Here is a 56,588-nt window from a genome sequence, read left to right as displayed (position 1 = left end):
CGAAGACCTAGGAGATGACGCCGCGCTGGAAATTGCGAAGACTTTAGTCCTATTCCTGCGACGGCCAGGCGGGCAAGCGCAGTTCAGCGTCGCCCTTCGATCGCAGCGGGCGTCGAGTTCGAGCCTGGACGAGTTGTGCCTTTGGATCGGCGAGCATTTGCATGCGGAGCTTACGGTAGAGATACTGGCAGACAGACTATCAACCAGTGTCAGGACGCTTATCCGTACGTTTCGACGGGAATTAAACGTCACGCCCGCCAAGTATGTGGAAGAGGTGCGGTTAGAAGCTGCCTGCCGGGCATTCGAGTTGGGGCGGAATTCGACGGAAGAGATCGCACGTCGATGCGGTTATCGTAGCGTCGACGTGCTGCGAAAGGCGTTCATAAGACGTATGGGCGTGAGCCCCAACGAGTACGCGCGACGTTTCGCGCGAGACGGCGAGCCGGGCTAAAGGGGCTAGGGCAGCCCAAGTAGGGCCATATTGGCCCCTACTTGACGCGAACAACTTCGTCCCGTCTTTATCGCGACACAACCGGATCAGCGGCGGCCATCGGCACGGCAATTCAAGGCCATGCAGGCGGCGACGCCCGAGTGCTCAAGATCGCCAATGCGATCGAGGCTAGGCTAGGCGGAACTTTCCGAAAACGCTTTCAATCTCGAACGAGCGTCGCCTTGTATTCGCGCGGCGACATGCCGAAGGCGGCGCGAAACCGCTTGCTAAAGTGGGCAAAATTATTGAAGCCATTGTCCATTGCGATCTGGCTGATATATCTAGCCGCCAACAGCGGATCAGCCAGGTCGCGTCGCGCGCGTTCCAGGCGCCTGCTCCAAATACAGTCACTGACTGTTTCCCCCTCCTCGCGGAACAGCGACTGCAGATAGCGAGGCGAGATGCCGAGGACTGACGCCACCCTTTCCGTATTGAGATCAGGATTGTGCAGCGACTCTTCGATTACCGCCTTGGCCCGGCACTTCAGTGCGGTACCGGCCCAACTCGGTCGACGCTCGTCGGCGGAGATTAAGTCACTCAGAGCAGCGGTCACCAGATCGACGGCGATGGAGGATAGACGACGCGCCATGGCCGGATCGACCTGCGACACCACGCCGCCAAGTTGGCGCAGGAAGGGCACCGTCAAGGTACCTAACAGGCTACCGCCACGGACGGCACGAGCGGTCATCCGTTCCGTTTGCCCCAAGCGGCCGACTAATCGTTGCCGGGGAATTTGGAAAACCAGCGCTTCGAAATCATCGCGGAATTGAAGCGTGTACGGACGGACGGAATCGTAGCAGACACAATCTCCGGCGGTGATCGTTGCATCCCGCCCGTCCTGCACAACCGTGCTATTGCCGCTCAACTGAAACTGCATGAGGGCGTACTCCTCACGCCCGCCGTCGATCCGCTGGGACGTACGAATCACTTGATGGTCGCGGCTACGCACCTGGGAAAATTGCAAGTCGTCGACCTGTGCCGTACTAATTTCGCCAAAAAAAGGGCGATCCGACAGCGGAACACAATCTATCTGCACAAATGTGTTGCACACGACATCCTGCCAGTAGGCGAACCGTTTGGAGTCGGCTACACCTGTCGTGGAATGGAACCTGTTCATCCCGCCACCCGCTGCACGAAATACGGCATTTGGAGGCAGCCACGATATCACGTGACCGCTCCAATCTCAATGCATCAGCGACACGTGACACATTGGGCATTTTTCTCCTGGAGCGATTTGTCGCACTGCGCTTGGAAACAACTATTACCTCGCCACCAGAAAAGTGCGCGGACGGCAAAGGAATAGTCTAGGCGACTACATATCAACGTGAAGAAAGGCGATGGAAGCGATCAAAGCCGCGTGCGTACAGGCGGCCCCCCGTGTCAAGCTGCTGAGTCCGACTACCGGCAAGCCGGGAGGCGGCTTCTCCATGATCTATGGGCTGGATGGCCATCCTTTGTGTTCGCCTCTGCCCGAGGATGAGGAAGGCATTCTCTATGCCGACCTCGATCCCACCAAAATCGTCCTCTCCAAGAGTGCCGCCGATCCTGTGGGACATTATTCGCGCCCCGACACCGTGCGGCTCGTCGTCGACAAAACGCGCCGGAAGGTGATGAGCGTCGTCGGCGAGGATGTGCCCAGTCCCACAGACCAAGAAGCGCCGCAGCTGCTAGATGCGGCCGTTTGATTACAACCATATCTCCAATCGATGTCTCTTTGAGTATCAATAGAAAGCGAGCGTAATGATGACCAATGAATCCCTGAAAACAGACATTCCTTCTCTCAACAGGCTTCGCGACGCGACCGCAAAAAAGGGCCCTCCGTTCCGGGTCGGCATTATGATCGGCCCCGGCTACTTTCCGCTGGACATGGTTGGTGTCCAGGCCGTCCTTGGCACGTTGCCTGGCGCCGAAATTTACTTGGTCTGGAAGTCGCGCGAGCCGGTCGAAGGTTTCCAGGGCTTTTGGACGCTCCCCACAGCGACCTTTTCCGATTGCCCTGACCTGGATGTCATCGCCGTGCCGATGATGCCTCCGGAAGTGCAGACCGATCGCGAAGTTGTGGACTTTGTCGCGACCCGGGGAAAAATGGCGCGCTACCTCATCGGCGTTTGCAATGGCGTACTGACGCTCGGTGCCGCCGGGTTTCTGCGAGGCAAGCGCGCAACGATCAGCCATAACTCCCACTCGATTCTGCCTCACTACGGCGTGACGGAGGTCGTCACGGGTGGAGTTGTCGCGGATGGGAATGTCTATACCGCCGGTCCGAGCGTGGGCAGTTTCGAAGCGGCCCTTCTCGTGGCGGAACAGGCGTTCGGGCGACAGGTCGCGGAACTGGCCGAATTTATCGTCGAGTACGACCCGCATCCGCCATTCGGCACCGGAACCGCGGCAAGCGCAGGTCCCGCGGCGGTGGGCAAGTTCGAAGGAATGATGGCCGACATGATTTCCCTCTATCGCGCCGAAGCTTTGAAGTTCGCCGCCGCTACCGCCTGAAGGCGGCGCTCGGAAGCGCTGGCTTGGTCGGCTGGGACGTAAGTTCCAGCCGACTTCGGCCGGCGGACGTTCTCAAGACAGTACCCGTCGCGCCTAGCTCTTGTTACAGATGGGAACGGGGTTCCTCGCAGTCGCATCCTGTCGACGACGCACCGCTGAGCCAGCCGAAGCAACAGCAAAGGAAAGGCTGATTTAATCTGCGTGGCAGTCATCGTTGAGTGGCTCGTAAGCGCTGTCATATTTGTGCCTGAGAGATGAGTCAGAGATGAAGCGACAGATCGGTTTTGCGAAAGCGCAGAGCCACTGCCGGTGTACATGCCTTTATTCAGTTATTCCCTAAATGGAAATCGCTATGTCTTTGAAAGAAAAGCTCGACACCTTCAGAGCAGACGTCGAATCTGGTACGAGAATCCCGAGTTCCGTGGTGGAGAAACTTCACAGGTCAACCGAGGAACTCGTCGTCTCAGGCCAAGCGGAGCGAGCGAAAAAGGCAGGCGACAGAGCGCCAACGTTTGCGCTCGAGAATACCGACGGTCAAACGATCAATCTTGCAGATCTTCTGGCCAATGGGCCGGTGGTTTTGACCTTCTATCGCGGGGTCTGGTGTCCCTACTGCAATATGGAACTTCAGGCGCTGGAAGAGGCCCGCAGCGACGTCGCGGCTCGGGGCGCACAGCTGGTCGCCATTTCAATGCAGACCGCAGCGAACAGCCGCAAGTCGATCAGAGACAATAAGCTCGGTTTCCCGATTCTGATCGACCCACGCGGTACAGTAGCCGACGCGTATGGCCTGCGCTTCGCGTTGCCAGACTATCTGATCGACATCTACAAGACCGCCTTCAAAAACGATCTGGCTGTCATCAACGACGATCCTTCATGGACCCTGCCGATGCCGGCCCGCTATGTCATCGAGCAGAACGGCATGATCGTCTATGCCGAGGTGAACCCCGACTACACCCGTCGACCGGAACCGGCCGAACTGTTGCCCGTTCTCGACCGGCTCGGCACGCCAATCGTATAGGAAGCACAATTGGCGACACCGTGCGATGGCAAAGTCAACACCAAAGGGACACGCGCGGCGTTAATTCGTGTGTCTGGCTGGCCGGCGATGCGGCGCTCGACGACGACATGGGAGGGCTCGGCAACAAAGCCGCCGAAGCGGACGCTCGAGATCAATCTGAAGCTCCACATCGACTGACCGCATTCCTGAAGTCGTCGCGCACGGGGAGCGTTGTGCTCCTCAAGCGGGCGCATCGTGCGCACCAAGGATGTGCGCAAACAGTTGCCGCTGCTGGATGACTTGGTGGAAGGGCTGCGCCGACAGTGGGTGGCGAACGGCACGTCGCGCTGGAACCGTTTCTGGCGCTGGGTTGCCGTGGTCTGAAGCGGGCCGTCTGGCGGCCGGAGATGCCGAAGGCGTACACCCAGGACAGGAGCATCGCCAGATAGAGCAATGTCAGCGCCCGGGTCAAGTAGACCGGCCAGTAGCGGACGATGCCAATCTTGCGCACCAGCATAGCGACGATGTCCCCGCTGTTCAATGCCGGCAGTGGCAGCAGGTTAAAGGCTGCCGCCTTGACTGCCACCAGCCCCAGCAGACCAAGGAACGACGACCGCGCGAAGGCGCCGCCGGCGGCCCGCAGGTACTGCTGCGCATCGCCCTCGGGCGACAGCGGTCCGCCAGCGATCTGGCTGAAACCGTCGAGGAACTGGGGCAGGATTTCGCTGCCCAGACCGACCAAACCGAGCGTGAGCAGCGCGCCGATGCCGGCCAGCGGAATGGCGATCTGACGCCAGGCAGGTTGGGCGTCGAGCGCATCGTGGGTTTCCCAGTCCTCGAGCAACTCGGTCGTGGAACCCTTGAATTGGACGAATCCGCCCATGGGCACCAGCCGTATCTGGGCACGCCCCCACGGGCGACGACGGGCCCGAAACCGAACGCCAGGGCCCGGACCCGCAAGCCCAGCGCGAGGTGAGCGGCCCGATCATCGCCATTGCGCTAACGCCGATCGCCGTGCCCCAGCACGTTCGATGTGAGCGTCCCGCCGGCCCACCTTGTCATTGGACGGACGTTTGTGCGTGTAGCGGACGCGCTCAGCGCGCGGGACGCCGGTGGTGAGGAAGCAGCTCGTCGATGCGGCTGTTCAGGTGTGTAGGCAGGCGGGTCAACATATCGTTGAGGTAGGCCCACGGATCATGTCCATGAACTTTGGCTGATTGCACCAGGCTCATCACAACCGCGGCACGCTGGCCGGCCATTTCGCTGCCGGCGAACAACCATGCGCGCCTACCCATCGCCCAAGGACGGATCAGGTTCCCCAAGCTGTTGTTGTCCACGCTCCCCTCGCCATCGAGCAGGTTGCGCGTCAGCGTCGCCCAGTTTTTGAGGCTGTGATCCAGCGCTTTGGCCGTCACGCTGCCATCGGGCACGCGACAACGCAATTGTCTCGAACACTAGAGCAATCGACTCGCCGCAGGTGACATCGAAAGGCGGTGAGTGATAATTTCAACGGCCTGTTCAACTGAAACGTTAGCTGTGTCGACTATAAGATGGTCTGATTCCCATGCGTCATATTGACGTTCAAGCACGTTCTTCCATGTCGGCAGCTTGTGGCCTAGGATATCTGCCTGGCGCCCCTCGACCCTCAGACGGTGCGCCGTTGTATCAGAACAAATCAGCTCAATCTCGAAGATGCGCACACCTGCTTCGAGCGCCACGCTTCTCCAGGAGCTACGCGTCACATGCAACGAATTGACCGAGTCCGCGACGACGGTCATCCCAAGGCACAGATTATCTTTTGCAACGGCATATCCGGCCAGATAGCCCGCAGGGCCGATATCGGCCCCGTCGCTCCCGGCCACAATAAGTGCCTGTTCCAACGTATCAATACGCAGATAAACCGCGGCGAGCTTGCGTGCAAGTGTTTTCGCTACCGTTGTCTTTCCGGTGCCCGGTAGTCCTCCGAAGGCAATCAGCATTTGCGACGCTCCCTGTATTCGAATTTTGGCTGATTGTCGCGGATTCCTGTCGCGACCTCCAGTGGCTGGTGTTGGCTCGGACGCTCGCGCGAAACTGCTATCGTCTCTGACCGACCCGTTGCGATCATTCGAACGTTCGTAGGACAGAACAGCTAGCAATCGGGCTGTATTCCGGGGCGGGCTGGTCAATGATTTCGGATAGATCATATTGCTCAATCCAGCGTTGCATATCGCGTGCCGAAACCTTGTCGAACACGGCCAGATTCGGCTGGCCGTGACGCATTAAGGTGATTTCCCTGTTCACTGTATTCATGTCCTTGCTGTTCAGTGAGTGCAGAGGATACACGCTGCGGGTACTTTGTCTGAAGGCTTGATGCCAAGCTCCTTAATGACAAGTCACCGGAAACAAAAAGAGACATCGACTTGATGGCGCCGCATCATGCACCACCGCTTTCGTGGTGTAACGCACAAAGAGCAGGGAAATCCCGGCGTAGGCTCACTATGACAAGGGAAGGGACAGTGAATGCCCGATGCTACACATGGCAGCCACGATGTCAGTGGGTGCGGCTTTGTGTCCCACCCGGGATCACGCAAAACGAGGACTGAACGCGTCGGCTTTGGCGGCCACCCACCACGATAATCAGCGACCCATTTTCTCTGCACGATATGTCGTTCGCACATCGGCTCATCTTGTGGCTTGCGCTGCTTGGCATGGCGTTGCACGCGCCATGGCCGATGATGGCCCACGCACAATCGGCCGAGGGGGTGATAGATCACACAATCTGCAGCGCAGGCGGAAACCGCGTCGTCTCCAGCGATGATCAAGTGGCGCCCGATGAGGACGCTCCCGGGGACCACCAGAGCCTCGACGATCGCCTCTGCTGTCTGCTCTGCGCGGACATCGGCGGCACGGATGCGATAACGCACGCCCCACTTGTGTTTCTGCCTCACCTCAGCCAGCTTGGTTTCGTGCGGGCAGTGCCGCAGCGCAATGCGTATCGGCCTCCGGGCATCCTTCGCGCGACAGCTCGAGCGCCACCCTTGGCATAGGCACCATCGCCTGACCACCCGCGCGCGCCAAAAGCCCGCGCTCTTGCCACGGGCGGACCACCGGTTCGCCCCCGTATGCCCAGAACGCCATGAATCCGATCCTTCGCGCCGGCACCACAGGTGCCGCCCTGCTATTCCCCACCTTTGCGTTCGCGTGCGCAAGCTGCGGTTGCACGCTGAGTTCCGACTGGGACAGCCAAGGCTACTATGCCGATGCAGGCCTGCGACTCGACCTACGCTACGACTACCTGAACCAATCGCAGTTACGATCCGGCACGCACGCGGTCGACCGCGGCAGCCTCGCTGTCCCGAACGACCGCGAAGTCGAGCAAGGCACAATCAACCGCTACACTACGCTCGGCGTCGATTACAGCTTCAACGCCGATTGGGGCGTCAATGTCCAGGTGCCCTATGTCAGCCGGACCCATACCACGATCTCGCCAGGAGACACGGACGTATCCGGCTCGTCCGGCAACGGCCTGGGCGATGTGCGCGTGGTGGGCCGATACCAGGGACTCCTGGAGAGCAAGAACTTCGGCCTGCAATTCGGCGTCAAGCTTCCAACAGGAGGTTTTCACCAGAACTTCAATTCGGGGCCTTCCGCCGGCTCGCCGCTTGACCGTGGCCTGCAGTTTGGCACCGGCACTACCGACCTGATGGCGGGCGCCTATTACTATGGAGCGATAAGCCAGGATTTCGACGGCTTCGCCCAAGCGATGCTGCAGGTGCCGCTAGATTATCGGGAACAATACAAGCCGGGCATGTCCCTGTCAGTCAACGCCGGGGTGCGGTATTTGCATTTTGAAGCTGTTACGCCGCAGTTGCAGATCAACACCAGAATTGCCAAGCGAGACCTTGGCGACAATGCCGACACCGAAAATAGTGGCGGTACCCTGGTTTATCTGAGCCCGGGCGCCACGGTGAACATCAGCAAGCACGTCAAGCTCTACGCCTTTGTCCAGGTGCCAATCTACCAGCGGGTCAACGGGCTGCAACTGGCCCCTCGCTGGACGGGTACGATCGGCACCCGCTACGTCTTCTGACCGAGTTGAACCGGCTGGGGGGCGCAGCTTCCGGCCGGCGTCGCGGTAGCCTAACGCTTGAGCAGCGGCACGACTTGCTTCTCGAGCAATTCCAGGTCGACAGTGGGCTCGGCATGCCAGCCATCCCTGCGCAGGATGCCGTTCTGGTCGATCACGAATGTCACCGGAATTCGCCACAGGCGGCCGAAGCCCTTCACGTCGGCATCGCCAACGAAAGCCAGCGCAAACGTGTAGGACTTCATTACCGCCTGCGCCTCGGCCTGGTCGCTGGGCTTGTCAATGCTGACGGCAATCACGTCCACGCCTTGCGCGTGATGTTCTCGATAGAACGCTTCAAGCGCTGGCATTTCTTTGCGGCATGGCGCGCACCAGGTCGCCCAGAAGTTGATGATCGTAACTCGGCCCGCCGCGGCGCTCGGCGTGACATGGCGACCATCGGTGAGCTTGATGTCGAAAGCCGGGACCGCCTCGCCGACCTCCAGTCCGCCGGCCATGGCCGAAACCGACCATAGCGCACAAGTCAGAACCGCCAGCATGCGCATATTGAGGACACTCCAATGCCATTCGGTAGTCCACATTTTACGGCCGGCATGCCGGCCGTAGAACCGGCCCTCACCGGGCCAAGCGCCTAAGCGCTTCCGAAGGGTCAGGTTGACCATTGACGATTGTCTTGGCCAGCCGTGTGAAAACAAGGTGTGTTAACTCGACCTCAGCGTGAACGCCAGGAGCAGCACATTCACGATGAGCAAGCCGTACAGGATCGCCATGCCTGCGGAGATGGCCCGACGCCGTTCATGTTTAGGCGAGGCGCGCCGATCTCGCTTGCGTTTCCAAAGCCAGGCCACGCCAATGCTGAAGGCGGCAAAGCCCATCAGCAAGCCTGACAACAAGCCTGGCGATAAGCCTGGCGACACCATGGCGCGAGAGGCTGGCTCGGGCGGGACTTGCCCGGTTTCGATCGAGGCGGGCGGCGCCTGAACGTCGGCGACCGCCGGCGATGTCGGCTCGCTCGATTGCGCGCTCTCTGGCACGGCAGCCAACTGAGTCGGCGTCGCCGGGTCTTGCGCGGGAGGTGCCGGCTCCTGCTTTGGCGGGACAGAGGCTGCAACGGCGGTGCTCGGCACAACGGTCGTGCTTGGTACAACGGGCTTGCTCGGCGCAACGGCGGGCCGTGCCGGCTTCATGCGGGCAACGTCCCGCCACCGCCACCATTCATGGAACAGGCTATCAAGACAGCGCACGGACCCGCAGGCATCGCGCTTGCTGCGCCAGGCGCGGACGTCGGCATCGTTGGTGACGCCGCTGTGCAGCAGCCTCTGCTGTTCGGCATAGATGCGCTCGTAGCGCGTCGAAAGCTCCGCGTTATCGCAGACCAGGTGCTTGTTGCGCGAGCGCCCGTCGGTCGCCAGGCCACATCGCATCCCGTTGCCGTTGGGATCTTCACAGCGGACCGATCCCGCGCCGAACGCTGACTTACAGTCGATGTCGGAGGCCTGCGCCCCATGCAAGACAGACAGGCCAAGGACAACGAGCACGGCCAGGTGTCCTATGACCCTGTTCATCACGGCTCCTCATCGACGCGGCCACATCGGCCTTGAGATTCAACATAGTCGATGGCTGCATGGGGCCGCAAGCGCGCGATTGGCAGCGCGATCGGCAGCGCGTGTTGTAGTGCACTTTGTTTGGCGCCGCCAAGCTGCGATGCGCGCGAAGTACCGTATCGATGTCATGCGCCGCGCGCCCATCTTCCCCCCTGTGGCTAGACGGCCGGCCAGCCATCATCCATCGCCGCCCTCCCCCTCACCCTCACCCTCATCGTCCTGGGCGGCCAACTCGCTCAGCACCAGCGTTTCATGCGCGAGCACGGCCGCCAGCGAAAGCAGATGGCTCTGCGTCTCTTCGGTGATGTTGCACAAGGAGCCGCCAGCAGCGTTCTCGACAGCCACCGAAAGCAGCGCGTTGAGTTGCGCGGTTTTCTCGGCGGCGAGGCTTAGCGGGCTTTCAGAAGGGGCGTGGGCCGTGAGGAAGGTGTCACGCCCGGCGCGCTGGGCGGTGATGTTGTAGTGCGGGTACCTATGCATCGGGCGCCCTCCGTTGGCAGGCGCGCGGGCGCTGGCTGAGGATGGCTGGCTTGGAAGATACGATTTGCCCGGGACGAGCAAGCGAAGACTGGGGCATGGGTATGCCTCCTTTTTCACGCGGATTGATGGCGGATTGGTCACCTTTTTCCGCGGGCCGCTAAACCCGGTCGCTGTGGTTGCAACGACCTGCGCAGTATAACGGCACAAAGTACGCTCCAAACCACCCGCCACAAAAAGTCACACTGCTACACCATCAGCCGGCAAAAAGCACCAAATCGACGTTTACCAGCCCTTTCCGGGCATCAACCGCACCCTAGGCCAGCCGTTTCGCCAGCTCCGCACCGTGGGCAAAACCAGCCGTCTCCGCCGCGTCCGCCGTGGGGAACAGGTCCGTTACCTTGGACGATTCCAGCAACGTCCCCGCGGCCCGGATGTTCGTGCCCGGGCGGCAGACCCGCACCGTGTACTCCCAGACCGTGGGCGTTCTCGGCCGCACCTGCACTTGTACTTCATGGGTCTCGAAAACCCGCTTCTTCCACGCGTATTCTTTAATCATGGCCGTCTCCGCTTTTTATTGGAGAACCGCAACCTCGCCGGGCGAACGCTAGTCGTTCAAGCGCGCATCGCAAGCGCCATAGCGGTTGCGGGCTACCGTTGCGTTCTAACCATCATCGTATCAAAACACGCAATGTCTGCTCATCTCGTGCAATCCCGGCTTGCATTTTTGCCAATTGCGCAACACATGGCGCGGCAACGCCGGGCATGCCAGGCACTGGACAATCTGCCGGCGGGCAATCATCCTATGTCTCCCGCCCGCCCACGTGTGCGCCAGCCAGATTGCACCATGACGCTCCCTACCCTGCTGCTCTTCATCTTTGCCTCGGCCGTGACCATTGCCACTCCCGGCCCGACCGTGCTGCTGGCCCTGAACAACGGCTCCAGGCATGGTGTACGCAAGGCGTGCTGGGGCATGGCCGGGGCGCTCGCGGCCGACATCATCCTGGTCGTCACCGTGGCCGCAGGGCTTGGCGCCGTCATCGCCGCGTCCGAGGTTGCCTTCGAGGCGATCAAGTGGTTTGGCGCCGCTTACCTGGCGTATGTGGGGTGGAAGATGCTGCGCTCAGGCAAGGAGCCGCAGACAGCGCAGACGGTGCGGGAGACCGTACCGGATACGGCTGCGGCGCGGGGCCGCGTCCTGTTCTCACGCAGTTTCCTGGTGGCGCTGACCAATCCCAAGGCGCTGCTGTTTATCTCGGCCTTCCTGCCCCAGTTCATCGAGACGAGCGCGGCGCTGCTGCCGCAGTACGCCATCCTGACGCTGGCCCAATGCCTGCTGAACCTGGCCGTCATGCTGGTGTACGCGGCGCTGGGCGCACGCATTGTGCACGCCTTTCGTGGTGACGGCATGCGCTGGCTGAACCGGCTGTCGGGCGGCACGCTGATTGCGCTGGCTGGCGGGCTGGCGTTTTACCGCCGCGCGCAAACCTGAGGCGCGCAGCACCGCTGCCACACTATCGCGCCCAATCGGGCAAAAAAGGGCCAAACCATCATGCCGAAGCCCCAGATCCTGACCTATATCGACGCCGGCACCTCCGACGGGACCTCGCGCCTGATGCGGATGATCGGGCAGCAGTTGCTTCCCGGCGCGTACGAGATCCGGGCGGTCATGGCCGACGACATCCGGCAGGACGAAACGCTCTTTGATGATGCCGTGATGTTTGTCATGCCGGGCGGTGCGGACCTGCCCTATTGCGCAGCCCTGAACGGCGCACCCAACGCACGTATCCGGCGCTTTGTCGAAGAAGGCGGCGCCTACCTCGGCATCTGCGCGGGCGCGTACTACGCCTGCAGGGAACTTGCCTTCCATGCCGGCACCGAAGGTGCCATCTGCGGCCCGCGCGAACTGAGTTTCGTGGATGCCGTCGCGGTTGGCTGCTTGCCCGAACTCACCCGGGGCGTCGCGTATGACGCAACACCGCGAAGCACCGCGGCAGCAGAAATACGCACCACCCATAGCCTGACCCATGCCCCGATCACGCTGTATGCGCACTACCACGGCGGCTGCCGCTTCGACTTCGGCGATGCAACAAACCACGCGGCGCAGATCCTGGCCGTGTACACGGGCCTGGAAGGCACCCCGCCCGCCATCGTCAGCGCCCCCGTGGGCAAGGGCTGCGCCATCCTCACAGGCATCCACCTGGAGATCTCGGACCGCGAGTGCAAGGACGCCCTGCGCGGACACAGCGACATGACGGCGCACCTGCACGTTTGCCGCAAGCTGGCGCAAACGGGAGATGCCCGGCTGACGGTGTTTCGCCACTTGCTGGCGCATGCCGGGTTGATGCTGGGTTGACTGGCGTCTCAACTCAGAAAACTATTCAGAAAATCGAATACCCGCTCAACGTCGTCAGCCACTCCAGCGCCTGCACCCCGGCCAGCGAATTGCCGCTGTGGTCCAGCCCCGGTGACCAGACGCACACGGACCACCTGCCGGGCAGCACTGCCACAATGCCGCCGCCCACGCCGCTCTTGGCCGGCAAACCCACCCGATAGACAAAATCCCCCGCAGCGTCATAAGTGCCGCAGGTCAGCATCAGCGCCGACAGGCGCTTGGTGGGGCTGGCGTCCAGCACGCGCTCGCCGCTCCACGGCACCACCCCGCCATGCGCCAGGAACAGCGCCGCGCGCGCCAGGTCCTCGCAGCTCATGGTGATGGCGCATTGGCGGCAATAGGCGTCGATGACCTTGTCCACCGGCATCTCAAGGCGGCCAAAGTCCTTCATGAAATACGCCATGGCGCGATTGCGGTCCGCATGCTCGCGCTCGGACTGCGCCACGCGCGGGTCGTAGTCGATCGCCGGGTTGCCGCTGAGCCGGCGCAGGAACTGCACCATCGCGGTCTCCGCCTGGACAAAACGGCTGCACAGCACGTCGGTCACCACCAGCGCGCCAGCATTGATAAACGGATTGCGCGGCTTGCCTTGCTCGTACTCCAGTTGCACAAGCGAGTTGAAGGCGTTGCCGGAAGGCTCGCGCCCGACCCGCTGCCACAGGTCCTCGCCCAGCAACTGGAACGCCAGCGTGCAGGCAAACAGCTTGGAGATGCTCTGGATGGAGAACGGCACCGCGGCGTCGCCCACGCAATGGCTGCGGCCATCGGCAAACACCAGCGCCATGCCGAAATGCGTGGCGGGTACTTTGCCGAGCTCGGGGATGTAGTCCGCTACGCGGCCCTGAGTGAGCAAGGGCGCGATGTCGCGGTGGATGCGTTGGAGGATGTGTGCGTAGTCCATGCCGGGCCCGAAGAAACGTTGCTGGCAACATCCTACAGCCCGACGGGCCCCGCCGGCACTCCGCGAGCCTTGGCGGGGCTAGTACTAAGCCGCCACCGGGCCACCCCGGTCCAGCGACGCCGACACCCCCACCGCCAGCAGCGCCAGCGCGGCCACCGCCGCACCCAGCCACGGCAGCTGGGTCAGCGGCAGGCCGGCGCTGATCATCAGCCCGCCCAGCCACGCGCCGGTGGCGTTGCCCAGGTTGAACGCGCCCTGGTTCAGCGTGGAGGCCAGGTTGGGCGCGCCCTTGGCCTTGTCCAGCACGCGCACCTGCGTGGCGGGCACCACGGCAAAGCTGACCATGCCCCACACAAACAGCGTGAAGAGCGTCGGCACCGGAAAATGGCTGGTCCACGAGAACACCAGCTGCACCACCGCCACCGCGGCCAGCAGGCTGGCCAGCGCGGGCATCAGCTTCCAGTCGGCCAGCTTGCCGCCGGCCAGGCCGCCCACGGTGATGCCAGCCCCGAACAACAGCAGCACCATGCTCTCCTGCTGCGCGGTGAAGCCCGTCACGTCACGCAGGATGTAGGCGATGTAGGTGAACACGGTGAACATGCTGACCGATGCCAGCGTGCTGATCAGCAGCGCCAGCTGCACCTGCGCCGCGCCGATGGAGCGGAACTCGCGCAGGATGCTGCCGGCCTGCATCGGGATGGCCTTGGGCAACCAGGCCACCAACGCAGCCGCAGCGGCCACGCCGATCACGGTGACGGCCCAGAACGTGGAGCGCCAGCCCAACGCATGCCCAAATGCAGTGCCAAACGGCACGCCCAGCACGTTGGCTACCGTCAACCCGGTAAACATCAATGCCACCGCCTGCGCGCGCTTCTCACGCGGGACCAGCTCCGCGGCCACCACCGCGCCAATGCCGAAGAACGCCGCGTGGCAGAACGCCGTGACCACGCGCGCGGCCATCAGCAATGCATAGTTGGGCGCCAGCGCGCACAGCGCGTTGCCGAGGATGAACAAGCCCATCAGCCCCACCAGCGCGGTCTTGCGCGGCCACTTGTTGGTCAGGATGGCCAGGATGGGCGCGCCCACGGCCACGCCGATGGCATAGCCCGAGACCAGCATGCCGGCAGCCGGCGCGGAAACGCCAAGGTCGGCGGCAACGTCGGGCAACAGCCCCATGATGACGAATTCGGTGGTGCCAATGCCAAAGGCCGCGGCAGCCAGCGCGAGAAGCGGTAATCGCATGATGTTGTTATTGAAAAACGAGAGAGAGAGATCGGTGAAGCTTGCGCGTGCGGTGCGCACAATCGGCGCAGAGGGACGGCGCGCGCGCCGTGGCGGGAAGAACGGCAAGCCACGTGCGGATGAGCGGCGCATGTCCGCGCGCCGGCACGATCGCGCAAGTGCCGCATTTTGCGCCAATTTCGCGCGGCGCGTTGGCGGGTGCGCAAAAGACCCTGCGCCCGGAGCGGTCGCAAGGCCATGGGCTACGCAGTACTACTCAGCGTCTGCGCCCAAGTGCGCGCAGTCATTGCGCAGTACTACGCAAGCCCGCTCAAAAGAACACGCTGCGGATCAGCGGCGCGGCCAGCACGCTGGCCAGCCCAGCGATCATCATCACCAGCGATGCCACCACACCCTGCACTTCACCCAGCTGCCTCGCCTTGGCCGTGCCGGCACCATGCGCTGCTGCGCCGAAGATTGCGCCTTGCGCCAGGCGGCTGCGCACCGAGGGCAGGCAGGCCAGCACGGTCTCGCCAATCGCCATGCCCGTCAGCCCGGTCATGACCACAAAGATCGCGGCAAGATCCGGCGGCCCGCCGAGCGCGCGCACCGCATCCACGGCAAACGGCGTGGTCACCGAGCGCACCGCCAACCCCTTTTGCAGCATCACCGGCAAGCCAAAACCGCGCGCCAGCCAGACCGAGCTGAGCACCGACGTCACCACCGCTGCCAGCACGCCAACCGAAATCGATAGCCAATGCTGGCGCACCAGCGCACGGTGATCGTAGATCGGCAATGCGAAGGCGATGGTGGCCGGGCCAAGCAGCCACATCAGCCAGCGCGTGTCGGCGATGTAGTCGCGATACGGCACATGCGCGGCCAGCACCAGCGCGATCAGCACCACCGGCGTAGCCAGCAGCGGCATCAGCCACAGCCGCGCACGGCGCGCATAGAGGCGCTTGTTGATGTAATAGAAGGCAACGGTTGCCACCAGGCTCAGCGCCGCCAGCACGGAGTCATGCATGGTGCTGCTGCCGGTTGTGCGTGGCACGGCGCGCGCGGCGCGCCAGCCTGAGTTCGAGACGGACCACCTGCTCCACCACCAGCGCCGTCACCACCATCACCGCGAGCGTGCTCAAGGCAATCACCGCGCAGATCCGCCAGCCCTGATGCCGGACCAGTTCGGGGTACTGCACCACGGCCAGCACCGCCGGGATGAAGAACAGCAACATCTCGCCCAGCAGCCAGTTTGCCCCGCGACGCACCCAGCCACCGCGCACCGCCCCGCTGAACAGCAGCGCGGCCAAGGCCAGGAGCCCAAGCAAACCAGCCGGCAATGGCAACCCCAGCCGCCCGCGCAACCAGTCCGCCAGCAGCCATAGGGCCGACAGCGCCACCACCTGGCCCAGCGCGATGGCGCCAGTGCGCAGGCGGGCACCGGGCGGCTGCGGCAAGGTCGCGGAGGTGGAGGTAGAAGTGGATGAAGTGACAGTCACAGCGCGTGGCATCGGAACATTCAAGCTATGGCGCCACGCAAGACGTGGCAGTGACGCTAGTGTACGAAGCGCACTTCGATATATAAAATGAATATAAATTATTGATTCGATGCCATATTGGAATGGCAAGCCGTGATCATCCACGCACGCCACATCCGAGGAGCCCCATGGATATCCGCGCCCTGCGCTATTTCGTGGAAGTCGTCCGCCAGAACGGCTTCACCCGCGCCGCCGAAACCCTGCATGTGACCCAGCCGACCATCAGCAAGATGGTCAAGAGCCTGGAAGACGAACTCGGCGGCCCGCTGCTGCTGCGCGAAGGCCGCACGGTACAGCTCACCGACGCCGGCGAGGTCGTTTTCGCCCGCAGCCAGGCCGTGCTGGCCGAAGTGGCGCGCCTGCGCCAGGAAGTCGCCGAGGTAGACGGCATGGCGCGCGGCGAGCTCAAGGTAGGCATCCCGCCCATGGCCGGCCGCTACCTCGCCCCGGTGATCGGCGCCTATCGCCGCCAGTACCCCGGCGTCAAGCTGCGGCTCAGCGAGCAAGGCGGCCGCGCGCTGGAAGAAGGCGTCGTCACGGGCCAGCTCGACCTCGGCGTCACGGTGCTGCCCGCCGCCGTAGCCGGCCTGGCCAGCCTCACCGTGACCCGCCAGGCACTGGTCGCCGTATTTCCCGCCGAGCGCGCACCACGCCGTGCCGGCGCGGTCCGGCTAACCGACCTCGCCACCCTGCCCTTCGTCATGTACGAGGACGACTTCGTGCTGTATCGCGTCATCCTGGACGCCTGCGAAGCCGCCGGCTTTACACCGCAGATTGCCGGGCAGAGCCGGCATTGGGACTTTATCGGCGAACTGGTCGCGGCCGATGTGGGCGTCGCCATCCTGCCTGCGCCAATTGCCGGGCAGCTAGACCCCGAGCGGGTAGCGATCCGGCCCCTGGTTGCACCTGAGCTGGTGTGGGAACTGGGGCTGGTCTGGCGGGAGGGGTATTTGTCGCGAGCGGCACGCGCCTGGCTGGTTTGTTGTGAGGAGGCGTTTGGGGCGGGGCGAAAGGATGCGATATGAGCGGTTGCGTTGGGACTAGCAGCTCTTGGCCGATGGCGCACAAAGGAAACAAGGGGAAACAAGAGGAAACACAATGAAGCTCACCAGCAAAATCTCCCACTATGACAGCAGATGGCCGGCTCTTTTCGCCGCTGAGAAAGCACGCATCGCGAAGGGCCTTGGCACGGAACTTGTCGGTATTTATCACGTCGGAAGCACCGCTGTTCCAGGACTCGCGGCCAAGCCAGAGATCGACCTCTTGATTGAGGTCTCAGAACATCGCAACGAGCCAGCCCGAGACAGTGCCCGAATTTCTAACAGCTTCCTTCCCGCCACGAGAACTTCGACGGCCGACTTGTCGATCGACAAGTCCAGACAAGATAGTTTCGGATTCACGTGGCTCTGTTGAGCGGCCACGATTGGCGACAGCAGCCTATGAAACCTTCGTCGCAGCCTGAATATGGCCGGTGGACATCAGGAATTCAACGGATCTACCAAACGGACGCTCCATGTCCGGCGGCTCAACCAACATGGTCAACCTTGGCATGGACATTTGGTCGAGTAGCGAATCGCAAAGCTCGGCGTAAGCTGTCCACAACCTGTGCATTCCTTCAGCGCCTTTCAGGTCCCTTCGGTGCGAGTACGGGGTTGTTTCGAGGTACGCGGAGACCCGGGCTGTCCATGCTTCCCCTCGATGGAGAGCGGTGCTGCGGGAATGGACGGTCGCATCGACACATCGCAAGTAGACGGCGACCGGCGAAAGCGATTGGACGATGCGCTCAAATTCTGCAACATAGCCACGAATTCCATCCTGCTCCTGCTCCATCATGAAGCGGACAGTGCTCTGAAAAAGGCTGCCTTCAAGAATACATAGGCCGTTCGTGGAACAATACCGCTCTGCGAAACGTTGCCAGCCCTGCAGGCAACGCGCGGAATAGCCAGGCTGTCGCCTTGACGTGGTAAGCCCCGCAGGATGCACCGGGTGCTCCTGATCTTCCTCCCGATACCACCCGGCTTCGCACCCGATCGAGCCCGCAAATCCGCAGAGCCGCTCCGCAAGGGTGCTCTTGCCAATTCCTGGCAGCCCATCAATCAGTACCAGCTTCAAAATTCAGCACCTGCTTCCAACGCAGTCTCCATGATTGCCGACAACATACTGCCTGAACAGAACATCGGCGTTCAGCAGGGATCGCCGCGTGCGGGCGGATGGCAGCAGCCCAAAGAGACATTCGGTCTTCTCCCCAGCGGACCTTTGCAGAGGTCACCTACAACTGCGGAATCGAGGACAGCACCTTCGTCATAAGGGCATGCGGACCACTCATGCTGACCTCGTTAGCGCTCCGATTCGCGCACGAACCTCGCGTAAAGCCGATTGAAAGAGCGGGTGGCATTGTTCGGGCAAGTCCCGCTGCAGCGGGTGCCAATAAAATGCAAACGTGTGGCCGCCGTCGTCGCTAGTCTCGAAGGTCCACTCGTCAGGCAATTCCGCCCCCGACTCGCACAGTTGGAAAGACCAGATCTGTTCCTGATAGGACGCGCTCCAAAGGCCAAGATCCGAGACCACGTGAGCGTCGCAAATACCTGACTCTTCACAGAGCTCACGAATTGCCGCCTCCGGCGAAGACTCACCCTGCTCAATGGTGCCCTTTACCAACTGGTGGCCTGCGGCAGGATGCTTGAATGCGAGGATATGTACGATACCGTGACGACTGCGCAAAACAATCGGGCACGCTTTTGTTGCGATCATGTGGCTCCTTGGATGGATTCCTTGGGAAAGGCCGATCTCGTCGAACAGCCTTCGCGTCAGTTCAAGCGCGACGAGCATGCGGCGAAGCTTCAACAGCGTAGTCGCGTCCGGCACCGCTTCGACTGCCAGGTCGATCCCGGCGAACGCGCGCATCGCCATACTGTCGTACAGAGCGTCTTCCAGCGCCTCGTCCGATAGACCATACCACCGCTAAAGGAAGTAAATGCGCAGCATTCGCTCCAGTCCGATCGGCGGCCGCCCACGTTTTCCCTTGGGGTAGTACGGCTCGACCGCCGCAATCAGGCGCGACCACGGCACCACGCCTTCCATCTGTCACCAAGGCTCGGTTAACGGGTAGCTCCCAGAACGGCCACCAAACGGAACGTATCATGAAGACCGGTGTGTTGTGATAATCTGTTTTGGGAACTACCCGTTAACCGAGCCGATTTCGCTTCAGAATTGACGGTCTATGGCAGACCGAATGCGTGAAATTACCCTTCCGACAACAAGGAAGTTCTAGATGAGTGCGAAGCCATATCTCCACCTCTGCAGACAGACTGAAGATGAGGGCGCGTACCAGCCTGATTGGCCAGGAAATGCGCGTTTGGTCGAATTCACACTGTCATTGGCTGAAGATGCCCATGATTTGATGCAATCCTCCTACGCCATGGGTGGCGGTCAAATTTCAGAATTTCGACCGTGGCTGGACACACTTCTCGCCGATGCAGAATACGATCCTGCTCTAGTCTTTCCAGTGCTAGATAACTGTGGGCGAATGGTTGCGTTCGCTCAGTGCTGGAGCAGCGGTTTCATCAAAGACCTCGTCGTTGATATCGATCGGCGTCAGCAGGGACTTGGGGAAGCCCTGCTACGCCACCTGCTGATGACGTTTAGAGAGCGAGGGGTGAAACGTGTGTGCTTGAAAGTCGAGTGTGATAACCCAACCGGTGCAGAAAGGTTGTACAGACGCCTTGGATTTGACACCGCACTCGCATGACCGTCCCGATATCCTTCGCCTCAGGACACATTGATCATAGCCAGAAGATGACGGTGGTGACCTGAGACCCGTCTTCCCTCCAGATTTCAGGAGAGTCTTGGTTTTTTCAATGAAGCCTTATGCGGCGCCCCCTCCCCAGCGTACGGCATCGCACAGACTCCCGCTACAGCGGCTCGTAAGATACCTTCTCGGCCCCCCGGCCCATCAGCCGGCAGAGAAGTTGCATCGCCGATTCTGCCAACGCTGGTGTTTGCCATTGCCATCAGGAGTAGCCATGACGACAGATGCTGAGAAGAAGCTGTGGGCAGAGTTCGACGATATCGCATCCAAGAGCGAGAATGAAGACGTTCAATCGATAGTCAAGGCCATCAAGCTGCATGCGCAAGTGATGAGCCTTCGGCTCGGTGCGCTTGAGGCGAACGCAAATACCTCAGCCAAGCATCCAGCAAAGTGACGCGGCCCGGTGCGATCGCCTCGTGCCTGGCACGGCAGGCCCTTGCACTGTCCCATCGACACCTTCCTCCCTGGGCTTGCACAAGAAACCCATGCAAATGCACACTAGCGTACCGACCTGATCCCTGTCCGCGCCCATTGTTGGGTTAGATGCCGATCCGACAAGCATGGAGTCCTTTGAGATGGATGCAAGCCCAATCTCGCCATCTCGACGTCACAGATTGATGAGGAGGAGCAACTCGGCCTTTGCGCGGACGAAGCGAAGGCGATAGCAAGGCGACTGAATGAACGCCCGTGCAAGACACTAAACTTCGATACACCGGCTGAACGATTCTATCAAGCTGTTGCATCGACGGGTTGAATCTGCCACCAACGACGGCCATCCGCTCGAGCTACTCTCTACGCAAAGCCCAAGTCAATCCGGGCTCAATTCGAGCGCTGCTGCCGGTGCCGATTCAACTCGCTAAGGTATGAGCCAGGTATTTGCTTCAATTCTCCATCTGGTCCGAGTACCCCGATGAATGTGTTGTCTACGGCAACTTGGAAACCCGATGGCACCGCGAAGAACTTGACCAAATCTGGCCGGTCAACACCGAGTTGATAGAGCGAGGTTTTGAAGAAGCGTGTCGGGTCCTGTGAGCCAGCGTTGTCATCCAAGTCTGTGAGCCACCAGTCAGAGTCCGTGTCCTGGACGGGTCCGCGCGTCAGCAGTATTCGGCTTGCAGTCTTGTAGTTCACGTGCACGACAGCGCTCTGGCGCAGCGAAGGAAAGTCAGGATCCACCTGGGGCGAGAGGCTTTGAACCATATCTTTCTGATGGCGTAGGTACATCAGCGTGCTGTCAATCGCGTCAGTGAACTTCACGGGGACAACCTTCATATCGGGCTCCATCACCCGTAGATATCCGGCCGGCCCCTCTTCGAGCATCGTGAGCATCCATCCGACTTGCAGGCTCTCACCGCCTCGGAATCTCTCGCCGTCGGCAACCCGCTGTTCGAGAAATCTTAGGAACCAATTGAGGTCTTCCGTCGGAACCACGCTGTTTGAGACCCGAACCTGAAATTCCGGATGATTGAACCGCTTGCAAGCTGTAGTCGCGTAGACCGCAGCGCCGTTTGGTTGCTCCTGAGGTACCTTTGAGCCGAACGACGAGAACGGTAAGCGAAGACGCATGATTGCCTCTTTTCAGGTGACTGGTGACCCGACAGATACTGAGGGGCCGCAGCCGAAAGGCCCTTCCTGGCCGGATTCGCCGGCAAACGAGACCTCCTTGATCACGGCATCGGAATCGATGAACGCCGAAACCTGAGTCGCGGCTGATGGCATCAGCATCTGATACTCGTCACTCAAAAATTCCGTGACCTCGATTGCCGACCACGGACCGAGTGACGCCGAATAGTCGCAGAATTCCTCCTGGATCTCACGCCATGACAAGTAGGGCTTTCTCGACAGAAGTATTCTCGTGCCCGCGTAGATGATGTGGATAAACGCCATGGATAGTCAATGCTCGATGTGCACTATATTTGTTCTTGGACGCAGCGACCTTGTCAAGCCGAGACGCCCACTTCAAGCAGGCGCCGGACAAGCAATGCCTGCGAGCGGTTCGCGAGATTGCACAGCAACGTCATCATGCCCGGCTGCGCCAACACTTCCATATGCGCGGGACTCGGCCGCGTCCAGCTACTCCCTTCCGTAGCAAGCCATATGTCAATAGCCGAAGCCAGATCCTCACGAGTTCGTTCATCCGGCTCGCATAGCTGCCCCACAAAGGCGATGCAAACCAGATAGTCCCATTTCTCTCGCTTGGCGATCCTCAGCGCCGTGATGTGATCCCCGTATTGCTCGAGCATGCCCCGTAGCTGGGCGAGCGAGACAAAGGCACCATGCCTTACGCACAGAAGAGCGGCAGTTCTGCGAACCCGACGAGATGGGTCTTGCATGGCGCGAGCGGCGATATCGTCTTTGGTGGATGGCGCGAGCTTCGCCATGAGAATCAGGGCCTGCGCGCGCACCTCCACGTGCGCCGATTGTGTGTGCTGCCCAATGACTGGCAACGCCTCTTTGCCTTGCAGTTCCCCGAGTAGAGACAACACCGCTCTGATTTGCCCGGGTCTCAGGCGTCCCGAATCCAGGGTGTCGACGCAGTGACGCAAGGCATCAAAGCCGCGCTGCATCAGCCACCGCGCCGTGCTACAGCGCAGGCTGCCCTGGGGATCAAGGAGCGCGCGCTTAGCGAAGTCCATGGCAGCGGGGTCGTCTTGCTCAAGGATGGACCGCAGGGCGGCGCGGCGCACAGGCCCAAAGGTAGATGTCATTGCCAGTTCAATGCAACGCTGCTGCTCCGTGTGCGGAACCTTGTCGATCAGATTTGCTGCCTGACGGGCAAGAACAATATCGCCGGATGCCAAGCCAATCCTAACAAGGTCGACGATAGACTGGAGCCCATGATCGAAGCAAACGGCAAATGCGGCGCGGCGCAGCCTCATATCCGTGCTGGACAGTGCGCCGGAGATAGCTGCGCTGCCGCCTGCCTGGACAAGCTGCTGTTCGAATTTGGCAAGCCAGGGGCCATGATCGGTGCGCATTGCCTGGGTCAGGCTCCGGAGCTTCGGTAGCAGCGGCGCGAAGAGTTCGGCCGGCGTCGTCGCAAGCAGCGTGAGCAGCCCATCGCCGGCGACCTTGCGAACCTGGGGCACCCAGTCGTTCAGGCGGTCTGCGATGGGCGCAAGGAATCGCGGGTCGCCGATTTCCACGCACCGGGCAATGCCTGCCTCCCTTACGTAGCCGGAATAGTGGCAAATCGCCTCCGCCAGCAGTTCGCGATCATCCGTGGCCGCGATCCGCGCGAGCGCGGCCCGAAGAGGAACCGGATTGCTCTTGGGGAAGTAGATTGTCTCGTGCGGTGCATCCGCAGGAGGCCGTAGGCAGAAGATCTTTGGGATCAGACTCATTTCCGTTCAATCGTAGGTTTGTTGACAAATTCCCTGCCTCACAACGCGGTTTTCCACAAGGAAGAGGCCCTGTAGATTCCCCTGCGGGCCTGCGGACGAGACCAGCATCAAAAATGCCAGAACAAGAAAACGAACGTTCATCGACATAATCGGAGTTATTCCGGACAAGTTTCTGTAGCTTGCTAGTTCCAATCCGAGATTGAACCGGTGCCTCTGCCGATCGAGCCATCAATACTGAAACACCAACTGCAACCCCGCCGTCACCCCCGCCGTATGAAACGCCGCCGGTTTATAAACCGGCATGCCCAAAAACAAGTCATACGACACCGCCCCCAGCTTCGACCCCAGCCCGCCTCTCAGCCCGATCACCGCACCCGCCAGCTGGGTACCCACCAGCCCTTCGGTCGACGGCCCGAACACGCGACCATAATCCAGCCCCGCGTACAGCGCCTGCCCGCTCCCGCCCAGCGGCGCCTGTAGCTCATTGCGCCAGTAGAAACCGCGCTCCCCCGCCAGCAGGCTTTCGCCATCGAAGCCGCGCACCGTGTACCGGCTGCCGATGGTCAGCGCGTCGATATAGAACAGCCGGTCATTGGTGAACTGCCCGCGGATCGTGGTGACATAGCGCAGCGATTGCTCCGCCAGCTTGAACGGCACCGACAGGTTCGCATCCAGCACGGCCATGCGGTAACGCCAGGTGGGGCCGCCCAGCTGGGCCAGCGTATCGGGCTGCGCGCCAAGGCCGGCCACGCCCTGGCGGTAGGCCAGGCTGCCGTCGAACTGGGCGGCGCCGAAGTAGTGGCGATCGGTGATGCCCACCTCCACCACCGTGTTGTTGCGCCGCTGCTGCTCGATCTCCGTATCCTCGATAAAGCTCTTGCCAAAGCGCTTGGACAGCCGGAACTGCAGGCCAAGCACATCGTTCTGGCTGCGGCTGAGCACCCGCTGCAGCTTGAAATCCACCGTCTGTGAATTGCCGCTGGAGACAAAGGTCTGGTTGACGCCGGCAATCTGCTGGTAATAGGTGCTGGAATACGCCGACACCGTGCCCGTCCAGTAACCCCACGGCACCGAGTAGAAGCCGTTCCAGCCATGCGTGCCGTGGCGCCGGTCGCCAAAGGCCAGATCCTGGCTGTAGCCCACGTTGAACAGGTCGTTCAGGCCCAGCGGGTTGTCAATGCCCACGCTCAGGTTGCCCTGCAGCTTGCCAGTGGAGCGCGTGCCCGAGTTGTCCATCGACGCCACCACCGTCCACGGCTTGGTCCGCTTGACCGCGATCACCACGTCGCTCTGGCCCGGCACGCTGGTGGGCACAACCTGCATGTCCACATCCTGGCTGGTCACGCGCTTCATCTGCTCCAGGCCTTGCTCCAGGTCCCGCAGGTTCAGCAGATCGCCGGGGCGCGCGGGAAACGCGCTCTTCCACGTGCCCCGGAGATCCGGCTCGGCAAAGCGCAATTGCCCGATCACGCCGGGGATCAACGCCATGCGCAACGTGCCGGTGCTCAGGTCCTGCTCGGGCAGCAATACGCGCGTGGTCACATAGCCCTGGCCAAGGATGACGTGTGACACGCCCTTGGCCAGCATGTCCACGCCCTGCTTGCCGATGCAAGCCCCCTGGTAGTGATCCAGCCACGCACGGGCAAAGGCGAACGGATCCTGCGGCAAGGCAGACGCGCCGCGCGCATGCAGCGCGGGCGGCAGCTCCGCCGGGACTTCAAGCACAAAGCGCTCGATGCGAAAGCACGGCTGCTCAACCGGCAACGCGGGAAACCCCTCTGCCGACGGCTGCGCTGCCCGCACGCCCGGCGCCTGGACCGCCTGGGCGCGTTCGCGGGCTTCCTGCTGCTGGCGCACGCGCTGCTCCTGTTCCGCGCCGGAGAGGATGGCGGCCTGACCCGGATTGGCGGGAGGCACCTGGGCACGCAATGACGTGCTGGTGTAACCCGCACCACCCGCTACCGAAAGCATGGCGGCAATCATTCGTCTTCTGATCTGCATGAAAGCTTGTATTTGCGTGACCAAGCGTCACGGCATGTTTGGCACCCGCGCGCGGCTAACCGCTCACGCCATTAATCGAAACCGATGCAGGTAAAACCCCGCTGGCGCGGCTCGACCCGCTTGATCTGCACCGGCTTGACATCCGTCTCGTCCGTCTCATCGAACACCGCGATATGGCAGTAAGGCTTGTTCGCGCTCACCGCCTGCTTCCAGATGGAAACCTTCGCCGACTCCTCATCCGGCCCCGGCCTGCCATGCGCGACGTACTTGTGACCCGCCTCCGGCTTGAACCGGACCATATCGCGGCAGCGATGAATGCCTGATGCACCGTCAATCGCAATCACCAGCGGACGCGCGGCACGCACGCGGATGCTTGGTGCAGCGGACTGCGTGTTCAGGATGGCATCGCCCTGGTAACAGCCCTTCTGGTTCACTTGCGGAATGGTCATGCTGAAGCCGCCGGTTCCGTAAAGCTCGGCAGACGGATCGTCGGGGCCGAGCGGCGGCGCGAGCGTGGAAACCGATGTGCAGCCGGCCAGCAGGGCCGGCAGTGCGAGCATGGCGAGACGAGAGAATTGACCCATATGGCGACTTCTTTATATTGGCTTGCTGACAACCCCGGGAAATGCACCCCCGGATACGACGTCCGGCCAAGGGGGCGCGCACTCTGCGTTACGCACAACGCCCGCGACCCCAGCCCGACAAGACAACAACCGCGGAGCGCTACTCCACGCTAGCCGGAGCAACCGCAGAAGCCGGCGCGGCTTCCGCCGCCGCCTCGGCAGCCTCCTTAGGCGGCGCCTCCTCCTTGATCACATAGGACGGATCGGCAACCCAACGCCCCAGATCCTTCCCGATGGCAACGGCAGTACGGTCAAGGATGGAGCACGTCCCCTTGAAGCCACCCCACATCCCCCCCACCGACCACCGGTTGATCTTGGTATTGCGGATCACCTTGCCGCCTTCAAGTAGATCGGCAGTCACAGTGATAGCTTTAGGGCCAGTCCAGGCACCGCCGCCAACACCCAGGATGTGGGTGATCTGCAGCCGGAGCACCTGTGCACCGTTGGCATCGCCCGTGGAGGCTACCGTGCCGTCGCCGGTCTTGTTCCGCTTGCGCAGCACATCGCCGACGCGGGTGGTCAGCATGTTCTCGATCTGGCACTCGGACTTGACCTGGTCGACTACGCTGGCACCGGGGGCGTAGGTAACTGGGGTTTCCAGGAGGACTGGGCTGGCTGCGAAGGCGGTGGTGGTGGAAAGGCAAAAGCCGATTAAAAATAGATGCTTCATGATTTTTTATAGAAAGTTAAAGTTAATGTGGCTCTATGTTCCAAAGTCCGATTTCGATCGGCATACGCAATGACCAACGCGCCGGCATCTCGAAATTGCGTGCGACGAACGGTACATACCTCGTCTACGTCCAGATTTCGTTACCTACGTCATCTATCCAGATGGCTCCTCCTGGGCAATCTTCTGAGAAGAACCATATCGCAAGTCCGGTATTATTTTCCAATTCTGCCTCACTCGTAGGGAAAGACTCCAGAAATCTCCTAATTATTTTCTTTTCGTCATCCTCCGAAACCAGCTCCCTCTTTCCCATCTTAATTATTCCGTTTTCTAAAAACCTTTCCAATAGCCACAAGAATGCCTCTCTTGCGACGTCGAAATCCCCATAATCCTGCTGCACGCATAACCATACGGCATCGAGCGCCATCCCTTCTGTAAGATCGGCAATTTCCTGCAGGCGCTCATCTTCGAACATGGGAAATATCAATCCTTCCTCAAAACCACACCACCCCCTCGGCTACGCTACTGGTTCAAGTACTTCCTCCGAACCATAAGCAGATCATCGCGGAAGCTATCATTCGAGAACCTAGTCTTAGATCCGAGAATTTCCCGTTTCGATAGCAGCACGCACTGGCCGTTGAATTGCATAACTCACATCAGCTCGATGCATTCAGCCATTCCAAACCGGATAAAATCCGTTCTTTAATCTTCTTTGCATCCTCGATGATCCCATGGTCATTATCCAGCAGCACAGTTTCAGGATCACTTAGACCCAGAACGAATTTGGTAGAAAATTCCATTCCACCGTCACGCCCCTCAACCAAAATAAATCAAGGATCTGAAACTCGCTCCTTCAACCGGTCAATTTCGTCTTTGCTATAGCAGCCCATCTCGATATCAACAGGTTGAATAGCGATCCAACCATCCCGCATACCACCCGGCTCCTCGACGATATATCGCTCACCATATTCTCGTCGCATCAGACCAATATTCTTTATTAAGTCGCCGACACAATCAGGCCGACTTGAGGAATCGATGATTAGTAGGAATGTGTACATCAACGAATTCCCGATGACTCGCTGTGCGCCGCCCTGGTATATTTACGCCCACCCGGGAGAATCCAACTCTCGAAGCAGTTTCGGATCTCAGTTGGACTTCGGCACGTATTTCCAATAAATTGAACATGAGAGTCAATCCATCACATTCGGCGCAACCTCTCCATACGCGTACGATCGACCGTTCACCCCTTCATTCTTATAATACAAAAACGAAATTTCCCTCACCCCTCCCGAGCCGGCTCATCTCTTTCTAGTATCTCAAGGCGAAACCTCCTTGCCTCTACATCCACTCTAACGGATGATTTAAATCCTTTTAGACTTCCTTCAAACAAGAACTTCTCGAAACGATCTTTACCCTCCCCTTTATAACCATAAACGACAGGATCAAGCCAGACCGTCTCACCATCTTTTTCAGAAATCTGCCTCACTTCAAAGATGAAAGTTCTCACCTCATCGAAAACCAGAACACAGTGCCCAACAAATCCATCGACATTTCTGCGCGAAAATAAATGGACCATCTCAGATCTAACAGCCAGCCAATGGCCAACATAAATCTTCAGCGCGGAACCATCGAAAATGCGAGCACCATACTGACAATTAAATGTATCAATATCGCCCCAGCAATTATTAATTGATCTCATTATCGATCTCTCCCAAGGTAGTGGCAACGCATTGAAATAAATTACGCTCACCACCGAATCGGCGATCCCTTTAAACAGAACTCTTCGCACTAGAGCCGAATTCCGCTATCAGCCTCATCGAAAACCAAAACACAATGCCCAACAACTCCATCGGAATTTCTGTACAAAAATAACTCAACTACCTCGCCGCTAGCAGGCAACCAACGACTCCCACTCGCTTCCCGCTGCGAAGAACCGACGGGTTACGGATTCCTTATCAAATCTATGGCTACGGCCATCTTAATCTGACTCATCCTCGACTTGTGGCGACTCGAATATTCTTGTCGCGAACTAGTTTCATATGAATATGGTGATCCATCATTGGGAATTTCTAGCGTTACCACCATATCTTCCGACACAAGTAATTCATAAATATCTTCGCCTTGATCAGGTATAGAATTAAGAACCACCGCATTTTCTATAGACGGAAAAATGTCCCGTATAGCTCCCAACAAAAGCGGACACCATCCTTCAATAAAAATTGAATTTCGGCCCGCAATCAAATCTCCTCTAATTTTATTCTCCGTCACACTTCCGATGAGTTTCATTTGATTCTGCCTGACATCAAATACGATGATATTTCGAATATTATCTTTCGGCACGGTGAAGAGAGCATTATTCTCTCTTCACCGTGAGGGCGGCTGCATCAGCATAATAGAATCCACTTCTACCCATAATTCGTATCTTATTGAGATAAAAAACCCATTCTGAACCAGCGTAGATTAACGATTCATACCGTGAAAGAAACAACGAATTCAGACCCGAGCTCCTGTTGTAATTGTTTTGCAAGTTTAATACCTTGCACTTTGAATTCCGCCTTTATTTCATCACTATTGAATCCGGAATTCACTGGATCCTCTATATCGATAGCTTCATCGAAGAACCGAGCCCAATCCGCTATTTTCTGCCGAAGTTCTGTAGAGATTGGCAAAGTGTTTGGATCAATATCACCGTACATACCAGGCGACATGTCCCATAGAGGATGGCATTGATAGTCAGCCATGAGCTTCAAATTTTTCATTTCACACTTCCCTTTGGATTCGCGCTGACGCGGGTGTTGCACTTGGGACTTGAAACTGCCCACCTAATTCCAGTTTGACCTTGATGGTCTGCTGCAGGTGGTAGGGGTGGCCGACGGAGGCTGGAGGCGGCTCAGGAGGCAATGCAACCGCCACTGCGGGGATGGCCGACCGTTTACAACCGGCAGTTGCAAGCACTGCGTTGCGGTCGCTCTCCGACAACCCAGTGCCCACGCGCGGTCGAGGGACAACAGCTTGTATAGAAGCGCTGGTCATGTTCTAGCATGAAGGCGCGTGCACGAACTGATGCACACGTAAGACTATGCTGGGCGCCTTCCTCCGTCACAACTACCATCCTTGCTTACGAATATGATCCAGTTTCCAAAAATGGAATAATTAATATCACCGGTCATGAGTTTCTCCTTGCAACCCTAACAAAGATATAAAATTAAGCGCTAATTCATTGCAATCGTCACAATTAAATTATCGAATTCTGGGGCTGATGTTCCATCGCTGCAGAGCAATTTAATTCTATCTATATCGTTCTCAACAATCATTCCAGAATTACCAATCCAAGCCTGCATAATCCCGTCAACTCGCCACACATTCCAAGCCTTAAAAACAGTTTCCAATGCACATGAAATCTCCATATCAACAACATCTGGACTAGTGTCTTCCCATAGAACGATGTCTTTCTGTTTCTGGCCAGCGACGGTGATATGACCAAGATCAACCTTTAACCTAAGTCCTTGAACTGGACTATTTTTTGCTGATATTCGCTCTACACGGACATGCCACTTCCCCGCCGCGAGAGGGATCCGATAAATTGGTACCACAAGCATATCACCCAGAATTACTGGCTGTGCCTTTGACTCTTGAAACAACTTGGCGAGCGTTTTTGGATGCATAGTTTCTAGTATCCATGTCCTCTAGCTTCTATAGAAGCGCTGGTCATCTTCTAGCATGGAGGCGCATGAACGAGCTGATGCACGCGTAAGACTATGCAGGGCGCCTTCCTCCATGACAACTACCATCCTTGCTTACGAATATAGGCCAGTTTCCGACAACAGAATGATCAATATCACCGGTTTCGACGAACCGGCGCGTTTGATACGGGAAATGCCATCTCCCATCGGCCTCCCTAATCCCCGCATCGACGATTACATATTGATCGCACTTGGGAGGACTCAAACTCTCTTGCAAGTACTTCTCGGCAATCTTCCTAGCTTCCGCAATATCCATTTTCACTGCCCCGTTGATTACACCAAACCGGATGCTCTGGCTGACCTTGGGACTCTTGGAATAACTGAGCAAGTGTTTTTGAAGGCATGGATCCCGGGATATTTTTGGCTGTATACATCCATCTAACTCCGCTTTCATTTCACCTTTTTTATCTTGCCCGCTGGAACCGATGCCCCAATAAAATCAAGCAACTCTTTTCTTTGCATTGCGTGGCCAAAATACCTGAGATTAATAGATCCCCTCGCAAACAGCGCTGTCCATTTAGCACCCTCGATAGCTACCATTTTTTCTTATTTAACAATATACTCCGCCATCCAGAAATATCCGGATGCCCGGAATACCTGACTAATATTGCACAGCCAACGTTAACTGGACTCACGCAGCTATTATTTCGAAAACACTGCTTTCAAATGCTCGGCCAACTCACGTAGATCCGCATAAGCCAACGGCCCGAAGTCTGGATAGTTTTCCTCTACGTATTGCTCCGGTGTAATTCCGATATCTCGCGCCATTTCCGACACATCTATAATGAGTTTTGGGCAAATCATCCAATTTGTGGTGCCCGGAAAAAAGTCCCGGGAATGACCCACAATTACCCACTTGACATTCCCCTCAAATGTATCCACACCCAATCTGATTTTTGATATTGTCTCAGAGTTCTCAACTACAAATCTAAAACTAGTAAAAGGCGGAACTTTCGATCTATCCTCGCTTATTGGATCTTGGCCTTTAAATTTGAAAGTTGGATATCTAGACTCAAATCTTTGCCAGGCGAGCGGACCAAGCTTTTCAATAAAATCAAGTAACTCCCGCCCTTGCTTTGTATCATCGGTTTCCATTATTGCAGTCCTATTAATTTTTTAGAAATTGTTATTCCATCTGGATTCATCTTTCTCATATGTTGCCCCCAGTCCCCCAATGGAATTGCTTCTTTCGAAATACGAGGATCATACACATAGCGGCCATCAGTATAGATCTGATGATAGGATAGTCCGTCTAAGTTATTTCCGTTCTCAAATATATTTAAGTTATGAGGTTTACTTGACCGAACCTCCAATATTTCACCTTTCCCGCCAGCGGCGTCAAGCAGACGCGACGCAATCTCTGAACAATCAGTGCAACGCGTATTCGCTACCATATCCCGCATTTGTGCTGTACCCATTGCATCAAGCACAGACTGGTTCGGCGGGAAACTTGGATTTGGCGGACGAACGGGGCGACTCATGCCGGGAAGAGTGACTTCACCAGTGATCCCCACGCCCTTTCCGAGGGTTGCCGCCTTTGCGGCCTCCTCCGCCGCCGTTGTCGCTGTCTTGACTACGCCGGCAGCGCCACCGAACGGCAAATACGTAACCAACTCACCACCGATTCGCCCAATTTCCTTGGCGTCTCCCTTCTCGTAGGCCGACGCCAGTCTCTCCCTCTGCTCAGCCGTAGCACTAGCTATCAACGCCTCCCAGGCTGTCGGATTCGCCAGAAGCCGACCCAATCCATCGATCGTGCCTCGCAACTCTTCACCCGCCTTCTGGTCACCCATCCCTGAGGCCACGACGGTGCCCGCCAGCTTTGCCATGTCAGCAAGTCCCTGGGCAATTGCATGCCCGGCGCCGGTAGCGGTGCCGACAAGGCGATCGACCTTCGACATCGTTCCCGCCGCCTGCGCCTCTGTGTTCATGGCAAGCAGAATGTAGTCGACCGGGCTCACGCCGAATGCACCGAAGGTGTCGTCCCGCTTACGAAGGATCTCGGCCTGGGCGGAGCGAACTTCCTGTTGCAATCCTGTGCAAATCGCGCTGCTGCTCCCCGCGCAGGCTGACAGAGCTGCATCACGTTGCTTGTCAAGTGCAACGAGCCGATCGCGCTCCCGGCAAGCTTCTGCGTTACCGCTTGCCGTGCAGGATTGATTTGCCTTCGTGAAATCAAGTATCTCTTGGTGCTTCAGATAGTTGTTTTCCGTGGCAACCTTGCCAACGCTACCGCCCACAGCCAAGTCAGAGCCGGATCCACCGGCAGCACCGCCTGCTAGGCCGCCAACGATCATGCCTGCAAGCTGCACCAGCGCCTTTCTGTCTTCTACGCTGACGCCTTCCATACCAAGCAGTTGAGCGCCGAATGACTCCACTGCCAGCTTGGCGGCGGCCCCGCCTGCTGCGCCAGCCGCAAAGTTTCCGCCGATCGCCATTGACATGAGACCGCCCAGAAGGCCGTGCACAGCCACCTTGGTCGCCGTGGGCTGGCCCTGGAGAAGGTCTCCTGCTTTGTCATAAACCATCGGCGCCAACTGCTGCACCAATTCGGTCCGGACCTTGTTCTCCTCCTGCTGCTCCTTCACCTTCTTCGCATCAAAGATCTTATCGAGAGCCTGGTTAGCGCCATCCGTATCCCGATTCAAGCTGGCAAGCACTTCTTCCACCGTCTTGCCAGTCTTCTCCTTCTGTGCCTCGGCATTGGTGATGGTCACCGTGCCATTGGCAATGGCGCTCCTGGTAGTGCCGGCGGCACTGCCTTCTATGGGCTTTTGCGCATTGCCTGCTGCTGTGGCTGCCAGGGAGTTGACACCGTTCTGCAGCAGGTTCCCGTTGCCCCATTCGGTGTGCGCCTTGACCAGGGTGTCACCGTCTTTGACGTCGGGCATGCTCTTGCCGGCGGTGAAGCTGCCGGCAATGGTCGACGAACTACTGCTGTACTCCGCCTTGTTCTCAATATCGCTAGTGGTCAGCGTGCCGGTGGTGAGGCTGTTCTTGCCAGCGTCAGCGGTGCTGGCCAGCACCGCGCCCTTCAGGTCCGTGTTCTGCTTGACGTTGACCTGGAAGCCGCCATTGCCCGCGTAGATGCCGCTTTGCTCCCTGACCGAGTTGTAGGTGCTGTCGGTGTTGCCGCTCGACACACTGACGCTGCCGCTGACCGTGGTGCCGTAGCAGATCGGGGGCACGCACAGGCTGGCCTGGAAGCCGGATGACGATTCGCGGCTGTGGTAGTTGTCGGTGTCTTGCCGGCTTTCTACATTGAGGTTGCGCCCCACGTCTGCCCGCACGGTGTCGCCGGTGACTTGCGCGCCCTTGAGGTTGGTGTCGCGCCCGCTGGTGATGGTGAGCTGGTCGCTGGCGCTGACATGGCTGTTGTGGTTGGTGACGGAGTCGCCGTCGCCCTTGGCCTTGTTCTGGCTGGCGGCGAGTTCAAGCGTGAAGCCGTTTTGCTGTCCGCCGAGTGCGAGGCCCACGCCGATGCTGGCGTTGCTGCCTCCGCTCTTGCTGCTTTGGCTGGCGGTGTCTTGCGCGCTTTCCAGGTTGACGTCGCGGGCGGCGCTGAGGGTGACGGACTTGCCGTCGATCTGTACGCCGCGCCCGGTGATGTCGCCGTCGGTGGCGTAGCCGTTGGCGTCCTTGCCGCCGGAGCCGGCGGCGACGACGGTGACGGCGTTGCCGGCCTTGACGGTGGTGCCTTGGTTGGCGCTGGCCTGGCTGCGGGATTCGGACTCGGAGCTGCCGCCGCCGATGCTGACGGTGGCTTTGATCAGCGCGGTGCCGCCGGTGCCGCCGCTGGCGAGGTCCCGGACGGTGCTGACGCCGTTGGCGACCGCGAGCGCGGCCTGCGCCGCGTAGAGCCCGCGCAGGCGGTCGTTCTTGCTGTCTTCCATGCCGCGGGCGGCGTTCTCGATGGTTTGCGCGGCGGTTACCGCGTAGCCGGACAGGGCGAGCGTGACGCCGTACTGGCTGGTTTTGTCGACCTGGTGGCTGTTTGCGGTGTCCTTGCCGGGGTCAAGCACCACGTTCTTGCCGATCAGCGTGACGTCTTTCCCGGCGGCGATGTCGGCGCCGCGTGCGGTGAGGTCGTCCTTGGCGCTGATGGTGACGCTGCCATTCTGGCTGACCACCTGGCTGCGGATGGTGTTTTCGGTGGTCTGCGCCGTGTCCAGGTGGTGGGACTCGGTGCGGATGCCGACGGTGCCGGTGTAGCCGGTGCCACCCAGGTCGCCGATCTGGCGGCTGCTGCTGTCGCTGCGCTTGGTCTTGCTGTCCTGGCCGGAGAGGATGTCGACCTTGCCTTGCAGCGCGGCTAGCGTGAGGTCGCCTTCGGCGGACAGGCCGCTGCCGGCGATGGTGATGTCGCCGCTGCGGGCCTTGACGGCGACGGTATTGCCGGTGACCACCGTGGCGTTTTGCCGGGCGGCGCTGGCGTCGCCGCTGGCGCTGGCTTTCTGGTTGCCGTACGGCAGCATGGAGACGCCGCCGTTGTTGGGGCCGCCGCCGACAAAGCGGCCGACATCGCCAAGCGAGAGCGCGGCGGTGCTCAGGCTCCAGCCGCTGCTGCTGGAGCTGGTGGCTTCGCGGTAGCTGTCGGTGGAGGCTTGCAGCAGGACGTCGCGCTGGGCGTCGAGGATGGCGGCAGCGCCGGCGCTGACGGTGCTGCCGGCGATCAGGATATTGCCGTCGGTGGCTTTGCCGTTGGCGTCCTTGTCGCCGTTGCCGGTGGCGCGCAGGCGGATATCGCCGGCGCCGGTGAGCTGGCTGCCGCGCTGAGAGATCGATTCGGTCTCCACCTGGCTGCTGCTGCGGTTGCTGCCAAAGGTGATGCCCACCTGCGGCGCGGTGAAGGCGGCGGCGCCGAGTTCATTGAGCGTTTGCTTGGCGCGGGTGACGGTGCTGGGGTTGCGCTGGATGTCCTGGAGGTTGCGCGCCGTGTCGAGCGGCGTGCCGGTGAGCGCCATGGACAGGCCGCTGGAGCGGCTGCTCTGGCTGCTTTCCTGGGTGATGTGGTCCACGCCAGCCAGCACGGCGATGTTCTGCGCCTGGATGTCGATATGGCCGGCAGTGGTGTTGCCTTCCTTGCGCCCGGCGATCAGGTCGCTGCCGAGGATAGTGGCATCGCGCCCGGCGCTGATGGTGACATTGCCGTTGGTGGCGCCCACCGTGCTGCGCGCATCGCTCTGGGTGACGGCAAGTGCGTGGCCGGCGCTGTTGGCCTGGTTGCTGCCTGCCGAGACGCCGATGCCGCCCTTGCCGGCAAAGGCGGAGAGGCCGGAGGATTTCTGCTCGTGCGCGTAGCTTTCTTCGCGGGTGTTCTGGCCGGCGGTGATCAGCACGTTGCCTTTGGTGGCGGCCAGGGCTACGCCGTCGGTGGCGGCGATGCCGCTCTGGCGCACGGTGAGGTCGTTGCCGGCGGTCACGCGCACGGTGTCGCCGCTGACCAGGCTCCCTACGCCAAGGTCGGCATGGCTGCTGGTCTGGTCGTGGCTGGAGCTGCGCGAGAGCAGTCCGCTGCTTCTGCTGCGGCCATCGTAGCTGGCGTCGTGCACTTCCCGGGCTTCGCCGATGGTGATGTCCTGGGTGGCGACGATGCTGACGCCGGAGCCGCTCACGCCGGGCTTGCCGGCGCTGACTTCCGAGCCGGTCAGCGTGACGCTGCCCTTGCCCGTGCCTGTGACCGGCGCGGCGGCGGTGATGCCGTTGGCTTCCAGCAGGCCGGCTGCCAGCGTTGTTTGCCCGGCTGCCAGGGTGGCGCTGGTGCCGCCTTGCACGGTGCTGCCGCGCACGGTTTCGTCGTAGGCGGACTGCGTGTAGGACGCGCCCTTGCCGCCCAGCGAGCCTTCGCTGTGGGCGGTGGTGTCCTTGAGCGCCGTGACGGTGAGATCCCGCCCGGCGATCAGGGAGACATCGCCGCCCGCCCCCACCTTGGACCCCGCCAGCGCGGCGTCGCGCCCGGCCACCGCCACCACATTGCCGCCTGCCTGCACCGTGCTGCCGGCCACCGTGCTGGTCTTGTCGTGGGCATAGCTCTGGCCGCCGCGCGAGACAGCGTCCTGCGTGGTGCCGAGGGTGACCGCGCCAATGGTGAGGTCACGCCCGGCGCCGATCAGTGCGCCCTTGCCGGCTTCGAGCACGGCGCCGCTGAGGGTGACGTCGCGCCCGGCCAGCACCACGGCGTTGCCGGTTGCCGAAATCGCCGCCACCGCGGCCACGCCCGTGGCGCCCGTGCTGTAGCCGTTGGGCCCGATCGTGCGGACTTCCGTGACGGTCTGCGTTTCGTTGACCACATCGCGCCCGGCTTGCACCAGGACGTCCTGGCCGCCGATGCGCCCGCCCAGGTTGCGTACGTCCTGCAGGGCCTGGACCACGGTGGTGCCGGTGGTGTCGCCAATGGCGCCGCGGTTGACGATGTTGTTGCCAAGCACCTGCGTGGCGACGTCGCCAACGATGCGCCCGCTGTTGTTGACGTTGCCGGTGGCATTGAGCGCGACGCTGTTGCCGGTGACGAGCGCGCCGGTGCTGTTGAGGTCGACGGCGTTGGACTGCGCCAGGTAGACCTTGGGCACCAGCACCGATTGATGCGTGCCGTCGGGCAGCGTCACCTCTTGCGCTACCAGCCAGACCATGTCGGTGGTGAGCTGGCGCATCTGGTCATCGGACAGGCCTACGCCGGGGGACAGGCCGAAGGCTTTGGCGTAGGTCACGCCGCTGTTCATCAGGGCCTGGTATTCCTTCAGCTGGTCGGTGTAGCCGGCCAGGAAGGTACGGCCGGTTAGTGCCGTGACCTGGTCGCGGACGAGCTTTTCTTCATAGAAGCCGTCGCCGAGGCGCTTTTGCACCTGCTGCGGGTCCAGGCCGAGGGCGCCCAGCATGTAGTCGCTGGAGAGGAAGGTCTTGTACTGGGTGAAGCGTGAGTCGGTCTCGATCAGGTAGGGCGTGGCCGGGGCCGGGCGCAGCGTGAACAGGCCGTTGACGGGCAGCGTCAGGTTGGGGATGCCGCCGGCGGCGGTGCCGAGCGTCTGCGGGCGGTTGGTGGTGCCGGTGGCGGCCGCGACGGGGCCGGCGCCGAGCGTTGGCGCGGCGCCGGCCGTGCCCGCGAGGCTGTCAAGCTGCGTGCCCGAGGCGCTGCCGCCGGCCACGCCGCTGCCAGTGACAGTCTGGCCGACGCGGTTGACGGAGCCGACGGTGATGTCCTGCGCGGTGGTCTGCACCGCCTGGTTGGCGGTGGCAAGGGCCGGCAGCGCGGCTACCGTGGTGGGCGCCTGGGGCGTGGTCGGATACGGCACCGTTTGCTCATCGCTGTTGCCGCCGGATTTCTGGTGCCAGTAGAACGTGGAGGTGTCGGTGGTGCTGACCGTCTGCTGGAGCACCGTGCCGACGTCCTGTACCCCGCCGCCGGCGGCGCGCCGGGACAGGTTGCCGCCGGCGGCCATGATGGACGACTGATTCAGGATGCTGCCACCGTCGCTGTTGATGCGGATCGAGCCCTGGGCCTGGACCTTGGCTGCCGCGGTGGCGCTGACCAGGCGGTCGGTGGCGACGGTGGTGACGGTGGTGCGGGAAGTCTCGCTGTAGTCGTGAACGTCCGGGCCGAGGTCGTAGCGCACGCGCACCTGGTCCGGGCGGAGGTGCTTGGCAGGGTCCCAGTCAGGCCAGAAGGTGATCCTGTAGGTGGTGCCGGTATCCTGGATGTCCTGGTAGTACTGGGTGGGGTTGGTGGCAAACGGGCGCCCGCCCGGACCGTCTCCGCCGGTGCAGCCGTTGTCGTTGCAGATCGGGCCGAAGTAGCCGCCGTATGTCTCAAAGGGCGGCTCCGTGAAGGAAAGCGTCTTGGCCGTGGTATTGAGATTGACCACCTTGGACTTTGGCACTTCGAGCGTGACCGGGGCGCGCAGCGCGTTGACCATGTCCCCGCTGATGCTTGCCGCCGTAGTGCGCCAGGCCCATCCGGGGAACGTGGCACTTAAGTGACCATTGGTTTCTCCGTCACCCAGCCCGGCGAGCCAGAGCGAGAGCGTCTGCGTCGTCGTGGTCTGCGGCGTGCCCGCCTCCGTCACGATGCTGGTACGCGTGTTGTTGACCGTGCGCGCGGCGATGTCGATATCGCCGTCTGCCTCGATCGTTGCCGAGCGGTTGTTGAGCACGCCAACCTGGTTGGCCAGCATGCCGGTGCCCGGGTCGCGCGTGCCGTCGCGGGCGATCTGCAGGTTGCCGGCGCTGTAGATCAGCGCGCCGTCCAGGTTGGAGACGGCGTTTGACGCATGGATCTTGAGGTCCTGCGCGGCGGCGATGACGGCGGCCGGGCCGGTATTGCTCACGTCCGCTGCCTGCACTTGCACGGTGTTGCCGATCACGGCGCCGGTGTTGGCCAGTGCGCCGCTGATGGTGTTGACGGCATTGCCTTCGATGCGTCCGGCGTTGGTGATGGTGCCGTCGGCCTGGACGGTGGTGGCCTGCGAGTTGATGCCGGCGCCGGCGGCATTGTTCACATTGGCGCCACGCACGGCCAGGCTGCCGCCGGCCGCCAGCGTGCCGGTGTTGGTGACCGCGCCGCTGGCACGCAGTTGCAGGTCGCCGTCGGCGCGCAGCTTGTTGGCGGCGTCGTTGAGATAGTCGCCCGCTACGTTGAGCGTCAGGTTGCGCCCCGCCGTCATCTCGCCGCTGCCGCTGACGGTGCCGGCGCGGCTGGATACGCCCACGTCCTGGTTGGCGCGTACCGCGCCGCCCTGGTTTGTCATGGATGCGACGGTGAGCTGCACGTCGGTGCCGCCAAGCACGTTGCCGCCTTCATTGGCAAGCGTGGTGCTGGCCTGGTTGAGGGTCAGGCCCTTGGCGCCGTAGATCCTGCCGCTGCGATTGTCCACGCTGCGGGTCACGCCCAGCGTGAGCGCGCCGGCCGCGGCGATCTGCGCGCCGCTTGCGTTGGCAAGATCGGTGGCGGCGAGGGTCACGTCGCCGTTGCCGCCGAGCGTGCCGCTGGTGTTGTCCAGCGCGCCGGCGGCGGTGATGGTGGTGGCGCCGTCGCCCGCGTTGGCAAGCCGCCCGCCGCGGTTGTCAATGCCGGATGCGGAGACGGTGGCCTTGCCGTGCGCGCCGTTGGCGGTGAGCGTGCCGGCGGCGTTGCTCAGTGTGCCAGCGGCTGCGACCGACAAATCGCCGCTGGTCTGCGCCGTGCCGCCGGTGTTGTCCACCTGGCCCTGGCTGCTGAGCGACAGGCCGGACTGGCCGTAGAGCGTGCCCTGGCGGTTGACCAGGTCCGCGCCCGTGGTGACACTGGCGGCGCCTTGCGCGGACAGGTTGCCCCGGGTGTTGTCCAGCGAGGCCGCCTGCACGGCGAGTGCGCCGTTGCTCTGGATGGCGCCGGCTGTATTGCCCAGCGCGCCCCGGCTCGTCAGCGCCAGGGCGCCGTCTCCGGCGTGCGCGATGCGCCCGCCGTCATTGGCCAGCGACTGCGCGTCCACCGTCAGGTTCTTGCCGTTGGTGGCCAGCGTGCCCGCGGTGTTGTCGAAGGCGCCACCCGCGTTGATGACCGTATTGGCCTTGCCGAACTGGTTGATGGCGCCGCCGTTGTTGGACAAATTGCCTGTGGTGCGGATGCCGGCCTGATCGCCTTCGATGCGGCCGGCGGCGTTGTCCAGCGACGCCGCCGACAGGTCGACGACACCACCGGACAGAGTGCCCTGGCGATTGCTGGCCGCGCCCGACACAGTGGCCGTGAGCGCTTCGCCCGCCGTGATGCTGCCCTGGCCGTTGTCCAGCGACTGTGCATCCAGGCTGGCATCGCCCTTGGCGGTGATCTGTGCATGATTGGCCAGCGTGGCGGCTGCCAGCTCCACCTTGCCGTTGCCGCCGATCCGGCCCGCATTGGCGTTGACCAAGGCTTGCTGCGCCTGGACCCGGGTCAAGCCATCGCCCGCATTGACGATGCGCCCGGCGGTGTTGTCCACGCTCGCGGCGGCAAGTGACATTGCGCTGTGCGTGCCGGCGGTTTCGATCCGGCCGGCCGCGTTGGTCACCGCGCCGGCGGCCCGCAGGTCCAGCGCGCCGTTGGTCTGGATGGTGCCCGCGGCATTGCCCAGCGCGCCACGGCTGGTCACGGCCAGCGTGCCGTCGCCCGCGTGCGCAACGCGGCCGCTGTCGTTGGACAGCGACTGCGCATCCACGGTCAGGTTCTTGCCGTTGGTGGCCAGCGTGCCCGAGGTGTTGTCCAGGACGCCACCCGCGCTGATGCGGGTGTCTGCCTTGCCGAACTGGTTGATGGCGCCGCCCCGGTTGGCCAGATCGCCCGCCGTGCGCACGCCAACCAGGTCGCCTTCGATGCGGCCCGTGGCGTTGTCGAGCGAGCCGGCCGTCAGATTGAGCGTGGCGCCTGACATCGTGCCCTGGCGATTGCTGGCCGCGCCCGCCACGGTGGCCGTGAGCGCATCACCGGCCGTCACACTGCCCCGGTTGTTGTCCAGCGACTTGGCGTCCAGGCTGGCGTTGGCCCGCGCGTTGATCTCGCCGGCATTGGCCAGCGCGCCGGCCTTCAGCCGCACATCGCCGTTTCCGCCGATCACGCCGCCCTTGGCGCCGCTGGCCGTGGTGCCGGCGGCATTGGCCAGCGTGCCTGTTGTGGTGACCGCCAGGCCGCCGGCGCCCAGCGAGGCCAGGCGGCCCGCGCTGTTGTCCAGCGAGCCGGCGTTGACGGCGAGCGCGCCGCCCGCCTGCAACTCACCTTGCTGATTGTTAACGGCGCCGGCCGATTGCAGCGTGGCTGCGCCTTGCGCCAGCATCCGCCCGCCCTGGTTGGAGACGCTGCCGGCCGTGATGGTGGTGCCACCCTGGCTGGTCAACTGTCCCCGGTCGTTGACGAGCGCCCCGCTGGCATTGGCGCTTAGCGCCCCGCCCGCCTGGCTGCTGGCGCCGCTGAGGTTGATGTCGCCCGCGCTGGCGGCGAGGCTGAGGTTGCCCAGCGCCGCGTTCTGGCTGCCGGCGAGCTGCAGCGCCGTGCCCTGCAGGCTGGCATTGCCGCCCGCGAGGTGCTTGCCGCTGGCCGACAGCGTGCCGGCCGCCACCACGCTCAGGTCCGCCTGCTGGCCGATCGCGCCGTCGCCATTGACGCCCGCGCCCAACGTGCCGCTGGAGACCACGCTGCCCGCGTTGACGCGCAAGCCCTGCTGCGCCGCCAGCGTGCCGCTGTTGCCGAGCGCGCCCGCGGTATCGAGCGAGACCGCCTGCGCGCCATAGATGGTGCCGCTGTTCTCCACGCCTTCGCGCGCGGCGATGGCGAGGTTGCCGCTGGCGCTGGTCTTGCCGGCGAGTTCCAGCCGGCCCTGCGCGCTGAGCGTCAGGTCGCCGGCCTGCGCGGCCAGCACGCCGCGGTGGCTCACACCCACGCCAGCCTCGGTGCCGACCAGCAGGATCTTGTTGGCATACATGCCGCCTAGCTGGCTGACATCGATGCCGATGCCCGGCGCGGGACCGGTCCCGGCGATGGGCGTGGCGGCCAGCGTGGCGCGGTCTACCTGGCTGGCGCCGGCGATGACGTTGAGGTTGTTGGCATAGATGGCCGCATTGGCGGTGACGCTGCGGGCGATCAGGTCGACCTGGTCGACGTTGCCGGCGTTCAGCCCGGTGCCCTGCACCGAGATCTGCCCGCCGGTGACGCGGAAGGCGTCGAGGCTGCCGGTGCCGCCGTACACGGGCACGCCGGTGGTCAGTGTGGCGCGGCTGGTGTTGATGAAGCCACCACCGTCCACCATGATGCCGTTGGGGTTGGCCACCACCACTTCAGCCCGGGCGCCGGCCACTTCCAGGTAGCCGCGCAACTGGCTGGGCAGCGCGCTGGTGACCTGGTTGACGATGATGCGCGCGTTCTGGCCCGGCAGCAGGTTGGGGTTGCCGTTGACGAAACCGGCTTGCTGGGTCGAGACGATGGTGGGCGAGTTGTTGAGGATCGCGCCGCCCTTGGGCACGTCGAACTGGGTGTAGGCGTTGGTGGACACGCCCGCGCCCGAGGGCCGCGTGATGTTGACTTGCGCCAGGCCGTTGCTGGTCTGGATCACGCCGGGGCGGTTGGCGCCGGCATTGGGGTCCGCCACGATCTGGGCCGTGGCCGGGGCAGCCAGCCCAAGCAGGGCAACCGAGGCCAACGAGGCAGTTGAGGCAAACGAGGCAAAGCGCGCGCGCGGCATGGCTGGCAGCGCGGCCGCCATCGATGCCAGCGATGCGCCAGGCGCCGGGCCTTGCCCTGCGCGGCGGCGGCGCCGTTGCGCGCGTGCGCCGCCTTGCTGTCCTGTTCCGATGCTGGCGGCCGATTCTTCAACGGCGACCAGCATCGCGCGATGCCTGCTGTAGACCAGGCGGAAACTGCCCTTGTTCATAATTGGATAGACCCTGGATTAGCGGTGCTTTTCTGATGACTGGCACCCTTGCCGGAATGACTGGCGACAACCGTCACCCTCTTTGAATGTGTGGACAATATTTAATGATGACGGCAATGCGGTCAATCGGACACGTACGAATAGAGGGGTATTGCGAGCGCACAAGAGCGGGCATTGCACACCGCTGCTCACCGCCAATCGGCGGCTGCAAGCGGCATTGCGGGAGATTTCGCAGCGCAGGGCGCGCTTTGACCTACTGAAGGGGGATTGAAAAGCAGACGCGCGGCGTGTTATTAGCGCCGGGATAAAAGGCAACGCCCAGGATTAGGACTAGGATTAGGACTAGGATTAAGACATTCCTAATCCTAGTCCTAGGCGCCTTAATCAATAGGAATTATCAGAACAGATACATTTCACTAAGAACGGAATTCAGACTATCTCCGACTACCTCCATTAACGGCAGATGTCCGCGATCCTTTAGCGCGCAAGCCGGGCGCGGCTTCAGCTACGCCCGATTTCCTGCAGGATGCGCGTGAGCAGGTACAGGCGCGGCACGATGGAATCGATCTCGATGTACTCATCGCGCGCGTGGTATCCGAAGCCCGCCAGGCCGAAGCTCTCCACGACCACCGCCTTGCCGGAGCGCCCGGCGAAGCCCGCATCGGTGGCGCCGCCGGTGCCTTCGGCCAGTGCCAGCTGGCGGCCGTCGAGCTCGGCGTAGATGGCTTGCGCGCGCTGCGCCAGTTCGCGGCCGCGCGCGTTGGCGACAAACGGCGGCCGGCCGGTTTCCATGGTCACGGTGGTTTGCGTGTCGGGGACGAGCTTGCCTTCGTCCACCTTCTTTTGCAGCGCGGCCTGCAGCTTGCCGGCGCCGTCCTTGACCGTGGTGCGCACGTCGCCGATGGCAGTGGCGTGCTCGGGGATCTGGTTGCGGACCTCGCCGGCCTGCGCGGTGGTCCAGTTGAGCTGGGTGCCCGGCACGGATTTGGCCACGTCGCGCGTTTGCTGCAGCTGGTAGGCCAGCTCGATCAGCGCATTGCGGCCCAACTCCGGCGCGGCGCCGGCGTGCGAGGCGCGCCCCTTTACTTCCATGACGGCGGTTGCCGTGCCGCTGGCGCCCATCAGCAGGGCCTCGGTCTTGACCACGGCCTTGGCTGCGGTCGGCTCGAACGACAGCACGACGTCGTGCTGGTCGGCCAGTTTGGCGATGGTCTCGCCGGAGCCGATGGAGCCGACTTCCTCGTCGGGGTTGAAGAGCACGGTCAGCTCGGCATAGTCGTTCCAGCCGGCCGCCTTGAGGATGGCCAGTGCATGCAGGATCACCGCGATGCCGCCTTTGTCGTCGGCGATGCCGGGGCCGTACAGGCGGTTGCCGTCCTGCTTGATGGGCTGCGTTGCCAGTATGTTGGCCGGATAGACCGTATCCATATGCGCGATCAGCATGATGCGGCGCTTGCCCGTGCCGGTCAGCGTGCCTTTGACCATGATGCCCGGGCCCTTGGTGACCGCGATGCGCTCGGTGCGGGCGCCCAGCGCCGCCAGCCGGCCTTCGGTGTAGCTGGCCATCTGCGCCAGGCCCGCCGCGTTGGCGCTGCCCGACTCGATCGACACCATCTCCTTGAGCGACTGGATCACCGCGGGCTCTGCGGTGCGGGCTGCGGCCAGCAATTGGGCGTCGGCGGCGTGGGCGGCGTAGGCGCCGCCGGTGGCAAGGATCAGGGTGGCGATGGCCGCCTGGGTCAGCCGGCGCAGGGAGGGATGCATGGTGTCTCCTGTGGAGGATTGGATCGTTGTGAAGGCAGGCCGGGCGGCCTGCCGGGCGATGCTAGCGCGGGCGCGGGCGGCTGCGCAAGGGCGCTGCCGCCCGCGCCGGAGCGCCTTAGTTGCGCCTTAGTTGCGCCCGATTTCCTGCAGGATGCGCGACATCAGGTAGAGCCGCGGCACGATCGAGTCGATCTCGATGTATTCGTCGCGGGCGTGGTATCCGAATCCCGCCAGGCCGAAGCTCTCCAGCACCGTGGCCTTGCCCGAGCGCACGGCGAAGCCGGCGTCGGTGCCGCCCCCGGTCTGCGGCACCAGCGTCAGCTCGCGGTCGATCTCCTTGTAGATCGCCTGGGCTTTTGCCGCCAGCGCGCGGCTGCGCGCGTCGCTCACGTAGGGTGGACGCCCGGAGATGACTTTGACCGTGGTTTCGGTGTCGGGAACCAGCTTGCTTGCGCTGACCTTGGCTTGCAGCGCGGCCTGCAGCTTGTCCTGCGCATCGGGCCGGGTCAGGCGCACGTCGCCCACGGCGCTGGCCTTTTCGGTGATCTGGTTCAGCGGGCCGTTGGTGTTGGCCTGGGTCCAGATCAGCGCGGCGCCCGGCACGTCCTTGGCCACTTCGCGCGTTTGCAGCATCTGGTACGAGAGTTCATAGAGCGCGTTGCGGCCCAGCTCCGGCGCGGCGCCCGCATGCGCGGCGCGGCCCTTCACATCCAGCGTGGCCGTGGCGACACCAGCCGCGGCCAGCAGCAGCGGCTGGCCTTTCATGACCACCGAGCCCGCGGACGGCTCGCAGGACAGCACCACGTCGTGCTGCTCCGCGAGCTTGGCAATGGTGTCGCCGGAACCCAGCGAGCCCACTTCCTCATCCGGGTTGAACAGCACGGTGATCTGCGCATAGTCCTTCCACCCGGCTGCCTGCAGGATGGCCAGCGTATGCAGGATGACCGCGATGCCGCCCTTGTCGTCGGCGATGCCGGGCCCGTACAGGCGGTTGCCGTCCAGCTTGATCGGCTGGGTGGCCAGCGTGTTGGGGCCGTAGACCGTGTCCATATGCGCGATCAGCATGATGCGGCGCTTGCCGGTGCCGGTGAGCGTGCCCTTGACCATGGTGCCGGGGCCTTGCGTCACGGCGATGCGCTCGGTGGTCGCGCCCAGCGCCTTGAGGCGTGCTTCCGTGAAGCTGGCCATTTGCGCCAGGCCGGCCGCATTGGTGCTGCCGGACTCGATCGACACCATGTCCTTGAGCGACTGGATCAACGCGGGCTCGGCCGCGCGGGCGGCGTCCAGCAATTGCGTGTCCGCGGCGCGTGCGCTGCCGGCTGCCCCGAAGGCCAGCGCGAGCGCTGCTACAGCGGTATGGGTGAGTCGGCGCAGGGATGGCTGCATGAAGTCTCCTGTTGCTTGCTTCGTTATTGTGGTTAGGGCGGTGGTTCGCCGAGCGACGATGCTAGCCCTTGCGGGCGCGCCAAGGTAGGATCAATCCCGCCAATTGGAATGCCGATCCCGCCATGCCTCCCTCTTCTGCCACTACCGCCCTGCCCGAGCCGCCCTCCGCCAGGCGCCCCGTGCCGCTGCACGTGCGTTTGCTGTGGTTGCCCGAGGCCATGCCCGGCATGCTGTTCGGCGCGCTGGATGTACTGCGCGCCGCGGCCGGGGTGGCCCGGCTGCAACGCCCGGATGCGGACCGCGACCTGAGTTGGACCGTGATTGGCCCGTCAGGCCGCGCGCTGGCCCTGCCCGCCCTGGGGCTGGAGCCCGCGCGGCGGCGGCGCGCCACGCAAGACGGCAATGCGCTGGTGGTGGTGCCGGGCGTGCTTGCGCGCAATGCGCCGCACCTGGGCGAGATCCTGGGCGGCGCCGGCCAGGCGCTGCGCTTGCTGGAGCGGCACGCGCAGGCGGGCGGATGGATCGCGGCGGGTGCGAGCGGCATCGCCTTTCCCGCGGAGCTGGGCCTGCTGGATGGCGCGCGCATGGGCGCGCCGTGGACCTTCCAGAGCTGGATGAGCCAGCGCTATCCGCGCTGCGATTTTTCCGCGAGCGAGCCGATGGGCTTGCACCAGCGCGTGTTTGGCTGCGTGGCGCCGGCGCTGCAGACGGAGTTCATGCTGCGCGTGCTGGGGCACCTGCATGACCCGGACCTGGCGCAGACCTGTTCGCGCATGCTGCTGTACCAGGCCGAGCGCCAGCAGCTCACGCCGGAGCTGGTGTCGCAACGCTGGCTCAGCAAGACCGCCGACAGCCCCGTCTACCGTGCCATGCGCTGGCTGCAGGCCAACGTGGATACGCCGTACCGGCTGGCGCTGGTGGCCCAGGCGGCGGCCGTGAGCGAGCGGACCTTGCTGCGGCATTTCCGGCAGGTCAGTGGCATGACGCCGCTGGAATACCTGCACGGGCTGCGCGTGGAGCGTGCCAAGACCCTGCTGGAAGTGACCCTGCATGGCTCGCAGGCGGTGGCCGAAGCCTGCGGCTACAGTGATGCGGCGGCGTTCAGGCGGCTGTTCCAGCGGGCAACGGGGATGTCGATGTCGAGCTACCGGGCGCGCTTTGCGCTGCGCTCGCAGCGGCGCTACTGGCGCGTGGAGGACATGCCGCGCCCGGCGGGCACGGCATGATCCGATCCGGCGATTGAATCTGTGAACCTGCGAACTTTCGAACCTGCAAACCCGCGACGTGCTGTTGGCAGTAGTGGCGCTTAGTTGCTCAGCACGATGCGGTTGACCACGTCCTCGACACCATGCACGTACCAGGCATCGCGCTCCGCCTGGCGTTTGCCGGCCTCGGTGGTGGCGTAGCCTTCGAGCGTGACGACGCGGTCCTTGGTCTGCACGCGGATGCGGTCAGCATCGACGAACTGGTCGGTCTCCAGCACCAGCTTCAGCGCTTCCGTGACTTCGTCGTCGCGGTCGGCTTCGGCCGGGGCCACCACCAGCTCGTTGACCACGCAGCGGCAACCTCGCGACCACCACGCCAGCACACCGGCCAGGCGCATGTGCGACAGGCTGATCACGTGGCCGCGCAGGGTCACCACGCCGTCGACGACTTCGATGGCGATCTCTCCGCTGGACTCGCCAACGGCTTCGCGCACGGGTTCGATCCTCCCCTTGGCATGCGCGCAGATGCGGCAATTGCGAAAATCGATCGCCTGCAGCAACCGTACGCAGATGGCATTGCGCAGTTCGCCGTCGCCAACCGCCGCGCCGCCATCGGCAACGCGCAGGTGATCGATCACGGCGGACACACCGTCGACACGGCGTACCGACGCGGCAACGCGGCTCTTGTCGACAATATCGGGGACTTCGCCTTCGAGAATCAGCGCGCCGTCGCTCAGGCGCAGGTGGATGGTGGGATGGATGGGATGGCTGTGGAAAGGCACGTGGGCGATGGCCGCCCTAGCCTGAGTCAGGACTGCTTCACTGCTATGCATGATGTCTGCCTTATCTTGGAAGGTCTGGATATAGGAGACGCGTTCAGTCCATTGAACGCCCGCGCGGTCCCGCGCCAGGTGCGGCGCGGGACGGCGAATCTTCATTATAGGTAGCCAGGATGGCCACGCCCGACCTATTGGGCTGCTGGCCTGCTGGCCTGTTGAGATATTGACCGGACACCGGGCCTGGCACCCGCCGTGGCCGGATCAGGTTTCCACCTTGGCATCCATGGTGATCTCCGCCTTTAGCAGCTTGGACACCGGGCAGCCGGCTTTGGCCCCTTGCAGGCATTGCTCTACCGCCGCCTTGTCGGCCCCCGGGACGCGCACCGTCACGTCCAGGTGCACGGCGGTGATGGTGAAGCCGGCGCCGTCCTTGTCGAGCGTGACCGTGGCCTTGGTGGCAATGCTCTCGGCGACCATCTTGGCCTCGCCCAGGATCAGGGACAGCGCCATGGAGAAGCATCCCGCATGGGCCGCCCCGATGAGCTCCTCTGGGTTGGTGCCGGGGCCGCCTTCGAAGCGCGCCTTGAAACCGTAGGGCGCATCCTTGAGCACGCCGCTCTCTGCCGAGATGCTGCCCTGGCCGTCCTTGATGCCGCCTTGCCATTTAGCCGATCCGTACTTTTTCATGAGCGTTCTCCATCGTCGAGGGGGGAAAGGCGCGGCATTCGCCGCACCGGTAATGGGACGCTTGCGGCGCGTCCGGAAACGCTTGTGCTGCCATGGTGCGACGCTAGAATGGCCGGCCGGGTTCACGACTTGTGGCGCCCAGGGGTTCCGGACCACAGGACAAAACCGCCAAATCCCCGCCAAATCCAGCAAATAAACCTTCAATTCCTTTTAATTTAAGCGAATTTCAGGGAACTGAATCCCTGATGCGATTGCCTTACATGCGCGCTGCCGCCCGAGCGGATCGCTGCCGCCCCAAGCTGAACCACAATAGGACGCCAAGGGGAAAACGGCCAGCAAGCCCACTAAGGACGGCACTTTCTCGTCAGCCCGGACGCGCCTCATTAATCACAAAAAAGCTGAATCCACACATTTCATCAACAAGAAAGGGAGATCGGATGCCATTGACGTCGAATAAATTGCCTGCCTGGACCTTGTGGCTGCCGCTGGCAGCCTGGGGCATCCTCGGGGCGGGCATGGCCGCGCCCGGTCAGGCGCTGCTGCTGGTGTTGGCCGGCCTGGCGCTCGCGGGCTCGGTATTTGCAGCGGTGCACCATGCCGAGGTGGTCGCGCATAAAGTGGGCGAGCCCTTTGGCACGCTGGTACTGGCGATTGCCGTGACCGTGATCGAAGTGGCGCTGATCGTCTCGGTGATGCTGTCCGCCGGCCCCGAGAAGGCCGGGCTGGCGCGCGATACCGTGTTTGCCGCGGCCATGCTGGTGTGCAACGGCATCGTGGGGATCTGCCTGTTGGTGGGTGGCCTGCGCCATCGCGAGCAGGCTTTCCAGGCGCCGGGCGCCACCGCCGCGCTGGCTGTGCTGGCCGCGCTTGCCGTGCTCACCATGGTGTTGCCCAACTACACCAGCGCAATCCCCGGGCCAATGCTGTCGCAGTCGCAGCTGGCCTTTGCGGGCATTGCCTCGCTGGTGCTCTATGGCAGCTTTGTCTTTGTGCAGACCGTGCGCCATCGGGACTACTTCCTGGTGGAAGGCACCTCCGACGAAAGCGTGCACGCCCCGCCCCCGCCCACGAAGATCGCGCTCGCCAGCGGCGGCATGCTGCTGGTGTGCCTGGTGGCGGTGGTCGGCCTGGCCAAGCTGCTCTCACCCACGGTGGAAGCGGCGGTAGCAAGTGCCGGCGCCCCGCCGGCCGTGGTTGGCATCGTGATTGCCGCGCTGGTGCTGCTGCCCGAGGGGCTGGCCGCACTGCGCGCCGCGCGCGCCGACCGCCTGCAGACCAGCATGAACCTGGCGCTGGGCTCAGCGCTGGCCAGCATCGGGCTGACCATTCCCACCGTGGCCGCGGTATTTATCGCGGTTGGCAAGCCGCTGACGCTGGGCCTGGGCCCGACGGAAACCGTGCTGCTTGCGCTGACCTTGCTGGTCAGCACGCTCACGCTGCACTCGGGCCGCACCACCATGCTGCAAGGCGTGGTGCACCTGGTCATCCTGGCGGCGTACCTGTTCTTGTCGGTCGTGCCTTAAGCCGGGCACAGTCTCGGCGGGGGCGGCTTCTGGCTGATGGCTTCTCCCCGCCGAGCGCACACAATGCGCGCTCGCCATGAGACCAAATCGGTGCTGGTTGCGTGCAGTCCTTTTGCGCAAACTGGCGCCCATGACGCTTATGACGCCCAGGATCCCCACCAAACGCATTGTCATCGTCGGCGCCGGCGTGGCCGGCAGCATCATGGCCCGCGCGCTGGCCATGCAAGCCGGGCTGGAAGTCACCTGCCTGGAGCAGGTTGCACCGGATGACCAGGCAAGTGCCGGGCTGGTGATCGGCCCCAACGCCATCAAGGCCTTGCACATGCGCGACCCGCTGCTGGCCAGCGCCATTGGCGAGGCCGGCCTGCCCTGGGATCACTGGCGTGTGTCGCTGTGCAGCGGCGAGGTGCTGCTGGACCTGCCGCTCACACGCGTGGCGGACCATGGCGGCGTGCGCATCCTGCGCGCCACGCTGTACCGCGTGCTGCGCCAGGCCGCCGGCAACACCGTGCGTTACCGTTGCAAGCTGCTGGCGTGCGGCGCCAGCCCGCAGGATCCGGCACGCAGCTACGTCGTCTGGGAACAGCATGGCCAACAACACCGGCTTGACGACATCGACCTGCTGATCGCGGCCGATGGCCGTGACTCGCCGATCCGAAGCGCGTTTGACAGCCAGCCCCGGATGCACCAGCTTGGTGCCCTGCTGTTCCGCCTCCTGGTGCCGGACGCCGGCGCCGGCCGGATCGACGATTACGAACAATGGTGCAACGGCCCTAACCGCCTGCTGGCCTTCCGCTTGCCGGACGGGCGGATCAATATCGCCGGCAGCCTGCCGCTGGCCCCCGGCGAAAAGACGCAAAAGACGCCTCACGCGGGCATCGGCCCGCAGGCGCTACGCGCCGCCTACACGCCCGCACACGCCAGGCCGGGGCCGCAGGCTGGCTGGCTGATCGATACGCTTTGCGCCAATGTGGATGCCATCTGCTGGTACCGCATGCAGGCGTGCGGCATCCGCTTTGCCGAGCCGCATGCGCAGGTGATGTACCTGGGCGACAGCGCCCACGCCATGGCGCCACCGCTTGGCCAGGGCGTGGCGCAGGCCATCGAGGATGCCTGCAGCGCCGCCGAGTTGATCGCCACTTCGCTGGCCGGGGGCGAGACCAGCCCGCGCGCCTGGCTGGCGACGTTTGAAGCGGCCCGGCTTGAACGCTTGCGCTTTGTGATGTCGGTGGCCCCGCACGCTGCCGGCCTCATGCTGGGCGATGCCACGGAGCAGGACCGGGCGTCGGCGCTGGGCGCGCTGCGCCAGCTCTACTGCCAGGTCGCGTTGCCCTGCCATGGCGGCGGCTCCGTCGCTGGCGCTGGCTTTGGCCATGGCGTTGGCCCTGTCACAGGGACCGGGCTGCCCGCGTAGCGTCGGCGCGTGCACGATCCTTGCTAGTAAGAGCGGATCGTTCTCACTAGCGCCCGAGCGCACGCCGCCATGCTCCACCCGCCCCGCCTTTATCTCTATCTTGACGCCGTGGCCCGCGTTGGGTCGATCCGCAAGGCCGCCGAACAACTCCACGTCGCCTCCACCGCGCTCAACCGGAAGATCCTGGAGGTGGAGCAGGATATCGGCACGGCGTTGTTCGAGCGCCTGCCCCGCGGCGTGCGGCTGACCGCGGCTGGCGAGGTGTTGATCGCCACCGTGCGCCGCAGCCTCGCGGATCTGGATTCGGCCGCCGCGCAGATGGAGCAGCTGCGCGGGCTGGTGCGGGGCACCGTACGCATGGCGACGGTCGAGTCCGTCGCCACCGATTTCCTGCCTGAAGTCATTGGCCGCTACCAGTCCACCCACCGCGGCGTGCAGTTTCGCGTAGCGGTAGGCAACTCCGGCGACCTGCTGGCCGCGCTCAAGGAAGACGAGGCCGACCTGCTGCTGGCGCATGACCCGCCCCCGACAACCTTCCTGCACGAACTGGCGGTGTCCGCGCAGCCCTTCTGCGCAATGATGCGCCCGGACCATCCGCTGGCGAGCCGGCGCACGTTGCGTTTATCCGATTGCCAGCCCTATCCCGTGGCCCTCGGGCCAGAGAGCTTTGGCAGCCGGCGGCTGATCGAGGCGATCTGCGCGCGCAACCGCTTGTCGCTGCGGGTGATGCTGGAAGCCACCACGGTGGAGATGCTGAAGAGCTTTGCGCGCCAGACCGGCGCGATCTGTTTCCAGTTCCAGGCCGGCACGCTGCGCGAGACGCGCCAGGGCACGCTGATTGCCGTGCCCCTGTCCGACCCCGAGCTGTGCGGCGGGCGGCTGGTGCTGGGCGCGCGCAAGGGCCGCAGCCTGCCGCCCGCGGCGGCGGCGTTTGCCGAGCATCTGAAGGCCGCGCTGACCGGCCTGCACCAGCCATTGGCCGAGGCCGCCTGATGCGTGGCCGGGGCTTGCACGGCGAGCCGGCACATGCAACAGCGAGTGCACACAAATTGCGTGCGCCATGAGAAGAAATAAGTGCTGGTTGTATGCAATCGAATTGCCGCAAACTGCATCCATCGCAGTCATGCCAGGCAGCATTACCGGGCCGCTCCGGATACCCACGAAAGCAAGATGAGAATCAACGATCCCGCCATCCTCGCCGAGGTGGAAGCCGCCTTCGACGCCTATGAACGGGCGCTGGTGGGCAACGACGTCGCCGAGCTCGGCCGGCTGTTCTGGGAAAGCCCGCACACGCTGCGCTACGGCGCGGGCGAAAACCTCTACGGCATCGAGGCCATCCGCGCGTTCCGCGCGGCGCGCCCGGCAAACGGCCTCGCCCGCGAGATCACCGAGCGCAGCGTCACCACCTTCGGCGACGATTTCGCCGTCGCGAATATCGCCTTTCGCCGCACCGGCGAGCCGCGCCTGGGCCGCCAGAGCCAGAGCTGGGTGCGGCTGCCCGAAGGCTGGCAGGTGGTGGCCGCGCACGTGAGCTGGCAGCAAGCATGAGCCAGCGGCGCTAGCGTACCGGCGCCATCCCGCGCCAGCCATTTCAGGAGCACGCGCTTTTAGATAGCCGGGGCTTGCCCCCGGAGGGGTGTTGTCGTGCCCAGTGAATGCGACAGAGCCAGCAACGAGAGAAAACGGGTCAACCACGGAGGTCTTTATGCAACACAATTTCAAGCCGGTCGTGAAACTGGCAGTCATGGCAGCAGCCTTGATCTGCGGCAACGCCATGGCGCAATCCAGCGTCACGCTTTACGGGATGGTTGACGCTTATGTCGGCGCCACCAAGGCCGGCGGTGCGGACCGCGCCTACGGCGTCAACAGCGGCGGCATGCAAACCTCGTACTTCGGCATCAAGGGCACCGAGGATCTTGGCACCGGCCTGAAGGCGATCTTCGACCTGAACGGCTTCCTGCGCCCGGACACCGGCAAGCAAGGACGCTTCGACGGCGATGCGCTGTTTACCCGCAACGCCTTTGTCGGCCTGCAGAGCGCAACGCTTGGCACGGTGAAGCTCGGGCGCAACACCACGCCCTACTTCATCTCGACCATCCTGTTCAACCCGTTGGTGGACTCCTACGTGTTCTCGCCGGCGATCTTCCACACCTACTTCTCGGCCAGCAATGGCCGCGTCTATGACCCGGGCATCATCGGCGACTCGGGCTGGAGCAACTCGCTGGTGTACTCCACGCCGAACTTTAGCGGCCTGACCGCCAACGCGATCTACTCCTTCGGCGAGCAGGCAGGCAGCGTCGGCAAGAACAAGTGGGGCGGCAACGTGCTCTACTTCAACGGCAACTTCGGCGCCACCGTAGCGTTCCAGCAGGTCAAGTTCAACAGCACCCCGGGCGATGTGACCGCGCCCACGGCGCTGGCCGGCTTCGACAAGCAGAACGCCGTGCAGGTCGGCGTGAGCTACGACTTCAAGGTGGTCAAGCTGTTCGCACAGGGCCAGTACATCAAGAGCGACGTCAACAACGCCACGGGCGACATCAAGCACACCAACGGCCAGGTTGGCGCTTCGATCCCGGTGGGCAACGGCAGCGTGCTGGTTTCCTATGCGTACGACAAGACCAAGAACAGTGTCGCGGACTTCAAGCGCAACACGGCCGGCCTCGCTTACGACTACAACCTGTCCAAGCGCACCGACGTGTATGCCGCGTACTTCTACGACAAGCTGAGCGACCAGTCGCACGGCGACAGCTTTGGCGTGGGCATGCGTCACCGCTTCTGATTGGAAGCGCCACGCGGGTGGGCCGTGCTTCGGCGCGGCCCGCTTGCGCAATCTGGAAAGGCTCCGTGGCCGCCCGGCCACCTTTTGTGGTCATTGCACCCCCTTGCGCACCTGCCTTGTTTGGCAAACCTCGCCGAACTGCATACACTGGGCGCCATCGGCACGACTATCCCGTTCACGTTTGCCGGACATGAAGCGCGTCCTTCCCGGAACTCCCGGAACTCCCGTCACTCCCGTAGCGTCCGTCGCTGCCTGCGCCGCAAGCGATGAGGGCAAGACCGACCTCGACACCCTGCTGACCGAGGTACGCGCCTGCCGCCTGTGCGAAGCGCACCTCCCGCTTGGTCCCCGCCCGGTGGTACAAGCAGCCGCCAGCGCCCGCATCCTGATTGTCGGCCAGGCGCCAGGCACACGCGTGCATGCCAGCGGCATTCCCTGGGACGATCCCAGCGGTGACCGGCTGCGCGAGTGGATGGGCGTGGATAAGACGGTGTTCTACGATGCCGCGCGCATTGCCATCATCCCGATGGGCCTGTGCTATCCGGGCCGTGGCGCCAGCGGCGACCTGCCGCCGCGCAAGGAATGCGCGCCGTTGTGGATGGATGCGCTGCTGGCACGCCTGCCGGAGATCGAGCTGACCTTGCTGGTCGGGCAGTATGCGCAGCGGCGTTTCCTGGGAGCGGCGGCGCGCGGTGGCGTGACGCCTACCGTGGCGGGCTTTGGCGCGCATGGGCCGCGCTTTATTCCGCTGCCGCACCCATCGCCGCGCAACCAGGGCTGGTTCAAGCACAACGACTGGTTTGCGCGGGACTTGCTGCCGGTGCTGCGCCGGCGCGTGGAGGCCGTTCTATTGGCACCACCCGCTGGCTGACGCGAGCTTGGCCCGGGCCCCGGCGAGTTGCGCCTCGGCCATCCAGAGCTCTTGGTCGATGCCGCGCGAGACTTCGGTAAGCACATCAGCGGTGTCGGCATCGCCAGGCTCGTCGGCTGACTACTCTATTTAATCCCCAAAATGGGGACATAAATCCCTCTATTGAGGATTCACCAAATAATCTCTATAATAAGGACACTTGTCCCTATTTAGAGGATTCACCGTGAGCCTTGCCGACTTTCTCTTCACACCGGGCTTGCAGCGAGTGCTCGGAGCCACACTGCTGCAGCCTGACCGCAGTTTTACGCTACAGGAACTGCTGCATCTGGCAGACAGTGGGCGCGGAAGCGCTCAAAAACAGGTGGACCGCCTAGTCGCCGCCGGCGTACTTCGGGAAGACGCCCGACGAGGCCGGCAACGAAGCATCCGGGCGAATACCGAATTCACCCTCTATCCAGAATTGCTTAGTATCGCGCGCAAATCATTTGCCGTTGTGGAGCCGCTGAAAGAAGCCCTCGCGCCTTTTGCCGACCACATCACCTCAGCGTTCGTGTTTGGCTCCGTGGCCAAGCGCACCGACGGTGGCCAGAGCGATATCGATCTGATTGTTGTCGGCAGCATCCCTCTGCTCGAGCTATCCGAGGCCTTGCACAAGGCCGAACAAGGTCTGCTGCGCCCCGTCAACTTCTCTTTGTACGAGCCTGCTGAATGGGCCGCTCTGTTAGAGTCTGACCCCATCATGGCCCAGATTGCACAAGGCCCTACGCTGAGGGTACTGTGATGCCGCGCGCAGCTGAATACGAAAACCTTATCGAGACGAAAGCCTTTGAGGCGGTCGCCCCAACGCCTGGCGCTATCGCAGGCTTCCTGCGTAATGCAGCGGACTATAGGTCCACACCCTGGCCGACATCTGCAGGTGTTTACTTTGGCCTACGAAGGCTATTTCCAGGTAGTCCAGGCCGTACTGGAGTTCTATGAGGTACGCACCAAAGAATCCGGCCGTAACCTAGCCATCCAGCGTGTGTCCACCTCGCTGGGCGTGGACTCCCAAGAATTTGCCTTCATCACGAAGGCCCACGAGCGTCGCAACGGTACCTCGTACGTTTCACCGTTTCCCCCGGTATCGAAGGCTGAGGCCGCCACCATGCTGAGCATCTTGGCTAAGTACCTTCCCGTTGCGCATACACTGGCCGGTACGCCGTGAGGCCCTAATTTGCGGAGCAGTTTTTCGCTGAGAGACAAAGTGAAAAATCCTTCGCCAACCCCAGTCGCATGGCTGGGTTTTGGCCGTCCTCACACTACAGAGCACGACGACGCAGATCCCGCTTTGTCAGCAAAAAAACTGCGCCACATGGGCGCAGTTTCAGATTGCTGACGAACCCCACATTTTTCGGAGTGTGGGGTTTTTTGTTTGCGACGGTGCTGGCGTCAGGCCAAGTCG

55 protein-coding genes and 2 pseudogenes (1 of these 57 running past the window's edge) are annotated in these 56,588 nt (G+C 62.6%); 21 read left to right on the top strand and 36 right to left on the bottom strand.

Translation table 11 applies throughout. The features are described from left to right. Positions 1–451, top strand: the final stretch of a protein-coding gene (locus tag AC07XB_RS19965; protein ID WP_492829526.1) for a GlxA family transcriptional regulator. Its footprint begins 518 nt before the window's first position; 451 of the gene's 969 nt are visible here — the last part of the coding sequence; its start codon lies beyond the left edge, outside the window; it ends in the stop codon at positions 449–451. Positions 452–650: 199 nt separating this feature from the next. Here AC07XB_RS19965 and AC07XB_RS19960 read toward each other — a convergent pair whose 3' ends face one another. Continuing rightward, positions 651–1,607 carry an AraC-like ligand-binding domain-containing protein gene (locus AC07XB_RS19960; RefSeq protein ID WP_492372136.1) on the bottom strand — a complete coding sequence of 319 codons (957 nt, stop codon included), beginning with the start codon at positions 1,605–1,607 and terminating at the stop codon, positions 651–653. A 220-nt stretch (positions 1,608–1,827) separates the two neighbouring features. On the opposite strand from AC07XB_RS19960, the gene AC07XB_RS19955 reads away from it, so the two are divergent. From AC07XB_RS19955 to AC07XB_RS19945, 3 genes are all read left to right on the top strand, one after another. Then, the gene (locus tag AC07XB_RS19955) at positions 1,828–2,175 is read left to right on the top strand and encodes a hypothetical protein (protein WP_492829524.1); all 348 of its coding nucleotides are present in this window, start codon (positions 1,828–1,830) and stop codon (positions 2,173–2,175) included. Positions 2,176–2,230: 55 nt separating this feature from the next. Beyond that, positions 2,231–2,983: a DJ-1/PfpI family protein gene (locus AC07XB_RS19950; RefSeq protein ID WP_492372134.1), complete on the top strand. Its 753-nt coding sequence runs from the start codon at positions 2,231–2,233 to the stop codon at positions 2,981–2,983. A gap of 352 nt (positions 2,984–3,335) precedes the next feature. Continuing rightward, entirely contained in the window at positions 3,336–4,004 is a 669-nt protein-coding gene (locus tag AC07XB_RS19945) for a peroxiredoxin-like family protein (protein ID WP_492372133.1), read from the top strand. A gap of 151 nt (positions 4,005–4,155) precedes the next feature. Here the strand turns inward: AC07XB_RS19945 and AC07XB_RS19940 are convergent, their stop codons facing one another. The 4 genes and pseudogenes from AC07XB_RS19940 to AC07XB_RS19925 all read right to left on the bottom strand — a co-directional run bounded on the left by AC07XB_RS19940 (position 4,156) and on the right by AC07XB_RS19925 (position 6,275). Next, positions 4,156–4,872, bottom strand: a complete 717-nt coding sequence (locus AC07XB_RS19940; RefSeq protein WP_492372132.1) for a hypothetical protein — start codon at positions 4,870–4,872, stop codon at positions 4,156–4,158. 205 nt (positions 4,873–5,077) lie between these two features. Beyond that, positions 5,078–5,413: pseudogene (locus AC07XB_RS19935) on the bottom strand (transposase domain-containing protein); the annotation flags it as partial. 24 nt (positions 5,414–5,437) lie between these two features. Continuing rightward, on the bottom strand, positions 5,438–5,962 hold the full coding sequence (locus tag AC07XB_RS19930) for a P-loop nucleotide/nucleoside kinase family protein (RefSeq protein WP_492829521.1): 525 nt from the start codon (positions 5,960–5,962) through the stop codon (positions 5,438–5,440). Between the two features lie 124 nt (positions 5,963–6,086). Further along, positions 6,087–6,275: a hypothetical protein gene (locus AC07XB_RS19925; protein WP_492372130.1), complete on the bottom strand. Its 189-nt coding sequence runs from the start codon at positions 6,273–6,275 to the stop codon at positions 6,087–6,089. Positions 6,276–6,628: 353 nt separating this feature from the next. On the opposite strand from AC07XB_RS19925, the gene AC07XB_RS19920 reads away from it, so the two are divergent. Further along, the gene (locus AC07XB_RS19920) at positions 6,629–7,012 is read left to right on the top strand and encodes a DUF2946 family protein (protein ID WP_492372129.1); all 384 of its coding nucleotides are present in this window, start codon (positions 6,629–6,631) and stop codon (positions 7,010–7,012) included. An 89-nt stretch (positions 7,013–7,101) separates the two neighbouring features. Next, positions 7,102–8,055, top strand: coding sequence for a TonB-dependent receptor (locus AC07XB_RS19915; RefSeq protein ID WP_492372128.1), 954 nt, complete (start codon positions 7,102–7,104; stop codon positions 8,053–8,055). A gap of 50 nt (positions 8,056–8,105) precedes the next feature. On the opposite strand, the gene AC07XB_RS19910 is transcribed toward AC07XB_RS19915, so the two are convergent. From AC07XB_RS19910 to AC07XB_RS19895, 4 genes are all read right to left on the bottom strand, one after another. Further along, on the bottom strand, positions 8,106–8,714 hold the full coding sequence (locus AC07XB_RS19910; protein WP_492372127.1) for a TlpA family protein disulfide reductase: 609 nt from the start codon (positions 8,712–8,714) through the stop codon (positions 8,106–8,108). A gap of 39 nt (positions 8,715–8,753) precedes the next feature. Then, entirely contained in the window at positions 8,754–9,590 is an 837-nt protein-coding gene (locus tag AC07XB_RS19905; RefSeq protein ID WP_493688093.1) for a GntR family transcriptional regulator, read from the bottom strand. A 243-nt stretch (positions 9,591–9,833) separates the two neighbouring features. Then, positions 9,834–10,136: a hypothetical protein gene (locus AC07XB_RS19900; RefSeq protein ID WP_492829518.1), complete on the bottom strand. Its 303-nt coding sequence runs from the start codon at positions 10,134–10,136 to the stop codon at positions 9,834–9,836. A gap of 313 nt (positions 10,137–10,449) precedes the next feature. Next, positions 10,450–10,692: a hypothetical protein gene (locus tag AC07XB_RS19895; protein WP_150990685.1), complete on the bottom strand. Its 243-nt coding sequence runs from the start codon at positions 10,690–10,692 to the stop codon at positions 10,450–10,452. A 288-nt stretch (positions 10,693–10,980) separates the two neighbouring features. On the opposite strand from AC07XB_RS19895, the gene AC07XB_RS19890 reads away from it, so the two are divergent. After that, the gene (locus AC07XB_RS19890; protein WP_492829516.1) at positions 10,981–11,625 is read left to right on the top strand and encodes a LysE family translocator; all 645 of its coding nucleotides are present in this window, start codon (positions 10,981–10,983) and stop codon (positions 11,623–11,625) included. A 60-nt stretch (positions 11,626–11,685) separates the two neighbouring features. Continuing rightward, positions 11,686–12,489: a BPL-N domain-containing protein gene (locus tag AC07XB_RS19885; RefSeq protein WP_492829514.1), complete on the top strand. Its 804-nt coding sequence runs from the start codon at positions 11,686–11,688 to the stop codon at positions 12,487–12,489. A 25-nt stretch (positions 12,490–12,514) separates the two neighbouring features. On the opposite strand, the gene AC07XB_RS19880 is transcribed toward AC07XB_RS19885, so the two are convergent. From AC07XB_RS19880 to AC07XB_RS19865, 4 genes are all read right to left on the bottom strand, one after another. Then, the gene (locus AC07XB_RS19880; RefSeq protein WP_492829512.1) at positions 12,515–13,429 is read right to left on the bottom strand and encodes a glutaminase; all 915 of its coding nucleotides are present in this window, start codon (positions 13,427–13,429) and stop codon (positions 12,515–12,517) included. Between the two features lie 84 nt (positions 13,430–13,513). Then, on the bottom strand, positions 13,514–14,671 hold the full coding sequence (locus AC07XB_RS19875) for an MFS transporter (RefSeq protein ID WP_150990695.1): 1,158 nt from the start codon (positions 14,669–14,671) through the stop codon (positions 13,514–13,516). Positions 14,672–14,981: 310 nt separating this feature from the next. Next, positions 14,982–15,674 carry an LrgB family protein gene (locus AC07XB_RS19870; RefSeq protein WP_492807060.1) on the bottom strand — a complete coding sequence of 231 codons (693 nt, stop codon included), beginning with the start codon at positions 15,672–15,674 and terminating at the stop codon, positions 14,982–14,984. Beyond that, entirely contained in the window at positions 15,667–16,146 is a 480-nt protein-coding gene (locus tag AC07XB_RS19865) for a CidA/LrgA family protein (protein WP_492829510.1), read from the bottom strand. The genes AC07XB_RS19870 and AC07XB_RS19865 overlap by 8 nt, the downstream gene beginning before the upstream one ends. 167 nt (positions 16,147–16,313) lie before the next feature. On the opposite strand from AC07XB_RS19865, the gene AC07XB_RS19860 reads away from it, so the two are divergent. Together AC07XB_RS19860 and AC07XB_RS19855 are read left to right on the top strand one after the other, a co-directional pair. After that, positions 16,314–17,210, top strand: a complete 897-nt coding sequence (locus AC07XB_RS19860) for a LysR family transcriptional regulator (protein ID WP_492829508.1) — start codon at positions 16,314–16,316, stop codon at positions 17,208–17,210. A 73-nt stretch (positions 17,211–17,283) separates the two neighbouring features. Continuing rightward, the gene (locus tag AC07XB_RS19855) at positions 17,284–17,598 is read left to right on the top strand and encodes a GrpB family protein (RefSeq protein WP_492829506.1); all 315 of its coding nucleotides are present in this window, start codon (positions 17,284–17,286) and stop codon (positions 17,596–17,598) included. A 24-nt stretch (positions 17,599–17,622) separates the two neighbouring features. On the opposite strand, the gene AC07XB_RS19850 is transcribed toward AC07XB_RS19855, so the two are convergent. The 3 genes and pseudogenes from AC07XB_RS19850 to AC07XB_RS19840 all read right to left on the bottom strand — a co-directional run. Then, a complete protein-coding gene (locus tag AC07XB_RS19850) occupies positions 17,623–18,297 on the bottom strand; it encodes a P-loop NTPase family protein (protein WP_492829504.1) in 675 nt (224 codons plus the stop codon). Positions 18,298–18,507: 210 nt separating this feature from the next. After that, a complete protein-coding gene (locus AC07XB_RS19845) occupies positions 18,508–18,936 on the bottom strand; it encodes an NUDIX hydrolase (RefSeq protein ID WP_492829604.1) in 429 nt (142 codons plus the stop codon). Between the two features lie 27 nt (positions 18,937–18,963). Beyond that, positions 18,964–19,269: pseudogene (locus AC07XB_RS19840) on the bottom strand (transposase); the annotation flags it as partial. Positions 19,270–19,456: 187 nt separating this feature from the next. On the opposite strand from AC07XB_RS19840, the gene AC07XB_RS19835 reads away from it, so the two are divergent. Further along, positions 19,457–19,933 carry a GNAT family N-acetyltransferase gene (locus tag AC07XB_RS19835; protein WP_492829502.1) on the top strand — a complete coding sequence of 159 codons (477 nt, stop codon included), beginning with the start codon at positions 19,457–19,459 and terminating at the stop codon, positions 19,931–19,933. Positions 19,934–20,207: 274 nt separating this feature from the next. Then, positions 20,208–20,387, top strand: a complete 180-nt coding sequence (locus AC07XB_RS19830; RefSeq protein WP_416052260.1) for a hypothetical protein — start codon at positions 20,208–20,210, stop codon at positions 20,385–20,387. A gap of 425 nt (positions 20,388–20,812) precedes the next feature. Here the strand turns inward: AC07XB_RS19830 and AC07XB_RS19825 are convergent, their stop codons facing one another. The 18 genes from AC07XB_RS19825 to AC07XB_RS19740 all read right to left on the bottom strand — a co-directional run bounded on the left by AC07XB_RS19825 (position 20,813) and on the right by AC07XB_RS19740 (position 45,889). Further along, positions 20,813–21,559, bottom strand: coding sequence for an immunity protein Imm33 domain-containing protein (locus AC07XB_RS19825; RefSeq protein WP_492829500.1), 747 nt, complete (start codon positions 21,557–21,559; stop codon positions 20,813–20,815). 12 nt (positions 21,560–21,571) lie between these two features. Next, on the bottom strand, positions 21,572–21,880 hold the full coding sequence (locus AC07XB_RS19820) for a hypothetical protein (RefSeq protein WP_492829499.1): 309 nt from the start codon (positions 21,878–21,880) through the stop codon (positions 21,572–21,574). Positions 21,881–21,933: 53 nt separating this feature from the next. After that, the gene (locus tag AC07XB_RS19815) at positions 21,934–23,337 is read right to left on the bottom strand and encodes a HEAT repeat domain-containing protein (protein ID WP_492829497.1); all 1,404 of its coding nucleotides are present in this window, start codon (positions 23,335–23,337) and stop codon (positions 21,934–21,936) included. Between the two features lie 228 nt (positions 23,338–23,565). Next, entirely contained in the window at positions 23,566–25,320 is a 1,755-nt protein-coding gene (locus AC07XB_RS19810; RefSeq protein WP_492829495.1) for a ShlB/FhaC/HecB family hemolysin secretion/activation protein, read from the bottom strand. Between the two features lie 89 nt (positions 25,321–25,409). Then, the gene (locus AC07XB_RS19805; protein WP_150990714.1) at positions 25,410–25,922 is read right to left on the bottom strand and encodes a hypothetical protein; all 513 of its coding nucleotides are present in this window, start codon (positions 25,920–25,922) and stop codon (positions 25,410–25,412) included. Positions 25,923–26,061: 139 nt separating this feature from the next. After that, the gene (locus tag AC07XB_RS19800) at positions 26,062–26,631 is read right to left on the bottom strand and encodes a hypothetical protein (RefSeq protein ID WP_492807047.1); all 570 of its coding nucleotides are present in this window, start codon (positions 26,629–26,631) and stop codon (positions 26,062–26,064) included. Between the two features lie 124 nt (positions 26,632–26,755). Then, positions 26,756–27,103 carry a DUF596 domain-containing protein gene (locus AC07XB_RS19795; protein ID WP_492807045.1) on the bottom strand — a complete coding sequence of 116 codons (348 nt, stop codon included), beginning with the start codon at positions 27,101–27,103 and terminating at the stop codon, positions 26,756–26,758. Positions 27,104–27,284: 181 nt separating this feature from the next. Then, the gene (locus AC07XB_RS19790) at positions 27,285–27,428 is read right to left on the bottom strand and encodes a hypothetical protein (RefSeq protein WP_492807043.1); all 144 of its coding nucleotides are present in this window, start codon (positions 27,426–27,428) and stop codon (positions 27,285–27,287) included. 30 nt (positions 27,429–27,458) lie between these two features. Next, on the bottom strand, positions 27,459–27,686 hold the full coding sequence (locus tag AC07XB_RS19785) for a hypothetical protein (RefSeq protein WP_492807041.1): 228 nt from the start codon (positions 27,684–27,686) through the stop codon (positions 27,459–27,461). A 221-nt stretch (positions 27,687–27,907) separates the two neighbouring features. After that, positions 27,908–28,327 (bottom strand): hypothetical protein, encoded by a 420-nt coding sequence (locus AC07XB_RS19780; protein ID WP_492829493.1) that lies wholly within the window; start codon positions 28,325–28,327, stop codon positions 27,908–27,910. 242 nt (positions 28,328–28,569) lie between these two features. Continuing rightward, a complete protein-coding gene (locus AC07XB_RS19775; protein WP_492829491.1) occupies positions 28,570–28,914 on the bottom strand; it encodes a hypothetical protein in 345 nt (114 codons plus the stop codon). A 182-nt stretch (positions 28,915–29,096) separates the two neighbouring features. Beyond that, complete coding sequence (locus AC07XB_RS19770) at positions 29,097–29,387, bottom strand: immunity protein CdiI family protein (protein WP_492807036.1); 291 nt, start codon at positions 29,385–29,387, stop codon at positions 29,097–29,099. A gap of 453 nt (positions 29,388–29,840) precedes the next feature. Beyond that, complete coding sequence (locus tag AC07XB_RS19765) at positions 29,841–30,293, bottom strand: hypothetical protein (RefSeq protein ID WP_492807034.1); 453 nt, start codon at positions 30,291–30,293, stop codon at positions 29,841–29,843. Between the two features lie 91 nt (positions 30,294–30,384). Beyond that, the gene (locus tag AC07XB_RS19760; protein WP_492807467.1) at positions 30,385–30,627 is read right to left on the bottom strand and encodes a YrhB domain-containing protein; all 243 of its coding nucleotides are present in this window, start codon (positions 30,625–30,627) and stop codon (positions 30,385–30,387) included. A gap of 386 nt (positions 30,628–31,013) precedes the next feature. Beyond that, positions 31,014–31,466, bottom strand: coding sequence for a hypothetical protein (locus AC07XB_RS19755; RefSeq protein ID WP_492829489.1), 453 nt, complete (start codon positions 31,464–31,466; stop codon positions 31,014–31,016). After that, on the bottom strand, positions 31,466–42,739 hold the full coding sequence (locus AC07XB_RS19750) for a hemagglutinin repeat-containing protein (RefSeq protein WP_492829487.1): 11,274 nt from the start codon (positions 42,737–42,739) through the stop codon (positions 31,466–31,468). Before AC07XB_RS19750 ends, AC07XB_RS19755 begins: the two co-directional genes overlap by 1 nt. A gap of 501 nt (positions 42,740–43,240) precedes the next feature. Further along, positions 43,241–44,503, bottom strand: coding sequence for a M20/M25/M40 family metallo-hydrolase (locus tag AC07XB_RS19745; RefSeq protein ID WP_492829486.1), 1,263 nt, complete (start codon positions 44,501–44,503; stop codon positions 43,241–43,243). 126 nt (positions 44,504–44,629) lie between these two features. After that, positions 44,630–45,889 (bottom strand): M20/M25/M40 family metallo-hydrolase, encoded by a 1,260-nt coding sequence (locus tag AC07XB_RS19740; RefSeq protein ID WP_492829485.1) that lies wholly within the window; start codon positions 45,887–45,889, stop codon positions 44,630–44,632. Positions 45,890–46,011: 122 nt separating this feature from the next. Between AC07XB_RS19740 and AC07XB_RS19735 the strand changes: the two genes are divergently transcribed. Continuing rightward, entirely contained in the window at positions 46,012–47,115 is a 1,104-nt protein-coding gene (locus AC07XB_RS19735; RefSeq protein ID WP_492829483.1) for a GlxA family transcriptional regulator, read from the top strand. 80 nt (positions 47,116–47,195) lie between these two features. Here the strand turns inward: AC07XB_RS19735 and AC07XB_RS19730 are convergent, their stop codons facing one another. Next, positions 47,196–47,927, bottom strand: a complete 732-nt coding sequence (locus tag AC07XB_RS19730; RefSeq protein WP_183032701.1) for a BON domain-containing protein — start codon at positions 47,925–47,927, stop codon at positions 47,196–47,198. A gap of 207 nt (positions 47,928–48,134) precedes the next feature. After that, positions 48,135–48,560 carry an OsmC family protein gene (locus AC07XB_RS19725; protein ID WP_150988105.1) on the bottom strand — a complete coding sequence of 142 codons (426 nt, stop codon included), beginning with the start codon at positions 48,558–48,560 and terminating at the stop codon, positions 48,135–48,137. 437 nt (positions 48,561–48,997) lie between these two features. On the opposite strand from AC07XB_RS19725, the gene AC07XB_RS19720 reads away from it, so the two are divergent. The 8 genes from AC07XB_RS19720 (at position 48,998) to AC07XB_RS19685 (ending at position 56,351) form a co-directional block, all read left to right on the top strand. Further along, on the top strand, positions 48,998–50,083 hold the full coding sequence (locus AC07XB_RS19720) for a calcium:cation antiporter (protein WP_492387135.1): 1,086 nt from the start codon (positions 48,998–49,000) through the stop codon (positions 50,081–50,083). 130 nt (positions 50,084–50,213) lie between these two features. Beyond that, complete coding sequence (locus AC07XB_RS19715; RefSeq protein WP_492829481.1) at positions 50,214–51,497, top strand: FAD-dependent oxidoreductase; 1,284 nt, start codon at positions 50,214–50,216, stop codon at positions 51,495–51,497. Positions 51,498–51,566: 69 nt separating this feature from the next. Further along, positions 51,567–52,490: a LysR family transcriptional regulator gene (locus tag AC07XB_RS19710; RefSeq protein WP_174428014.1), complete on the top strand. Its 924-nt coding sequence runs from the start codon at positions 51,567–51,569 to the stop codon at positions 52,488–52,490. 177 nt (positions 52,491–52,667) lie between these two features. Continuing rightward, complete coding sequence (gene hpxZ / locus AC07XB_RS19705) at positions 52,668–53,045, top strand: oxalurate catabolism protein HpxZ (protein ID WP_492829479.1); 378 nt, start codon at positions 52,668–52,670, stop codon at positions 53,043–53,045. Between the two features lie 157 nt (positions 53,046–53,202). Then, entirely contained in the window at positions 53,203–54,276 is a 1,074-nt protein-coding gene (locus tag AC07XB_RS19700; protein WP_492372096.1) for a porin, read from the top strand. A gap of 190 nt (positions 54,277–54,466) precedes the next feature. Next, positions 54,467–55,147 (top strand): uracil-DNA glycosylase family protein, encoded by a 681-nt coding sequence (locus AC07XB_RS19695; protein WP_492829477.1) that lies wholly within the window; start codon positions 54,467–54,469, stop codon positions 55,145–55,147. Between the two features lie 223 nt (positions 55,148–55,370). Further along, complete coding sequence (locus AC07XB_RS19690) at positions 55,371–55,928, top strand: nucleotidyltransferase domain-containing protein (RefSeq protein WP_492372094.1); 558 nt, start codon at positions 55,371–55,373, stop codon at positions 55,926–55,928. Between the two features lie 144 nt (positions 55,929–56,072). Further along, positions 56,073–56,351 carry a hypothetical protein gene (locus AC07XB_RS19685; protein ID WP_492372093.1) on the top strand — a complete coding sequence of 93 codons (279 nt, stop codon included), beginning with the start codon at positions 56,073–56,075 and terminating at the stop codon, positions 56,349–56,351. Positions 56,352–56,588 lie beyond the last annotated feature (237 nt).

The sequence above is a fragment of the Cupriavidus sp. GW821-FHT02F09 genome (assembly GCF_059421605.1).
This window is presented reverse-complemented; position numbering and strand designations above follow the sequence as displayed.

Coding starts and splice junctions, on each gene's coding strand:
- AC07XB_RS19960 (WP_492372136.1), bottom strand. CDS start 1,607: ATGAACAGGTTCCATTCCACGACAGGTGTAGCCGACTCCAAACGGTTC.
- AC07XB_RS19955 (WP_492829524.1), top strand. CDS start 1,828: ATGGAAGCGATCAAAGCCGCGTGCGTACAGGCGGCCCCCCGTGTCAAG.
- AC07XB_RS19950 (WP_492372134.1), top strand. CDS start 2,231: ATGATGACCAATGAATCCCTGAAAACAGACATTCCTTCTCTCAACAGG.
- AC07XB_RS19945 (WP_492372133.1), top strand. CDS start 3,336: ATGTCTTTGAAAGAAAAGCTCGACACCTTCAGAGCAGACGTCGAATCT.
- AC07XB_RS19930 (WP_492829521.1), bottom strand. CDS start 5,962: ATGCTGATTGCCTTCGGAGGACTACCGGGCACCGGAAAGACAACGGTA.
- AC07XB_RS19925 (WP_492372130.1), bottom strand. CDS start 6,275: ATGAATACAGTGAACAGGGAAATCACCTTAATGCGTCACGGCCAGCCG.
- AC07XB_RS19920 (WP_492372129.1), top strand. CDS start 6,629: ATGTCGTTCGCACATCGGCTCATCTTGTGGCTTGCGCTGCTTGGCATG.
- AC07XB_RS19915 (WP_492372128.1), top strand. CDS start 7,102: ATGAATCCGATCCTTCGCGCCGGCACCACAGGTGCCGCCCTGCTATTC.
- AC07XB_RS19910 (WP_492372127.1), bottom strand. CDS start 8,714: ATGGTCAACCTGACCCTTCGGAAGCGCTTAGGCGCTTGGCCCGGTGAG.
- AC07XB_RS19900 (WP_492829518.1), bottom strand. CDS start 10,136: ATGCATAGGTACCCGCACTACAACATCACCGCCCAGCGCGCCGGGCGT.
- AC07XB_RS19895 (WP_150990685.1), bottom strand. CDS start 10,692: ATGATTAAAGAATACGCGTGGAAGAAGCGGGTTTTCGAGACCCATGAA.
- AC07XB_RS19890 (WP_492829516.1), top strand. CDS start 10,981: ATGACGCTCCCTACCCTGCTGCTCTTCATCTTTGCCTCGGCCGTGACC.
- AC07XB_RS19885 (WP_492829514.1), top strand. CDS start 11,686: ATGCCGAAGCCCCAGATCCTGACCTATATCGACGCCGGCACCTCCGAC.
- AC07XB_RS19880 (WP_492829512.1), bottom strand. CDS start 13,429: ATGGACTACGCACACATCCTCCAACGCATCCACCGCGACATCGCGCCC.
- AC07XB_RS19875 (WP_150990695.1), bottom strand. CDS start 14,671: ATGCGATTACCGCTTCTCGCGCTGGCTGCCGCGGCCTTTGGCATTGGC.
- AC07XB_RS19870 (WP_492807060.1), bottom strand. CDS start 15,674: ATGCATGACTCCGTGCTGGCGGCGCTGAGCCTGGTGGCAACCGTTGCC.
- AC07XB_RS19860 (WP_492829508.1), top strand. CDS start 16,314: ATGGATATCCGCGCCCTGCGCTATTTCGTGGAAGTCGTCCGCCAGAAC.
- AC07XB_RS19855 (WP_492829506.1), top strand. CDS start 17,284: ATGAAGCTCACCAGCAAAATCTCCCACTATGACAGCAGATGGCCGGCT.
- AC07XB_RS19845 (WP_492829604.1), bottom strand. CDS start 18,936: ATGATCGCAACAAAAGCGTGCCCGATTGTTTTGCGCAGTCGTCACGGT.
- AC07XB_RS19835 (WP_492829502.1), top strand. CDS start 19,457: ATGAGTGCGAAGCCATATCTCCACCTCTGCAGACAGACTGAAGATGAG.
- AC07XB_RS19830 (WP_416052260.1), top strand. CDS start 20,208: ATGACGACAGATGCTGAGAAGAAGCTGTGGGCAGAGTTCGACGATATC.
- AC07XB_RS19825 (WP_492829500.1), bottom strand. CDS start 21,559: ATGCGTCTTCGCTTACCGTTCTCGTCGTTCGGCTCAAAGGTACCTCAG.
- AC07XB_RS19820 (WP_492829499.1), bottom strand. CDS start 21,880: ATGGCGTTTATCCACATCATCTACGCGGGCACGAGAATACTTCTGTCG.
- AC07XB_RS19815 (WP_492829497.1), bottom strand. CDS start 23,337: ATGAGTCTGATCCCAAAGATCTTCTGCCTACGGCCTCCTGCGGATGCA.
- AC07XB_RS19810 (WP_492829495.1), bottom strand. CDS start 25,320: ATGATTGCCGCCATGCTTTCGGTAGCGGGTGGTGCGGGTTACACCAGC.
- AC07XB_RS19805 (WP_150990714.1), bottom strand. CDS start 25,922: ATGGGTCAATTCTCTCGTCTCGCCATGCTCGCACTGCCGGCCCTGCTG.
- AC07XB_RS19800 (WP_492807047.1), bottom strand. CDS start 26,631: ATGAAGCATCTATTTTTAATCGGCTTTTGCCTTTCCACCACCACCGCC.
- AC07XB_RS19795 (WP_492807045.1), bottom strand. CDS start 27,103: ATGTTCGAAGATGAGCGCCTGCAGGAAATTGCCGATCTTACAGAAGGG.
- AC07XB_RS19790 (WP_492807043.1), bottom strand. CDS start 27,428: ATGGAATTTTCTACCAAATTCGTTCTGGGTCTAAGTGATCCTGAAACT.
- AC07XB_RS19785 (WP_492807041.1), bottom strand. CDS start 27,686: ATGTACACATTCCTACTAATCATCGATTCCTCAAGTCGGCCTGATTGT.
- AC07XB_RS19780 (WP_492829493.1), bottom strand. CDS start 28,327: ATGAGATCAATTAATAATTGCTGGGGCGATATTGATACATTTAATTGT.
- AC07XB_RS19775 (WP_492829491.1), bottom strand. CDS start 28,914: ATGAAACTCATCGGAAGTGTGACGGAGAATAAAATTAGAGGAGATTTG.
- AC07XB_RS19770 (WP_492807036.1), bottom strand. CDS start 29,387: ATGAAAAATTTGAAGCTCATGGCTGACTATCAATGCCATCCTCTATGG.
- AC07XB_RS19765 (WP_492807034.1), bottom strand. CDS start 30,293: ATGCATCCAAAAACGCTCGCCAAGTTGTTTCAAGAGTCAAAGGCACAG.
- AC07XB_RS19760 (WP_492807467.1), bottom strand. CDS start 30,627: ATGGATATTGCGGAAGCTAGGAAGATTGCCGAGAAGTACTTGCAAGAG.
- AC07XB_RS19755 (WP_492829489.1), bottom strand. CDS start 31,466: ATGGAAACCGATGATACAAAGCAAGGGCGGGAGTTACTTGATTTTATT.
- AC07XB_RS19750 (WP_492829487.1), bottom strand. CDS start 42,739: ATGAACAAGGGCAGTTTCCGCCTGGTCTACAGCAGGCATCGCGCGATG.
- AC07XB_RS19745 (WP_492829486.1), bottom strand. CDS start 44,503: ATGCATCCCTCCCTGCGCCGGCTGACCCAGGCGGCCATCGCCACCCTG.
- AC07XB_RS19740 (WP_492829485.1), bottom strand. CDS start 45,889: ATGCAGCCATCCCTGCGCCGACTCACCCATACCGCTGTAGCAGCGCTC.
- AC07XB_RS19735 (WP_492829483.1), top strand. CDS start 46,012: ATGCCTCCCTCTTCTGCCACTACCGCCCTGCCCGAGCCGCCCTCCGCC.
- AC07XB_RS19730 (WP_183032701.1), bottom strand. CDS start 47,927: ATGCATAGCAGTGAAGCAGTCCTGACTCAGGCTAGGGCGGCCATCGCC.
- AC07XB_RS19725 (WP_150988105.1), bottom strand. CDS start 48,560: ATGAAAAAGTACGGATCGGCTAAATGGCAAGGCGGCATCAAGGACGGC.
- AC07XB_RS19720 (WP_492387135.1), top strand. CDS start 48,998: ATGCCATTGACGTCGAATAAATTGCCTGCCTGGACCTTGTGGCTGCCG.
- AC07XB_RS19715 (WP_492829481.1), top strand. CDS start 50,214: ATGACGCTTATGACGCCCAGGATCCCCACCAAACGCATTGTCATCGTC.
- AC07XB_RS19710 (WP_174428014.1), top strand. CDS start 51,567: ATGCTCCACCCGCCCCGCCTTTATCTCTATCTTGACGCCGTGGCCCGC.
- hpxZ (WP_492829479.1), top strand. CDS start 52,668: ATGAGAATCAACGATCCCGCCATCCTCGCCGAGGTGGAAGCCGCCTTC.
- AC07XB_RS19700 (WP_492372096.1), top strand. CDS start 53,203: ATGCAACACAATTTCAAGCCGGTCGTGAAACTGGCAGTCATGGCAGCA.
- AC07XB_RS19695 (WP_492829477.1), top strand. CDS start 54,467: ATGAAGCGCGTCCTTCCCGGAACTCCCGGAACTCCCGTCACTCCCGTA.